This is a genomic window from Streptomyces sp. NPDC048106 (assembly GCF_040706415.1).
Lineage (GTDB): Bacteria > Actinomycetota > Actinomycetes > Streptomycetales > Streptomycetaceae > Streptomyces.
This window is the reverse complement of the sequence record NZ_JBEZND010000003.1, coordinates 1-57,671: the sequence shown is the minus strand read 5'-3', so window position 1 is coordinate 57,671 and position 57,671 is coordinate 1. Positions and strand designations below refer to the sequence as shown.

Annotated in this window: 43 protein-coding genes and 1 pseudogene (1 of these 44 running past the window's edge); 31 read left to right on the top strand and 13 right to left on the bottom strand. The window is 73.5% G+C overall.

Going from position 1 to position 57,671, the window contains the following annotated elements; translation table 11 throughout:
* A protein-coding gene (locus AB0927_RS03500; RefSeq protein ID WP_366665822.1) for an NAD-dependent epimerase/dehydratase family protein crosses the window boundary here: on the bottom strand, positions 1-198 show its 5' end (the start). It extends 558 nt beyond the left edge of the window; the window shows 198 of its 756 coding nt (coding positions 1-198); the start codon lies at positions 196-198; its stop codon lies beyond the left edge, outside the window.
* 210 nt (positions 199-408) lie between these two features.
* On the opposite strand from AB0927_RS03500, the gene AB0927_RS03495 reads away from it, so the two are divergent.
* Positions 409-999, top strand: a complete 591-nt coding sequence (locus AB0927_RS03495) for an HAD family hydrolase (protein WP_366665821.1) — start codon at positions 409-411, stop codon at positions 997-999.
* 87 nt (positions 1,000-1,086) lie between these two features.
* The gene (locus AB0927_RS03490; protein WP_366665820.1) at positions 1,087-2,001 is read left to right on the top strand and encodes a HipA family kinase; all 915 of its coding nucleotides are present in this window, start codon (positions 1,087-1,089) and stop codon (positions 1,999-2,001) included.
* Positions 2,002-2,046: 45 nt separating this feature from the next.
* Here AB0927_RS03490 and aceB read toward each other — a convergent pair whose 3' ends face one another.
* The gene (gene aceB / locus AB0927_RS03485; protein WP_366665819.1) at positions 2,047-3,672 is read right to left on the bottom strand and encodes a malate synthase A; all 1,626 of its coding nucleotides are present in this window, start codon (positions 3,670-3,672) and stop codon (positions 2,047-2,049) included.
* 143 nt (positions 3,673-3,815) lie between these two features.
* Positions 3,816-4,424: a nucleotidyltransferase family protein gene (locus AB0927_RS03480; RefSeq protein WP_366665818.1), complete on the bottom strand. Its 609-nt coding sequence runs from the start codon at positions 4,422-4,424 to the stop codon at positions 3,816-3,818.
* 146 nt (positions 4,425-4,570) lie between these two features.
* Between AB0927_RS03480 and AB0927_RS03475 the strand changes: the two are divergent.
* Positions 4,571-4,864 (top strand): annotated as a pseudogene (locus tag AB0927_RS03475) (DUF5955 family protein); the annotation flags it as partial.
* A 95-nt stretch (positions 4,865-4,959) separates the two neighbouring features.
* Here the strand turns inward: AB0927_RS03475 and AB0927_RS03470 are convergent.
* Positions 4,960-5,754: an IclR family transcriptional regulator gene (locus AB0927_RS03470; RefSeq protein WP_366665817.1), complete on the bottom strand. Its 795-nt coding sequence runs from the start codon at positions 5,752-5,754 to the stop codon at positions 4,960-4,962.
* Positions 5,755-6,034: 280 nt separating this feature from the next.
* On the opposite strand from AB0927_RS03470, the gene allB reads away from it, so the two are divergent.
* From allB to AB0927_RS03445, 5 genes are all read left to right on the top strand, one after another.
* A complete protein-coding gene (gene allB, locus AB0927_RS03465) occupies positions 6,035-7,372 on the top strand; it encodes an allantoinase AllB (protein WP_366665816.1) in 1,338 nt (445 codons plus the stop codon).
* Between the two features lie 52 nt (positions 7,373-7,424).
* On the top strand, positions 7,425-8,540 hold the full coding sequence (gene alc, locus AB0927_RS03460) for an allantoicase (protein WP_366665815.1): 1,116 nt from the start codon (positions 7,425-7,427) through the stop codon (positions 8,538-8,540).
* 386 nt (positions 8,541-8,926) lie between these two features.
* Complete coding sequence (locus AB0927_RS03455; RefSeq protein WP_366665814.1) at positions 8,927-9,739, top strand: AIM24 family protein; 813 nt, start codon at positions 8,927-8,929, stop codon at positions 9,737-9,739.
* Positions 9,740-9,929: 190 nt separating this feature from the next.
* Positions 9,930-10,361, top strand: a complete 432-nt coding sequence (locus tag AB0927_RS03450; RefSeq protein ID WP_366665813.1) for a ribonuclease — start codon at positions 9,930-9,932, stop codon at positions 10,359-10,361.
* Between the two features lie 175 nt (positions 10,362-10,536).
* Positions 10,537-11,721, top strand: a complete 1,185-nt coding sequence (locus AB0927_RS03445) for a cytochrome P450 (protein WP_366666051.1) — start codon at positions 10,537-10,539, stop codon at positions 11,719-11,721.
* A 61-nt stretch (positions 11,722-11,782) separates the two neighbouring features.
* Here the strand turns inward: AB0927_RS03445 and AB0927_RS03440 are convergent, their stop codons facing one another.
* Positions 11,783-12,832, bottom strand: a complete 1,050-nt coding sequence (locus AB0927_RS03440; RefSeq protein WP_366665812.1) for a Gfo/Idh/MocA family oxidoreductase — start codon at positions 12,830-12,832, stop codon at positions 11,783-11,785.
* Between the two features lie 118 nt (positions 12,833-12,950).
* Between AB0927_RS03440 and AB0927_RS03435 the strand changes: the two genes are divergently transcribed.
* From AB0927_RS03435 to AB0927_RS03400, 8 genes are all read left to right on the top strand, one after another.
* On the top strand, positions 12,951-13,700 hold the full coding sequence (locus tag AB0927_RS03435) for a GntR family transcriptional regulator (protein WP_366666050.1): 750 nt from the start codon (positions 12,951-12,953) through the stop codon (positions 13,698-13,700).
* Between the two features lie 259 nt (positions 13,701-13,959).
* Positions 13,960-14,964: a sugar ABC transporter substrate-binding protein gene (locus tag AB0927_RS03430; RefSeq protein ID WP_366665811.1), complete on the top strand. Its 1,005-nt coding sequence runs from the start codon at positions 13,960-13,962 to the stop codon at positions 14,962-14,964.
* Positions 14,961-16,055 carry an ABC transporter permease gene (locus AB0927_RS03425; protein ID WP_366665810.1) on the top strand — a complete coding sequence of 365 codons (1,095 nt, stop codon included), beginning with the start codon at positions 14,961-14,963 and terminating at the stop codon, positions 16,053-16,055. Before AB0927_RS03430 ends, AB0927_RS03425 begins: the two co-directional genes overlap by 4 nt.
* Positions 16,052-16,840 (top strand): ATP-binding cassette domain-containing protein, encoded by a 789-nt coding sequence (locus tag AB0927_RS03420; RefSeq protein WP_366665809.1) that lies wholly within the window; start codon positions 16,052-16,054, stop codon positions 16,838-16,840. Before AB0927_RS03425 ends, AB0927_RS03420 begins: the two co-directional genes overlap by 4 nt.
* A gap of 107 nt (positions 16,841-16,947) precedes the next feature.
* A complete protein-coding gene (locus AB0927_RS03415; RefSeq protein ID WP_366665808.1) occupies positions 16,948-18,093 on the top strand; it encodes an ROK family glucokinase in 1,146 nt (381 codons plus the stop codon).
* Complete coding sequence (locus AB0927_RS03410) at positions 18,090-18,671, top strand: sugar kinase (protein ID WP_366665807.1); 582 nt, start codon at positions 18,090-18,092, stop codon at positions 18,669-18,671. The genes AB0927_RS03415 and AB0927_RS03410 overlap by 4 nt, the downstream gene beginning before the upstream one ends.
* A gap of 108 nt (positions 18,672-18,779) precedes the next feature.
* A complete protein-coding gene (locus AB0927_RS03405) occupies positions 18,780-21,629 on the top strand; it encodes an SNF2-related protein (RefSeq protein WP_366665806.1) in 2,850 nt (949 codons plus the stop codon).
* On the top strand, positions 21,626-23,905 hold the full coding sequence (locus AB0927_RS03400) for an SWIM zinc finger family protein (RefSeq protein WP_366665805.1): 2,280 nt from the start codon (positions 21,626-21,628) through the stop codon (positions 23,903-23,905). The genes AB0927_RS03405 and AB0927_RS03400 overlap by 4 nt, the downstream gene beginning before the upstream one ends.
* Positions 23,906-23,998: 93 nt before the next feature.
* Here AB0927_RS03400 and AB0927_RS03395 read toward each other — a convergent pair whose 3' ends face one another.
* Positions 23,999-24,508, bottom strand: a complete 510-nt coding sequence (locus AB0927_RS03395; RefSeq protein ID WP_366665804.1) for a transglycosylase SLT domain-containing protein — start codon at positions 24,506-24,508, stop codon at positions 23,999-24,001.
* Between the two features lie 565 nt (positions 24,509-25,073).
* Between AB0927_RS03395 and AB0927_RS03390 the strand changes: the two genes are divergently transcribed.
* On the top strand, positions 25,074-25,991 hold the full coding sequence (locus tag AB0927_RS03390) for a ketopantoate reductase family protein (protein WP_366665803.1): 918 nt from the start codon (positions 25,074-25,076) through the stop codon (positions 25,989-25,991).
* Positions 25,992-26,644: 653 nt separating this feature from the next.
* On the opposite strand, the gene AB0927_RS03385 is transcribed toward AB0927_RS03390, so the two are convergent.
* Together AB0927_RS03385 and AB0927_RS03380 are read right to left on the bottom strand one after the other, a co-directional pair.
* Positions 26,645-27,901, bottom strand: a complete 1,257-nt coding sequence (locus AB0927_RS03385; RefSeq protein ID WP_366665802.1) for a glutamate synthase-related protein — start codon at positions 27,899-27,901, stop codon at positions 26,645-26,647.
* Positions 27,898-28,893: an asparagine synthetase A gene (locus AB0927_RS03380; RefSeq protein ID WP_366665801.1), complete on the bottom strand. Its 996-nt coding sequence runs from the start codon at positions 28,891-28,893 to the stop codon at positions 27,898-27,900. Before AB0927_RS03380 ends, AB0927_RS03385 begins: the two co-directional genes overlap by 4 nt.
* Positions 28,894-29,344: 451 nt before the next feature.
* On the opposite strand from AB0927_RS03380, the gene AB0927_RS03375 reads away from it, so the two are divergent.
* The 14 genes from AB0927_RS03375 to AB0927_RS03310 all read left to right on the top strand — a co-directional run bounded on the left by AB0927_RS03375 (position 29,345) and on the right by AB0927_RS03310 (position 43,571).
* Positions 29,345-30,409 carry an LLM class flavin-dependent oxidoreductase gene (locus AB0927_RS03375; protein ID WP_366665800.1) on the top strand — a complete coding sequence of 355 codons (1,065 nt, stop codon included), beginning with the start codon at positions 29,345-29,347 and terminating at the stop codon, positions 30,407-30,409.
* A complete protein-coding gene (locus tag AB0927_RS03370; protein ID WP_366665799.1) occupies positions 30,406-31,647 on the top strand; it encodes an MFS transporter in 1,242 nt (413 codons plus the stop codon). The genes AB0927_RS03375 and AB0927_RS03370 overlap by 4 nt, the downstream gene beginning before the upstream one ends.
* The gene (locus AB0927_RS03365; RefSeq protein ID WP_366665798.1) at positions 31,644-32,132 is read left to right on the top strand and encodes a cobalamin-dependent protein; all 489 of its coding nucleotides are present in this window, start codon (positions 31,644-31,646) and stop codon (positions 32,130-32,132) included. The genes AB0927_RS03370 and AB0927_RS03365 overlap by 4 nt, the downstream gene beginning before the upstream one ends.
* Before the next feature lies 1 nt (position 32,133).
* Positions 32,134-33,372 carry an ATP-grasp domain-containing protein gene (locus tag AB0927_RS03360; RefSeq protein WP_366665797.1) on the top strand — a complete coding sequence of 413 codons (1,239 nt, stop codon included), beginning with the start codon at positions 32,134-32,136 and terminating at the stop codon, positions 33,370-33,372.
* Positions 33,369-34,880, top strand: coding sequence for a PqqD family protein (locus tag AB0927_RS03355; RefSeq protein ID WP_366665796.1), 1,512 nt, complete (start codon positions 33,369-33,371; stop codon positions 34,878-34,880). Before AB0927_RS03360 ends, AB0927_RS03355 begins: the two co-directional genes overlap by 4 nt.
* A gap of 1 nt (position 34,881) precedes the next feature.
* Positions 34,882-36,147, top strand: coding sequence for a methylaspartate mutase (locus AB0927_RS03350; RefSeq protein WP_366665795.1), 1,266 nt, complete (start codon positions 34,882-34,884; stop codon positions 36,145-36,147).
* A complete protein-coding gene (locus tag AB0927_RS03345; RefSeq protein WP_366665794.1) occupies positions 36,144-37,400 on the top strand; it encodes an ATP-grasp domain-containing protein in 1,257 nt (418 codons plus the stop codon). Before AB0927_RS03350 ends, AB0927_RS03345 begins: the two co-directional genes overlap by 4 nt.
* A gap of 24 nt (positions 37,401-37,424) precedes the next feature.
* Complete coding sequence (locus tag AB0927_RS03340; protein ID WP_366665793.1) at positions 37,425-37,925, top strand: flavin reductase family protein; 501 nt, start codon at positions 37,425-37,427, stop codon at positions 37,923-37,925.
* A gap of 210 nt (positions 37,926-38,135) precedes the next feature.
* A complete protein-coding gene (locus AB0927_RS03335) occupies positions 38,136-39,653 on the top strand; it encodes an ATP-binding protein (RefSeq protein ID WP_366665792.1) in 1,518 nt (505 codons plus the stop codon).
* On the top strand, positions 39,650-40,072 hold the full coding sequence (locus tag AB0927_RS03330; protein WP_366665791.1) for a roadblock/LC7 domain-containing protein: 423 nt from the start codon (positions 39,650-39,652) through the stop codon (positions 40,070-40,072). The genes AB0927_RS03335 and AB0927_RS03330 overlap by 4 nt, the downstream gene beginning before the upstream one ends.
* Positions 40,069-40,428, top strand: coding sequence for a DUF742 domain-containing protein (locus AB0927_RS03325; protein ID WP_366665790.1), 360 nt, complete (start codon positions 40,069-40,071; stop codon positions 40,426-40,428). The genes AB0927_RS03330 and AB0927_RS03325 overlap by 4 nt, the downstream gene beginning before the upstream one ends.
* Entirely contained in the window at positions 40,403-41,068 is a 666-nt protein-coding gene (locus AB0927_RS03320) for an ATP/GTP-binding protein (RefSeq protein ID WP_366665789.1), read from the top strand. Before AB0927_RS03325 ends, AB0927_RS03320 begins: the two co-directional genes overlap by 26 nt.
* Positions 41,065-42,333, top strand: coding sequence for a cytochrome P450 (locus tag AB0927_RS03315; protein ID WP_366665788.1), 1,269 nt, complete (start codon positions 41,065-41,067; stop codon positions 42,331-42,333). Before AB0927_RS03320 ends, AB0927_RS03315 begins: the two co-directional genes overlap by 4 nt.
* 2 nt (positions 42,334-42,335) lie before the next feature.
* Complete coding sequence (locus AB0927_RS03310) at positions 42,336-43,571, top strand: cytochrome P450 (protein WP_366665787.1); 1,236 nt, start codon at positions 42,336-42,338, stop codon at positions 43,569-43,571.
* A 4-nt stretch (positions 43,572-43,575) separates the two neighbouring features.
* Here AB0927_RS03310 and AB0927_RS03305 read toward each other — a convergent pair whose 3' ends face one another.
* The 5 genes from AB0927_RS03305 to AB0927_RS03285 all read right to left on the bottom strand — a co-directional run.
* Positions 43,576-45,198, bottom strand: coding sequence for a bifunctional 3-(3-hydroxy-phenyl)propionate/3-hydroxycinnamic acid hydroxylase (locus AB0927_RS03305; RefSeq protein WP_366665786.1), 1,623 nt, complete (start codon positions 45,196-45,198; stop codon positions 43,576-43,578).
* 18 nt (positions 45,199-45,216) lie between these two features.
* On the bottom strand, positions 45,217-46,008 hold the full coding sequence (locus AB0927_RS03300; protein WP_366665785.1) for an arylamine N-acetyltransferase: 792 nt from the start codon (positions 46,006-46,008) through the stop codon (positions 45,217-45,219).
* A gap of 53 nt (positions 46,009-46,061) precedes the next feature.
* On the bottom strand, positions 46,062-49,202 hold the full coding sequence (locus tag AB0927_RS03295) for a beta-ketoacyl synthase N-terminal-like domain-containing protein (protein WP_366665784.1): 3,141 nt from the start codon (positions 49,200-49,202) through the stop codon (positions 46,062-46,064).
* Positions 49,203-49,231: 29 nt separating this feature from the next.
* Entirely contained in the window at positions 49,232-54,652 is a 5,421-nt protein-coding gene (locus AB0927_RS03290) for a type I polyketide synthase (protein ID WP_366665783.1), read from the bottom strand.
* A 29-nt stretch (positions 54,653-54,681) separates the two neighbouring features.
* The coding region (locus AB0927_RS03285; RefSeq protein WP_366665782.1) for a type I polyketide synthase at positions 54,682-57,671 on the bottom strand (2,990 nt) is incomplete at its 5' end.

The following is a 57,671-nucleotide window of genomic DNA, read 5'->3' as shown; positions in this document are numbered from 1 at the left end:
GAAGTAGACGAGCCGGGCGCCCGTGGCCGCGCAGCGGCGCGCCTGCTCGGTCACCAGGGCGGCCTCGCGGGCCAGATCGCGGGGCGCGTACTCGGGGAGTATCCGGGACTCCCCGGCCGCCAGCGCGACGACCCCGGGATGGCGCTGGGCGATCGCTTGCAGGGCGCCCGCGATGAAGCCGCTTCCCACGATCTCCACGAGATGACTCCTCCGCTGAACCGGCCGTCCGCCGGCCGGCCGTGACCCGGGCGTCCGAGGCTAGACCGGCGGCGGTGCCAGGGGAGGCGTCATCGGCGCGCACGTGGCGCCGGACCTGTTGACATAGCCGACTGGCTCGCTTGCGACGGCCGCCGGGCAGCGGCTACTTCTTGGCTGCCACCTGGTCCTTCTCCCGGAAGTGGAGCGCCCATGACCTCCGTCCGCCCGTCGCGGGCCGCGGTCTTCCTGGACCGCGACGGCACGCTCACCGAAGCCCGGCACTACCCGTCCCGCCCCGCGGACCTCGTCCTGCAACCCGGGATCGGCCCCTGGCTGCGGACGCTTCGGGAGGACCACGGCGCCGCCCTGGTCGTCGTCACCAACCAGTCCGGGCTGGCCCGCGCCCTGTTCACCGACCGGGACCTGGAGGCGATGCACCGCCACCTGCGGGACGAACTCGCCGCCGTCGGAGTGGAGCTGGACGGCATCTACACCTGCCCGCACCACGTCGACGGCGTCGTGCCGGAGCTGACGCGGCGCTGCTCCTGCCGTAAACCGGAGCCGGGCATGCTGCTGCGGGCGGCCACGGACCTGCGCCTGGACCTGTCGCGCTCCTGGATGATCGGCGACTTCGCCACGGACGTCGAGGCGGGCCGGCGGGCCGGCTGCCGCACCGCCTGGGTCGGCCCCCGCGCGACCGCCGCGACCACGACCGCCGGGCCGCCGCCCCCGCCCGCCCCGACCCTGCGCACCGCCACCACCGCCGAGGCCCTCCGGACGATCTGCCGCCGAGGGGGATAATCGATCGGACCGGGGAGCCTCCCCGGGACGCACCGCCTCGGAGCTGACCGTGGAAAGTAAGGCAAACGACCTGTGGGACCTCGAAAGATGCTGAGAGAGGTCACCGCCACCCGCTATATCAAACCGCTGCACTCCGGTGGCTCCGTCCCCGGCATCGTCGAGGCCGACGATCTGGGCACCTACGTCGTGAAGTTCACCGGGTCGGCGCAGGGCCACAAGGCGCTGGTCGCGGAGGTGATCGTCGGGGAGCTGGCCCGCGCGCTCGGCCTGCGGTTCCCGGAGCTGGTCCTCGTGCACTTCGATCCGGCCGTCGCCGACGCCGAGCCGCACCAGGAGGTGCGCGAGCTGCACAGTGCGAGCGCGGGGGTGAACCTCGGCATGGACTACCTGCCGGGCGCCCGCGACCTCACCCCGGAGCTGGCCCGCGACTTCCCGGTGGACCCGCTGGAGGCGGGCCGCGTGGTGTGGCTGGACGCGCTGACCGTCAACGTCGACCGCACCGTGCACAGCTCCAACCTGATGGTGTGGCCCACGCTCGGCACCGTGCCCCCGCGCCTGTGGCTCATCGACCACGGCGCCGCCCTCGTCTTCCACCACCGCTGGGACACCACGACCCCGGGCAAGCGATACGACTTCCGCCACCACGCCCTCGGCCCCTACGGCCCCGACGTGCGCGCCGCCGACGCCGCGCTCGCCCCGCGCGTCACGGAGGAACTGCTGCGCGCGGTCGTCGCGAAGGTGCCGGACGCCTGGCTGGCCGAGGACGCCGGGTTCGCCACGCCCGACGACGTGCGGGACGCCTACGTCGGCTACCTCCTCGCCCGGGTGCGGCTGTCGGCCGAGTGGCTGCCCACCGAGTTCCCGAGCCGTGAGCAGGTCGCCGCCGAGGACGCCGCCCGCGCGGCGCGGACCCAGGCGGGCCGCCCGGCCTGGCTGAAGCAGGTCCCCGACCTGCACGGCAAGCCCGCGGTGGAACACGACGGGGCGGTCCATCTGCGCTGACGGGCGGGCGCCCGGGGGAGTACCCCGGGGCGCCCCCTGCGCGGGTCAGCCCTTGAGCTGCTCGTACGCCGGCAGCGTGAGGAAGTCGGCGTAGTCCTCGTCCAGGGACACCCGCAGCAGCAGGTCGTGCGCCTCCTGCCAGTGCCCGGCGGCGAAGGCCTCGGCGCCGATCTCCGCGCGGATGGCGTCGAGTTCACCGGCGGCGATCTCGCGGGCCAGCTCGGGCGTCGCCCGCTCGCCGTTCTCGAACTCGACGCCCGCGTTGATCCACTGCCAGATCTGGGAGCGGGAGATCTCGGCGGTGGCCGCGTCCTCCATCAGGTTGAAGATGGCGACCGCGCCGAGACCCCGCAGCCAGGCCTCGATGTAACGGATGCCCACCTGCACGGCGTTGACCAGACCCGCGTACGTCGGCCTCGCCTCCAGCGAGTCGACGGCGATCAGGTCGGCGGCCGCCACGCGCACGTCCTCGCGCAGCCGGTCCTTCTGGTTCGGCCGGTCGCCGAGGACCCGGTCGAAGGACTCCATGGCGATCGGCACCAGGTCCGGGTGCGCGACCCAGGAGCCGTCGAAACCGTCGTTCGCCTCACGGTCCTTGTCGGCGCGGACCTTCTCGAAGGCCACCTTGTTGACCTCCGGGTCCCGGCGGGAGGGGATGAAGGCCGCCATGCCGCCGATCGCGTGGGCGCCGCGCTTGTGGCAGGTGCGCACGAGGAGTTCGGTGTAGGCGCGCATGAACGGGGCGGTCATCGTGACCGCGTTGCGGTCCGGCAGGACGAACCGGGGCCCGCCGTCCCGGAAGTTCTTCACGATGGAGAACAGGTAGTCCCAACGTCCGGCGTTCAACCCGGAGGCGTGGTCGCGCAGTTCGTAGAGGATCTCCTCCATCTCGTACGCGGCCGTGATGGTCTCGATCAGCACGGTGGCGCGGATGGTGCCTTGCGGGATGCCGAGGTGGTCCTGCGCGAACACGAACACGTCGTTCCACAGCCGCGCTTCGAGGTGCGACTCGGTCTTGGGCAGATAGAAGTACGGGCCCTTGCCGAGGTCCAGCAGCCGCCGGGCGTTGTGGAAGAAGTACAGGCCGAAGTCCACGAGCGCGCCCGGGACCTGACGGCCGTCGGCGTCGGTGAGGTGCCGCTCGTCCAGATGCCAGCCGCGCGGGCGCATGACGACGGTCGCCAGCTCCTCGTTCGGCCGCAGCGCGTACGACTTCCCGGACGCGGGGTCGGTGAAGTCGATGGCCCGCGTGTAGGCGGCGATCAGGTTGAGCTGGCCGAGGACGACGTTCTCCCAGGTGGGCGCGGAGGCGTCCTCGAAGTCGGCGAGCCAGACCTTCGCGCCCGAGTTGAGCGCGTTGATCGTCATCTTGCGGTCGGTGGGCCCGGTGATCTCCACGCGCCGGTCCTCCAGCGCGGGCGGGGCCGGGGCGACCCGCCAGGAGTCGTCCGCGCGGATCGTGGCGGTCTCGGGGAGGAAGTCGAGCGTGCAGGTGCGGGCGATCTCGGCGCGGCGCTCGGCCCGGCGGGCCAGGAGTTCGTCACGGCGCGGGGTGAACCGCCGGTGCAGCTCCGCCAGGAAGGCGAGTGCCGCGTCCGTGAGGACCTCCTCCTGCCGGGGCAGGGGCTCGGCGTCGACGATGGCCAGCGGGGACGGCGCCGGTGCGGACATGAGCGGTCACTTCCTTCAGCGGTGGCACCCCGTGCGAGCGGCACGAAGGGGAACGAAAGGGGTCGATCGCGCCCACGGTACGGCCGGACGCTTCTGAACAGTGGATACTAGTTTTCTCATTGTGGAACATCAACGGCTCCCGTTCACTCCAGGCGGCTCAGGTCGGCCTCCGTGTCGATGTCGTAGGGCTCCGCCACGTCGGCGCACTCCACCAGCCGGACGTCCCCCTCGTGGGCCCGGAGATAGGCGCGGGCGCCCCGGTCCCCGGTGGCGGCGGCCGCGATCCCCGCCCAGTGGGCCGACCCGAACAGCACGGGATGCCCGCGCGTTCCGTCGTACGCCGCCGAGACCAGCGTGTTCGCGCCGTCGTACGCCTTGAGCACCCGTGCCACCGCCTCGGGTCCGATGCCCGGCTGGTCGACCAGGAGGACCAGGGCCGCCCGCGCGTCCGTCCGGGCGAGCGCGGCGAGTCCCGCGCGCAGCGAGGAGCCCATGCCCTCGGCCCAGTCCGGGTTGTCCACGAGGACGCACCCGCCCAGCGCGGCCCGCGCGCGCACCTCGTCGGCCCGCGCCCCCAGCACGACATGGATCCGCCCGGCCCCGGCCGCCCGCAGCACCCCCGCGGCGTGCTCGACCAGGGGCCGCCCCCGGTGTTCCAGCAGTGCCTTGGGCCGCCCGCCGAGCCGTCTGCCGCCACCGGCGGCCAGCACGAGACCGGCGACCTCCCCGATGGGGTCCTGGATGTCCGTCATGGCTCCTGCATACCCGACGGCGGCCCGGCTCTCGGGATTCCTTGGGCTGAATTTCGGCATGCCCTGTGGCGCTCGCCGGGCCGGGTGGCGTTTACTGGCCCGCGCACGACGGCGTGGCATGCCTGGGGAGGGCTGCTTTGCGGAGCTTGGGGCAGAGGCCGGTGACCGGCAGCGACGAGGACCCGAGAGTGACGGAGCTGCGCACGGCGGTGTCCCGGTTACGCCGTGAACTGGCCGCCCTGCGCACGGACTTCCCCGACCGCGCGATAGCCGAGGACGAACTGGCGACGCTGGCCGCGATGGCCGCCGACGGGGCCCCGGAGATCCCCCGTCTGCGCGGCTCGCTGCTGCTCCTCGCGGGCGCCGTCGGTTCGATGAGCGCCCTCGCGGGACCCCTGCGGCAGGTCAGGGCCGCGGTGGACCTGTTCGGGGAGCGGCGCGACGGCACCGGGGAGGCCGGCCCCCAGGGCGCGGGGCACCACGCGAGCGGCCACCGCGGACCCGCCGCGGCCGGCCGGCCGGCGGACCTTCCCCGTCAGGCGCCCGAGCTGGCCAGCGACTGAGACAGTTCGAGGGCGACCTGCCGCAGCACCGGCACGATCTTCTCGGTGGCGTCCTCGGTCACCCGTCCCGCCGGCCCCGAGATGGAGATCGCCGCGGCCGTCGGAGAGCCGGGCACGCACACCGCGAGACACCGCACCCCCACCTCCTGCTCGTTGTCGTCCACGGCGTACCCCTGCCGCCGCACCTCCGCCAGCGCCGCGAGGAACCCCTCCGGCGTGGTGATGGTCCGGTCCGTCGCCGCGGGCATCCCGGTCCGCCCGAGCAGCGCCCGCACCTCGTCGTCCGCCACCTCCGACAGCAGCGCCTTGCCCACGCCCGTGGTGTGCGGCAGCACCCGCCGGCCGACCTCCGTGAACATCCGCATCGAGTGCTTGGACGGCACCTGCGCCACGTACACGACCTCGTCGCCGTCCAGCAGCGCCATGTTCGCGGTCTCGCCGGTCTCCGCCACGAGCCGGGCCAGGTGCGGCCGCGCCCACGTGCCGAGCAGCCGGGACGCCGACTCGCCGAGCCGGATGAGCCGGGGGCCGAGCGCGTACCGCCGGTTGGGCTGCTGGCGCACGTAGCCGCAGGCGACCAGCGTGCGCATCAGCCGGTGGATGGTGGGCAGCGGCAGCCCGCTCATCGCGGACAGTTCGCTGAGACCGACCTCGCCGCCCGCGTCCGCCATCCGTTCCAGCAGGTCGAAGGCGCGCTCAAGGGACTGGACCCCGCCACCGCCGGAGGACTTGGCGGAGCCGGGGGTGCTGGCGCTCGACGTCGGCACGGTGCGTTCCTTTCGGGACGAACAGAGGGCAGCAGCCTACCCGGCGGAAAGTCGCCTCCCCGCTGGCCCGGAACCGCGTCCCGTTTTCCGGAATCCTCGTTCTGCTGTGTGGAAACGTGCAGTACAGCGCCCCCTGTCCGCGCCCGGCGGGCGCCCTTGACGGCGCCCAACCGGGAGTGAAGACTCCTTCAACAGAACGTTGAAATCCGTTTCATGGCTGTACATCCTGTTTCCGGCGCGCACGCCCTGGCGTTCGACGGCGGTACGGAGAGGAGTCCGGGTGTCCGACGTCGACCTGGCGCTGCGCTCGACGCGCGTCATCACCCCGGAGGGGACACGGGCCGCCACGGTCACCGTGTCCGCCGGGACGATCACCGCCGTCCTGCCGTACGACACCGAGGTCCCGGCCGGCGCGCGCCTGGCGGACGTCGGCGACCATGCGCTGCTGCCCGGCCTGGTCGACACCCACGTGCACGTCAACGATCCGGGGCGCACCGAGTGGGAGGGCTTCTGGACCGCCACCCGGGCCGCGGCCGCCGGCGGCATCACCACCCTCGTCGACATGCCACTCAACTCCCTCCCGCCGACCACCACCGCCGAGCACCTGCGGATCAAGCGGGACGTGGCCCGGGACAAGGCGCACGTCGACGTCGGCTTCTGGGGCGGCGCCCTGCCCGGCAATGTCGGCGACCTGCGCCCGCTGCACGACGCCGGGGTCTTCGGCTTCAAGGCGTTCCTGTCCCCGTCCGGCGTCGACGAGTTCCCCCACCTCGACCAGGAGCAACTCGCCCGCTCCCTCGCCGAGATCACCGGCTTCGGCGGCCTGCTGATCGTGCACGCCGAGGACCCGAGCCACCTGGCCGCCGCCCCGCGGCACGGCGGCCCCCGCTACGCCGACTTCCTCGCCTCGCGCCCGCGCGACGCCGAGGACACCGCCATCGCCGCGCTGATCGCGCAGGCCCGCCGCCTGGACGCCCGGGTGCACGTGCTGCACCTGTCCTCCGGCGACGCCCTGCCGCTGATCCGCGCCGCCCGCGCCGAGGGCGTCCGGATCACCGTGGAGACCTGCCCGCACTACCTCACCCTCACCGCCGAGGAAGTCCCTGACGGGGCGAGCGAGTTCAAGTGCTGTCCGCCCATCCGCGAGGCCGCCAACCAGGACCTGCTGTGGGAGGCGCTCGCCGACGGCACCGTCGACTGCGTCGTCACCGACCACTCGCCCTGCACCGCCGACCTCAAGACCGGTGACTTCGCCACCGCCTGGGGCGGCATCTCCGGCCTCCAGCTCAGCCTCTCCGCCGTGTGGACCGGGGCCCGCGGGCGCGGCCACACCCTGGAGGACGTCGTCCGGTGGATGTCCGCGCGCCCCGCCGCCCTCGTCGGCCTCGACGCCCGCAAGGGCGCCATCGCCCCCGGCCGCGACGCCGACTTCGCGGTGTTCGCCCCCGAGGAGACCTTCACCGTCGACCCGGCCGGCCTCCAGCACCGCAACCGGGTCACCGCGTACGCCGGCCGGACCCTGCACGGCGTCGTCAGGTCCACCTGGCTGCGCGGCGAACGCATCGCCGCCGACGGCGAGTTCACGCCTCCGAAGGGCAGGCTGCTCGACCGCCCCTGAGCCCACCCCCGCGAACCATCCCGCCGGCTCCCGAGAGGAACCACTGATCACCGTGACGGCGACACCAGGTTTTACCGGCGACGCGCAGCCCTACGCGGGCGGCGACCCGTACGCGGACTACCGCACCGCCGACTTCTCCTTCACCCGGTACCCCGACCTCGCCGACCGCCGCCTCGGCGCCGCTGTCGTCGCGGCCAACGACGAGTTCTTCGCCCCGCGCGAGAACCTGCTGGTGCCAGGCCGCGCCGAGTTCGACCCCGGGGACTTCGGACACAAGGGGAAGGTCATGGACGGCTGGGAGACCCGCCGCCGGCGCGGTGACCGCGCCGAACACCCCTGGCCCGCCGCCGAGGACCACGACTGGGCGCTGATCCGCCTCGGCGCCCCCGGCGTGATCCACGGCATCGTGGTGGACACCGCCCACTTCCGCGGCAACCACCCGCAGGCCGTCTCCGTCGAGGCCGCCTCGGTGCCCGGCACACCCTCGCCCGCGGAACTGCTCGGCGACGACGTGCGGTGGACGACCCTGGTGCCGCGCACACCCGTCGGCGGCCACGCGGCGAACGGCTTCCCGGTGTCCCTGGAGCGGCGCTTCACCCACCTGCGCCTCAACCAGCACCCCGACGGCGGCATCGCCCGCCTGCGCGTGCACGGCGAAGTCGCCCCGGATCCGCGGTGGCTGGCGGTCCTCGGCACCTTCGACGTCGTCGCCCTGGAGAACGGCGGCAGCGTGGAGGACGCCTCCGACCTCTTCTACTCCCCGGCCACCAACACCATCCGGCCCGGCCGGTCCCGCACGATGGACGAAGGCTGGGAGACCCGGCGCCGCCGCGACCAGGGCCACGACTGGATCCGCTACCGGCTCGTCGCCCAGTCCCGCGTCCGCGCCATCGAGATCGACACCGCCTGCCTCAAGGGCAACAGCGCCGGCTGGGCGTCGGTCTCCCTGCGCGACGGCGAGGACGGCGACTGGCGGGAAGTCCTGCCCCGCACCCGGCTCCAGCCCGACACCGGTCACCGGTTCGTCCTGCCGGACCCGGCCGTCGGCACCCACGCCCGCATCGACATCCATCCCGACGGCGGCATCTCCCGGCTGCGCCTGCACGGCTCCCCGACCGAGGCCGGAGCGGCCCGACTGGCCGAGCGCCACCGGGAACTGGGCGGCTGAGGTACCGACGCGCGGATCGGGGGCGGGCACCGCGGGGAGGCGGGCGCCCGCCCCGCGTGCTGTCCGCGGTGCGTGCCGCGTCCACAGTGAACCAGCAGGTGGCGGCGGGTGAACAGGGCCGAACGGCCCCTCGGCGGGGCCGGACGGCGGCGGGCCCCCGATGCGATACCGGCGCGTCTTCCGGCCGGACCCCCGGCGCCGTGGGAGGCGGGTCCACCGCCACCGTCTTCTTCCGGCGGCGAACGCGCGGCCGTCCCGGGCGCGGGACCCATGGCGATCACCGGGGCGTGACCCGCGCCACACCCGGACTGTCCGCCGACGGCGAACGGTGACCGGATCGGGCCGCGGCCGGAACTCTTCGCCCCGCCTCCCTCGTTCTTCCGGGCGTGACCCTTCAGCAAGAGATCGTCGGCAACGCCATGCAGATGGCGGTCGTCAACCTGACCCCCGGCCAGACCGTGTACTGCGAGGCCGGGAAGTTCCTGTTCAAGACCACGAACGTGACCATGGAGACCCGGCTGTCCGGCCCGTCCGGCGGCGGGCAGCAGCAGGGCGGCGGGGGCGGCGGCATGGGCGGCCTGCTGCGCCAGGCCATGGGCACCGCCATGCAGGTGGGCCAGCGGATGCTGGCGGGGGAGTCCCTGGCCTTCCAGTACTTCACGGCCCAGGGCGGCCAGGGCACGGTCGGCTTCGCGGGCGTCCTGCCCGGCGAGATGCGCGCGCTGGAACTGGACGGGCACCGCGCCTGGTTCGCCGAGAAGGACGCCTTCGTGGCCGCGGAGTCCACGGTGGAGTTCGGCATCGCCTTCGCGGGCGGCCGGACCGGCATGAGCGGCGGCGAGGGCTTCGTCCTGGAGAAGTTCACCGGGTACGGCACCGTGATCATCGCGGGCGCGGGCAACTTCATCGACCTCAACCCGGCGGACTTCGGCGGCCGCATCGAGGTGGACACCGGCTGCGTGGTCGCCTTCGAGGAGGGCATCCAGTACGGCGTCCAGCGCGTGGGCGGTCTCAACCGGCAGGGGATCATGAACGCCGTCTTCGGCGGCGAGGGCCTCTCCCTGGCCACCCTGGAGGGCAACGGCCGGGTGATCCTCCAGTCCCTGACCATCGAGAGTCTGGCCAACGCCCTGAAGAAGGCCCAGGGCGGCGACAAACAGGGCCCGACGGGCGGCCTGTTCTCCACGCACGCGGGGTGAGCCCCGGCCGCCGGAGGGCGGAGGGGGGCCGCCCGGCGGCCCCTCCGGGAGGGCCGGGTGACCGCCCTGTGAGCTTCCTGTGGGTGTCTCGCGGAGAAAAGTGAACCCGCGGAAAAGCAGGGTGACTTGAGGGGGAAATCTGCGGCCTTGTCGTTGACATGCTCTTGTCTACGCGCGTCATCATGGCGTCATGCGATTCCCCCCACGCGCCGCTCGGATCGGCGCCGCAGCCGCAGTCCTGTCCGCGCTCCTCACCGCCGGCACCGTCTCCGCCACCACGGCGAACGCGTCCGTCGTCTCCACCGCCTCCACCGCCTCCGTCGTCTCCACCGCCTCCGTCGGCAGCGTCTGCCACAGCGCCCTGCCGTCGCAGGCCGACGACACCCTCGGCCTCATCGCCGAGGGCGGCCCCTACCCCTACTCCCAGGACGGCACGGTCTTCTCCAACCGCGAAGGCGTGCTGCCCAGCCAGACCTCGGGCTACTACCACGAGTACACCGTGGTGACGCCGGGCTCCTCCACCCGCGGCGCCCGCCGCATCGTCACCGGCGAGCGCGCCCAGGAGGACTACTACACCGCCGACCACTACGCGACGTTCGACCTGATCGACTTCGGCTGCTGACCCCCACCGAGCCTCGCCCCGCGGCCTCCCACCCCCACCCGACGGCCGCGGGGCGAGCCGTGTCCGGCGCCCGGCGGGCACCAAGTAGGCGCCGTACACGTTCTCACAGGTACCGGGACATGCCCGGTCGGCCTCGGGGGAGTCCGGAAGGGGAGTCATGGACCAGCGAGAGTCAATGGTGGACCCAGGGGAGTTCGGGGACGCGTTCCGGCGCGATCCGCATCCGGTGTACGCACGGCTGCGTGAGCGCGGTCCGGTGCACCGGATCCGGCGGCCCGACGCGGACGAGGACCACGAGACCTGGCTCGTCGTGGGGTACGAGGAGGCGCGTGCCGCGCTCGCCGACCCCCGGCTCGCCAAGGACGGCACCAAGATCGGCCTGAACGTCGTCGACCAGGCGCTGATCGGCACGAACATGCTGGTCACCGACCCGCCCCAGCACACCCGGCTGCGCGCTCTCGTCGCCCGCGCCTTCACCATGCGCCGGGTCGAGCAACTGCGCCCGCGTGTCCAGCGGATCGCCGACGGCCTGCTGGACGAGATGCTGTCACCCGGCCGCGCGGGCCGCGCCGATCTCATCGCCTCCCTCGCCTACCCGCTGCCCCTCACCGTCATCTGCGAGCTGCTCGGCGTTCCCGAGATGGACCGCGCCGAATTCCGCGAGATCTCCAGCCAGGTGGTCGCCCCGACCGGTCCGGACGCCGGGCGCGAGGCGACCGTCCGCCTCGGCGCCTACCTCACCGACCTGATCGAGGACAAGCGCCGTTCCGGGGCCGCCGGCGACCTGCTCGGCGACCTGGTCCGCACCACCGCCGAGGACGGCGACCGGCTCTCGCCCGAGGAACTGCGCGGCATGGCCTTCCTGCTGCTCATCGCCGGCCACGAGACCACGGTCAACCTCATCGGCAACGGCGTCCTCGCGCTGCTCACCCACCCCGACCAACTCGCCGCGCTGCGCGCCGACATGAGCCTGATCGACGGCGCGATCGAGGAGACGCTGCGCTGGGAGGGCCCGGTGGAGAACGCCACCTTCCGGTACGCGGCCGAGCCGCTGGAGATCGGCGGCGTCCGCGTCGAACAGGGCGAACACGTGCTGATCGGCCTCACCGCCGCCCAGCGCGACGGCACCCGCTTCCCCGCCCCCGACCGCTTCGACATCCGCCGCGACACCCGCGGCCACCTCGCCTTCGGCCACGGCCTCCACTACTGCCTGGGCGCGCCCCTGGCCCGCCTGGAGGGCCGCACCGCCCTCTCCACCCTGCTGGCCCGCGCCCCCGGCCTCGCCCTGGACGGCCCGCACGAGGAGTGGCTGCCGGGCATGCTCATGCGCGGGCTGCGGACCCTGCCGGTGCGCTGGTAGGGACGGGCGGCGGGCGTGGCGCGGAGCCGCGGCCAACGGGCGGCCGGAGGTCCGTTACGGCTCACGCGTGACCGTCGTACGACCCGTCGGGGGCCGCCGCGGACGGGGGCGCCGTGGGGATCTCCGCCATGGCCACCGGCCGCCGCTCCCGCCGCGACACCTCGCACGCCTCGGCGATCCGCAGGGCCTGGAGGGCCTCGTGGCCGTCGCAGGGGTTGGCGCGCTCGCCCCGCAGCACCTCCACGAAGGCGCACAGCTCGGCCTCGTAGGCGGGGGCGAAGCGTTCCAGGAAGCCGGTCCACGGCTTGTCCGCGGGCGGCGGTCCGGTCGGTTCGGTGGAGGCGAGCGGCGTACGGTCGTCCAGGCCGACCACCACCGTGTCCTGGTCCCCGGCCAGCTCCATGCGGACGTCGTAACCGGCGCCGTTCACGCGGGTCGCGGTCGCGGTGGCCAGGGTGCCGTCGTCCAGCGTGAGCAGCGCCGCGCCCGTACAGGCGTCGTCGGCCTCGCGGAACATCGCGGGGCCCGCGTCCGAGCCGGCGGCGTAGACGTCGGTCACTTCCCGGCCGGTCACCCAGCGCAGGACGTCGAAGTCGTGGATGAGCGTGTCCCGGAACAGGCCGCCGGACAGCGGCAGCCAGTCGGCCGGGGGCGGGGACTGGTCGCAGGTCAGCGCCCGCACGGTGTGCAGCCGGCCGAGCCGCCCGGCACGCACGGCCTCGCGGGCGCCGGCGTACCCCGCGTCGAAGCGGCGCTGGAAGCCCATCTGGAGCACCGTCCCGGCCGCCGCCACCTCGGCGAGCGCCTGGAGCGTGCCCGGCAGGTCGAGGGCGATCGGCTTCTCGCAGAAGACCGGCAGGCCCGAGCGGGCCGCCCGGCCGATCAGCTCGGCGTGGGCCGCGGTCGCCGTGGTGATCACCACCGCGTCCACGCCCCACCGGAAGATCTCGTCCACCCCCGGCGCCGCCGTCTCGCCGATCCGGTGCGCCAGCTGCTGCGCCCGCGCCGGATCGGCGTCCGTGAGGATCAGCGATCCGACCTCCCGGTGGCGGCTGAGCGTGTGGGCGTGAATGGCGCCGATGCGACCCGTACCGATGACCCCGATGCGCATGGGAACAAAGTGGCGGCGCGGTCGGGCCCCTGTCAATTCTCATGTCAGGACAACCGGACTTCACGACTTCCCGTCAACCCCCGCCCCGGCTACCCTCAAGCCCGTGCCGAAACCAGCTGTGGACCCGACCGTCGCGCTCGAACTCCGCGTGGACCGCGGGTCGCCGGTGCCCCTGTACTTCCAGCTTTCCCAGCAGCTGGAGGCCGCGATCGAGCACGGGAGCCTCACCCCCGGGAGCCTGCTGGGCAACGAGATCGAGCTGGCCGCCCGGCTCGGCCTGTCCCGTCCCACCGTCCGCCAGGCCATCCAGTCCCTGGTCGACAAGGGCCTGCTGGTGCGCCGCCGGGGCGTCGGCACCCAGGTCGTGCACAGCCGGGTCAAGCGCCCGCTGGAGCTGAGCAGCCTCTACGACGACCTGGCGGCGGCGGGCCAGCGCCCCACCACCAAGGTCCTGGTCAACACGGTCGAGCCGGCCTCCGCCGAGGTCGCCGCCGCGCTCGGGGTCGCCGAGGGTGGCGACGTCCACCGCGTGGAGCGGCTCCGGCTCGCGCACGGCGAGCCGATGGCCTACCTCACCAACCATCTGCCGCCCGGCCTGCTCGACCTGGACACCGCCCAGCTGGAGGCGACCGGCCTGTACCGGCTGCTGCGCGCCGCCGGGATCACCCTGCACAGCGCCCGCCAGTCGATCGGCGCCCGCGGTGCCACCGCCGCCGAGGCCGAGCGGCTCGGCGAGGCCGAGGGCGCCCCGCTGCTCACCATGCGGCGCACCACCTACGACGACACCGGCCGCGCGGTCGAGTACGGCGACCACACCTACCGGCCGAGCCGCTACTCCTTCGAGTTCCAGCTGCTCGTCCGGCCCTGAGGAAGGGCTCTTCGCGCCCCCTGACGGCGGCCCTCCCGCCCGCGTCCGCGCCCGCCGCGAACGTCGCATTGTCCGGACAAGGTGACCGGGATCTCCTCCCCGGCCGTCCGCCCGCCGTCCCCGGTGACCGATACTGAAGTGTTTGGGGCTGGTGCGGTCACCGCCGGGACACACCGACGGTGAGGTCGCCCGCCCCTTACGCACGTCGGAGCAAGGACAGCTGAGAGTCAGCTGGAGACAGCGAGAAGGGCACGGCCTCGTGGCACGGTTTCGGACCTGGGCAGTCATGGCAGTCGCGGGGGCACTCTCGGTGTGCCTCGCGGGCTGCAGCAGCACCGGCGGGAAGCGGGCCGAGGACGCCCGCAAGGCCGCCGTCGCCCAGGGCAGGGCGGCGGTGAACACCCCCCGCTGGACCTTCGCGATGATCACGCACTCGGGAGACGGCGACACCTTCTGGGACATCGTGCAGAGCGGCGCCAAGCAGGCCGCCGTCAAGGACAACATCAACTTCCTGTACTCGCACGACGACGACGCCCAGCAGCAGGCGCAGCTGGTCGACGCGGCCGTCGACAAGAAGGTCGACGGCATCATCGTCACCCTGGCGAAGCCGGACGCCATGAAGGCCGCCGTCCAGCGCGCCGAGAAGGCCGGCATCCCGGTGATCACGGTCAACTCCGGCTCGGAGGAGTCCAAGGCCTTCGGCGCGCTCACCCACATCGGCCAGGACGAGACCATCGCCGGTGAGGCCGTCGGCGACGAGCTGAACAAGCGCGGCCGCAAGAAGGCCCTGTGCGTGCTGCACGAGCAGGGCAACGTCGGCCACGAGCAGCGCTGCGACGGCGTCGCCAAGACCTTCAAGGGCACGCTCCAGAAGCTCTACGTCAACGGCACGAACATGCCCGACGTGCAGTCCGCCGTCGAGGCCAAGCTCCAGGCCGACCGTTCCGTGGACAGCGTCGTCACCCTCGGCGCGCCCTACGCCGACACCGCCGTGAAGGCCAGGAACGACGCGGGCAGCAAGGCCGAGGTGGACACCTTCGACCTCAACGCGCAGGTCGCGGCCTCGCTGCGGAACGGCACCCTCGGCTTCGCCGTGGACCAGCAGCCGTACCTCCAGGGCTACGAGGCGGTCGACCTGCTGTGGGCCTACCGGTACAACGGCGACGTCCTCGGCGGCGGCAAGCCGGTGCTGACCGGCCCGCAGATCATCACCAAGGACCAGGCGGCCACGCTGGCGGCGTACACCGAGCGGGGCACCCGATGAGCGCGACCGCCGAACGCGGGCCCGACGACCAGGCGCCCCAGGCTCCCGGCGAACAGGCCCCCGCCGAACGGATCGCCGACGAAAGGCTGCTGCGGACCTCTCCGCTGAAGAAGCTCCTCGCCCGCCCCGAACTGGGCTCGGTCGTCGGCGCCCTCGCCGTCCTCGTCTTCTTCGCCTTCGTCGCCGACGGCTTCCTGCGCGCCTCCAGCCTCAGCACCGTCCTGTACGCCTCCTCGACCATCGGGATCATGGCCGTACCGGTCGCCCTGCTGATGATCGGCGGCGAGTTCGACCTGTCGGCCGGTGTCCTCGTGACCGCCTCGGCGCTGGTCTCCTCGATGTTCAGCTACCAGATGACGGCGAACACCTGGGTCGGTGTCGGCGTGTCCCTCCTGGTCACCCTCGCCATCGGCGCCTTCAACGGCTTCATGCTCACCCGCACCAGACTGCCCAGCTTCATCATCACGCTCGGCACCTTCCTGATGCTGTGCGGCATGAACCTCGGCTTCACCAAGCTGATCGACGGCACGGTCTCCACCAAGACCATCGCCGACATGCAGGGCTTCTCCAGCGCCCGCGCCGTCTTCGCCTCCACGGTCACCGTCGGCGGCGTCGACTTCAAGATCACCATCCTGTGGTGGCTCGCCCTGGTCGCCCTCGGCTCCTGGATCCTGCTGCGCACCCGCGTCGGCAACTGGATCTTCGCGGTCGGCGGCAACGAGGACGCGGCCCGCGCGGTCGGCGTGCCGGTCGCGAAGACCAAGATCGGCCTCTACATGGGCGTCGCCCTCGGCGCCTGGATCTCCGGCCAGCACCTGCTCTTCTCCTTCGACGCCGTCCAGTCCGGCGAGGGCGTCGGCAACGAGCTGATCTACATCATCGCGGCCGTCATCGGCGGCTGCCTGATCACCGGCGGCTACGGCAGCGCGGTCGGCTCCGCGGTGGGCGCCCTGCTCTTCGGCATGACCAGCAAGGGCATCGTCTTCGCCGAGTGGAACCCCGACTGGTTCAAGTTCTTCCTCGGAGCGATGCTGCTCCTCGCGACCCTGCTCAACGCCTGGGTCCGCAAGCGCGCGGAGGCGACGGCATGACGCGGACGACGACACCCGCCCTGGTCGAACTGACCGAGGTCGGCAAGCACTACGGCAACGTCCGCGCCCTGGACGGCGTCTCCCTCCAGGTCCACGCGGGCGAGATCACCTGCGTCCTCGGCGACAACGGCGCGGGCAAGTCCACCCTGATCAAGATGATCGCCGGACTGCACCAGCACGACGCCGGCACGCTGCGCGTCGAGGGCGAGGAGACCCGGCTCGCCTCCCCGCGCGACGCCCTGGACCGGGGCATCGCCACCGTCTACCAGGACCTGGCCGTCGTGCCCCTGATGCCGGTCTGGCGCAACTTCTTCCTCGGTTCCGAGCCCCGCAAGGGCACCGGCCCCTTCAAGCGCCTCGACACCGGCCTCATGCGCCGCACCACCCGCGAGGCGCTGCTGCGCATGGGCATCGACCTCAGGGACGTCGACCAGCCCATCGGCACCCTCTCCGGCGGCGAACGCCAGTGCGTGGCCATCGCCCGCGCCGTCCACTTCGGCGCCAAGGTCCTCGTCCTGGACGAGCCGACCGCGGCCCTGGGCGTCAAGCAGTCCGGCGTGGTCCTCAAGTACGTCGCCGCCGCCCGCGACGAGGGCCTGGGCGTCGTCCTGATCACCCACAACCCGCACCACGCGTACCTCGTGGGGGACCGGTTCGTGCTGCTGCGCCGCGGCACGATGGTGGGCAATCACACACGGGACGAGATCACCCTGGACGAGCTGACCCAGCAGATGGCCGGCGGCTCGGACCTGGACGTCCTGCGCCACGAACTCCAGCGGGACTGAAGGCCGCACGGGGCGCCGCGGCCGGCCGGGACACCACCGGGGCCGCGCGCCCCGCGCCTTCGCCCCGTACGACACCCTTACCGTCGTTGAGGCACAATCGACCAACGATGAGCACCTACCGCGACCTCACGACCCCCATCGGCTCCCGCCGGGCCACTGTCCTGCGTACGGTCGGAACCCGGGAGCGCCGGTCCCACCTGACGGCCCCCCGGGTCCCCACCGTCGGCATCGACATCGGCGGCACCAAGGTGATGGCGGGCGTCGTGGACGCCGACGGCAACATCCTGGAGAAGCTCCGCACGGAGACCCCGGACAAGTCCAAGAGCCCCCAGGTCGTCGAGGACACCATCGTCGAGCTGGTCCTGGACCTCTCGGACCGGCACGACGTGCACGCGGTCGGCATCGGCGCCGCGGGCTGGGTCGACGCCGACCGCAACCGCGTCCTGTTCGCCCCCCACCTGTCCTGGCGCAACGAGCCCCTGCGCGACCGGCTCAGCGGCCGCCTCTCCGTGCCGGTGCTCGTGGACAACGACGCCAACACCGCCGCCTGGGCCGAGTGGCGCTTCGGCGCCGGGCGCGGCGAGGACCACCTGGTCATGATCACGCTGGGCACCGGCATCGGCGGCGCGATCCTGGAGGACGGCCAGGTCAAGCGGGGCAAGTTCGGCGTCGCCGGAGAGTTCGGCCATATGCAGGTCGTGCCCGGCGGCCACCGCTGCCCGTGCGGCAACCGCGGCTGCTGGGAGCAGTACAGCTCCGGGAACGCCCTGGTCCGCGAGGCGCGCGAGCTGGCCGCGGCCGACTCGCCGGTCGCCTACGGGATCATCGAGCACGTCAAGGGCAACATCGGTGACATCACCGGTCCGATGATCACCGAGCTGGCCCGCGAGGGCGACGCGATGTGCGTGGAACTGCTCCAGGACATCGGCCAGTGGCTCGGCGTCGGCATCGCCAACCTGGCCGCCGCCCTCGACCCCTCCTGCTTCGTCATCGGCGGCGGCGTCTCGGCCGCCGACGACCTGCTCATCGGCCCCGCCAGGGACGCCTTCAAGCGCCAGCTCACCGGCCGCGGCTACCGCCCCGAGGCCCGGATCACCCGCGCCCAGCTCGGCCCCGAGGCCGGCATGGTGGGCGCGGCCGACCTGGCCCGCCTGGTCGCCCGCCGGTTCCGGCGCGCCAAGCGCCGCCGGGTGGAGCGGTACGAGCGCTACGAGCGGTACACCCAGGCCCGCCGCGAACGGGACACCGCATGACCACCTCCCTGCCCCGCCAGGCCGCCCCGCCGGACCCGGCCCGCCGGCCCGCCGAGGACCCGCGTCACAAGGCCAGGCGCCGGGGGCTCACCCTGCTGATCATCGTGCTGCTCATCGGCGTACCGGCCGGCTATCTGGTGATCTCGGCCAACCAGAGCCGCGACAGCGGCAAGGACAAGGAGGACAAGTACTCCGCGACCGGCCTCACCCCGGGCTGGCCGTCGAAGGTGCAGCGCCGCCTCTACCAGGTGAACGTCCCGCGCCCGGCCGACCGCATCGCCTCCTACGAGACCAACAACTGGAAGACCAGCCGCCTGTACGTGCAGTTCCGCACCAACCAGGCCGGCCTCGACACCTTCCTGCAGTCCATGGGCACCCGCCGCGACGAGCTGAAGAAGGGCGACATCGCGGTCGCCGCCCGTGACCGCAAGGTCAGCGGCTGGAACTTCGGCGGCTCCGGCTCCTGGTACGGCCTCACGCACACGCAGAAGAACCCGGCACCCACCCAGGACGTGGTCGTGAACATGGCCGACCCGGTGTATCCGACGGTGTACGTGGTGTCGCGGACGGTGCCGTAGCGACCGCGGCGGCCGGGGGCCGCAGGGGCGGCCGGGGCCGGTTGTCAGACCCCGCCCGTAGAGTCGGAGACGTCTGAACCGGCGTGCGGGCGGGAGGTGGCGGAGCGAATGGGCGGTACGGCTGTGGTGGCCGAGCGGGTGGCGGCCGGCGGGGACGCGGTGCCGATGCGGCTGGCCGCCGTCTATCTGCCCGCGCCGCTGCCGCGCGCGGGCCGGATCGCCTTCTGGGACCCCGCCGGCGACCCCCTGCCCACCGACGCCGGCGACCCCGAGGAGCTCACGGTCGTACGACCGCACGGCGCCGGGGTGCGCCGTCGGCAGGTGCCCGCGCTGGGCCTGCCGCTCGCCCGGGCGCTGCCCCTGCTGGCCCGCGCCCGCCGCGACCCCGCCGCGCACCCGGCCACCGCCTGCTGGGGCGCCGCCGCGCTGCACGCGCTGCGGCTCGTCGCCCGGGGGCGGCTGCTGCCCGGTCTCACCCCGAGCGGCCATGACGCCTGGCGGGCCGGACCGCTGGAACCCGACGACATCGCCCACCTGCGCGCGATCGCCGCCGCCCTGCCCCCCGAGGGACACGCCGTGCCGCTGGCCGGTCCCGGGCCGCTGCGGCTGCCCGAGCCGGAGGCGCTGGTCCGCTCCTTCCTGGACGCGGTCGCCGACACCCTGCCCCGCACCCCCGCGGCCCCGCACGCCTGCGGCCGCCCCTTCGCCGCGCGCGAGCCCAGGTCCCTGCCGGGGGCCCAGGCGTGGGCGGCCGAGGTCGCCGCGGGCATGGACGCGGGCGTACGCGTCTCGCTGCGCCTCGACCTGTCGGCGTTCGACGCGTTCGACGCCGGCGCGAGCGCGGGCGCCCGTGCCGCCGGGGCGGCGATCGTGCAGGTCCACAGCCTCGCCGACCCCACCCTCGTGGCCGACGCGGCCGCCCTGTGGGCGGGCGAGGCCGACGCGGCCTTCGGCCCCCGCGCCCGCGTGGACGCGGCCCTCGCCGTGCGCCGCGCCGGACGCGTGTGGCCGCCCCTGGACCGGCTCGCCGAGCAGGACGTGCCCGACGTCCTCGCGCTGTCCGAGGAGGAGGTGGGCGATCTGCTCGGCGTCGCGGCCGGCCGGCTGGCCGCCGCCGGGGTCGCCGTGCACTGGCCCCGGGACCTCGCCCGCGACCTCACCGCCACCGCCGAGGTACGGCCCGCGCCCGGCTCCGCCACCGACGGCACCGGCTTCTTCGAGAGCCAGGACCTGCTGCGCTTCCGCTGGCAGCTCGCCCTCGGCGGGGAACCGCTGGACGAGGCCGAGATGGACGCCCTCGCCGAGGCCCACCGGCCCGTCGTACGGCTGCGCGACCGCTGGGTGCTCGTCGACCCCGCCCTCGTCCGCAAGGCCCGCAAGCGGGAGCTGGGCCTGCTCGACCCGGTCGACGCGCTGTCCGTGGCGCTCACCGGCACCGCCGAGATCGACGGCGAGACCGTGCCGGCCGTGCCCGTCGGTGCCCTCGCCACCCTCCGCGACCGCCTCACCGCGGGCCTGGAGCCCGCCGAGGCACCCGCGGGCCTCGCCGCCACCCTGCGCGACTACCAGCTACGCGGCCTCGCCTGGCTCGACCTGATGACGTCCCTCGGCCTCGGCGGCTGCCTCGCCGACGACATGGGCCTCGGCAAGACCGTCACCCTCATCGCCCTGCACCTGAAGCGGGCGCGCGACGAGCCCACCCTCGTCGTCTGTCCGGCCTCCCTGCTGGGCAACTGGCAGCGGGAGATCACCCGGTTCGCCCCCGGCGTCCCCGTCCGCCGCTTCCACGGCACGGACCGCACCCTGGAGGGCCTCGGCGGCGGCTTCGTCCTCACCACGTACGGCACCATGCGCTCCGCCGCGGCCCGACTCGCCGAGCACGCCTGGGGAATGGTCGTCGCCGACGAGGCCCAGCACGTGAAGAACCCCTACTCCGCCACCGCCAAGGCGCTGCGCATCATCCCGGCCCCCGCCCGGGTCGCGCTCACCGGCACCCCGGTGGAGAACAACCTCTCCGAGCTGTGGGCCCTGCTCGACTGGACCACCCCCGGCCTCCTCGGCCCGCTGAAGTCCTTCCGCGCCCGGCACGCCCGCGCGGTGGAGAACGGCGAGGACCAGGAGGCCGTGGACCGGCTCGGCCGCCTCGTCCGCCCCTTCCTGCTGCGGCGCAGGAAGTCCGACCCCGGCATCGTCCCGGAACTGCCGCCGAAGACCGAGACCGACCACCCGGTGCCGCTCACCCGGGAACAGGCCGCGCTGTACGAGGCGGTGGTGCGCGAGTCGATGCTGGCCATCGAGACTGCCGAGGGCATCGCCCGCCGGGGGCTGGTCCTGAAGCTGCTCGGCGCGCTGAAGCAGATCTGCGACCACCCGGCGCTCTATCTCAAGGACGATCTCGGGGACGACGGGGCCACCGGCCGCCTGGTCCACCGCTCGGGCAAACTCGCCCTGCTGGACGAGCTGGTGGACACGGTCCTGGCCGAGGACGGCTCGGTGCTCGTCTTCACCCAGTACGTCGGCATGGCCCGCCTGATCACCGCCCATCTGTCCGCCCGCGCGATCCCCGTGGACCTGCTGCACGGCGGCACCCCGGTGCCGGAGCGCGAGCGCATGGTCGACCGTTTCCAGGACGGCGAGACGCCGGTCCTCGTCCTTTCCCTGAAGGCCGCGGGCACCGGCCTCAACCTCACCCGCGCCGGGCATGTCGTGCACTTCGACCGGTGGTGGAACCCGGCCGTGGAGGAGCAGGCCACCGACCGTGCCTACCGCATCGGCCAGACCCAGCCCGTCCAGGTCCACCGCCTGGTCACCGAGGGCACGGTCGAGGACCGGATCGCCGAGATGCTCGCCGCGAAGCGGGCGCTGGCCGAGGCCGTCCTCGGCTCCGGCGAGGCCGCCCTCACCGAACTGACCGACCGCGAACTCTCCGACCTCGTCTCCCTGCGGAGCACGCCATGACGCCCGCCGACTCCCCCCGCCCGGCCGACCTCGCCCGCGAGGCCCTGCGGGCGGCCCGACGCCGGGCTCAGGAGCAGGAACGGGACCAGACCGAGGGGCGTACGGGGCCGACGGACGTGGCCGTCGGCGGGACCGACGAGGTTCCGGGGGCGGGCGCGGAATCCGGCGGGGAGCAGGACGCGGGGGAGCAGGAGCAGGGCGCCGGGGCGGGGCGGGCCGGGGGTGCGTCGGGTCGCCGGTTCGCGGAAGCGGCCGGGCCGGCCGCCGAGGGTGGCGCGGACCAGGGGGGTGAGCCGGGGTGCGATGACGCCGAGGGGCTTGACGGTGCCGAGGGGCTCGATGGTGCCGGGGGTCTCGGCGGCGTTGGGGGGCCTGACGGTGCCGGGGGCGTCGGGCGTCGTGCCGCCGACGCCGCGCGGGCGGCGCTGCGTGCGGCCGTCGAGGGTGACAAGGGCACCGAGCGGGCTGGAGAACGGGAAGAGGGCCATGCGTCGGAGGCCGGTCCCGACCACGGGCCTGGTTCTGGACCTGGCCCCGGGCCCCATCCCGGCGCCGGTCCCGGACTTGGTCCCGACCCCGGCCCTGACCCCAAGCCCGACCCCGAGCCCGAGCCCGGCTCTCGCCCCCGCCCCGGCGATGTCGCCCGGGAGGCGCTGCGGGCCGCGCGGCGTGAGGCGTCGCGGGCGGCGGCGGAGTCCGGGCGCGCGGGGCGTCGTGACCCGGGGCGTTCGCCGGGCGCGGCCTCCGCTGTCCGCGCCGCGGCCGTGCCCTCCTCCGCCTCTCCCGCCGGCCCCGGCCCCGCCGCCGAAGCCGCCCGAGCGGCGCGGCTCAAGGCCGCCGGAGAGATGCGGCAGTTCCTCAAGAACGCCTTCCGCATGCCGCCGGAGACCGATGCGGCGGCCCCTGAAACCGACACCGTGCCGGAGGAGGACGTACCCGCCGGGGCCGCTCCCCTCCGCCCCGCCCCGGCTCTCCCCGAACCCGCCGTCCCGCACGCGCCCCCGACCATGGCCACCCCCCACCGGGACGGCGAACTCCGTCGTACGTTCCCGGCGTTCGCGCCCCGCGCGGCCCGAGCCGAGGACGGCCCGTTCGCCGGGACCTGGTGGGGCAACGCGTGGGTGGAGGCGCTGGAGCGGGGCGCGTTGGACGCCAAGCGGGTGGCGCGCGGGCGGGGGTACGCCGACCAGGGGCATGTGGACGCGATCACCGTGACCCCGGGGCTGGTCCTCGCCTATGTACGGGGCAGCCGGCCCCGCCCGTACCGGGTCCAGGTACGGGTGCGTGCGCTGGAGGACGCGGAGTGGGAGCGGTTCCTGGAGGCCGCGGCCGACCGGCCCGGCCACATCGCCGCGCTGCTCGACAAGGAGCTGCCCCAGGCCCTCGCCGACTGCGGTGTCCCGCTGCTGCCCCGCCCCGGCGACCTCGTCCCGCGCTGTAGCTGCCCCGACTCGGGCCATCCCTGCAAGCACGCGGCCGCCCTGTGCTACCAGACGGCCCGGCTGCTCGACGCCGACCCCTTCGTGCTGCTGCTCCTGCGCGGCCGGGGCGAGAAGGAACTGCTCGACGCGCTTTCCCGGCGCAGCGCCGCCCGAGCGGCGCGTGACGGACAAGAGCGGCAACCGTCGTCCCTGCCCGGTATCCGCGCCACGGAGGCCCTCGCGCCGCGCGTACTCCCGCCGCTGCCCCCGCCGGCGCCGGTCCCGGCGCATCCCGAGCAGCCCCCGGCGTATCCCGCCGCGCCCGGTGGCCCCGACCCGTTCGCGCTGGACCAGCTGGCCACCGACGCCGCCGCCCGCGCGCACGCGCTGCTCGGCACCGGGCGCGACCCGGTCGGCGAACTGTCCCTGTGGCAGGACGCGGTACGGCTCGCCGCGGCCCGCCCCGGCTCCGGCCTGACGGTGACGACCCGCGCGCTCTACGCCACGCTGGCCCAGGCCACCGACCGCACCCCGGCCGACCTGGCGCGGGCCGTGGCCGCCTGGCGGCAGGGCGGGGAGGAGGGGCTGGCCGTGCTGGAGGAGCCGTGGGACCCGCCGGCCGGCCGCTTCGACCGGGCCCGGCCGCTGCTGCTCGCCGCCGACCTGCCCGCGTTCCGGCCCTGGCACAACCGGCTCACCCATCCGCTCGGCCACGTCCAGCTCCGCCTGGGCCGCGACGGCCTGTGGTACGCCTACGAGTCCGAGCCCGGCCAGGACGACTGGTGGCCCCGGGGCACCCCGGACCTGGACCCGGTCGGCGCGCTCACCGGACTCGGCACCCCGGACGGCATGTGACCGGCGCCGCACGGTGGTGAGGATATGGCGAAGGCCGGTGCCGGCAGCGTGGAAGCTGCCGGCACCGGCCTTGGGTGCTGGGGCCGCGTCGGCTCAGTACGCGGAGTTCACGTTGTCGATCGAACCGTAGCGGTGGGCGGCGTAGTTGGCCGCCGCGGTGATGTTCGCCACCGGGTCGGTGATGCTCTGCGGGGTGCCCGACACGTGGTACGTGTTGAACGTGGGGGAGATCACCTGGAGCAGGCCCTTGGACGGGGTGCCCATCTTGGCGTTGACGTCCCAGTTGTTCTGGGCGTTGGGGTTACCACCGGACTCACGCATGATGTTGCGCTTCAGGCCGTCGTAGCTACCGGGGATGCCCTTGGCCTTCATGATGGCCAGCGACTGCTTGATCCAGCCGTCCAGGTTGTTGCCGGAGCCCGCCTTGGTGGCGGTGGTGTTCGAGGCCTTGACCACGCTCGAGGCGTGCACCTGGGGCATCTCGGCGGCCTGCGCGTTGGTCGGCATCAGGGTCAGTGCCGCGGCCGCGGCGCCGGTGGTGGCGAGACCGGTGACGGCGAGGGTGCGCAGACGGGCGATGCGGGTGCGAGTGGCCATGGTCATACGAAGAGAACTCTTTCTCTGGGCGACAAGGTCGTGCCGGCCGCGAGGTTCGCGGTGGCGGTGGGGCGGTGTGCCCCGTGCTGCGGGTGGGACCGGGCGGTTCCGGCGGAGATCCGCTCGGTCCGGCCCGTTGCTTCCCGGCAACGACAGCAATGGTTAGCCGGGGTCGACGGGCCTGGCAAGGATGTGACGTACTACCCGACTTCGGAGCAATGCCCGATATGCGCCGATATGGCGATAACTGTGCAGCTCAGGGCGTGCCGTTCCTACGGCCCGTCCTAGGACGTGATCTGGCTCCTATGGGTGGCGTCACAGGATCGGGCCCCAAAACGGCCTGGAACGGGCCCGGTTCGGGGGCGGGGGAACCGGTGTCAGGGGAGGTCGCGCGGGCCGTTTCCCAGGACGCACCGTAGGAGTGCGACGACGGTCCGTGGAGAATTCGGGGGTATCGCGTCGGCGGCTGGGGAGGCCCATGGGGTTGACGGCCCCCGGCCCAAACTGATGATCTTGCCGCACACCATGACGGTCCCCTGTCGCTTCGCGACCCAAGGAGAGGTCCCCTGCTATGGACACCGCGCCCACGTCGCCCTGGACCATCGCCGTGCTGGGGCCCGGAGGCGTCGGCGGCCTCCTCGCGGCCCTGCTCTCCCGGGCCGGTCACCGGGTGATCTGCCTGGCGGGCGAGGACACCGCGCGGACGCTGTCCCAGGACGGCATCCGGGTGTCCAGCGGGCAGCACGGTGACTTCACGGCCAAGGTGGCCGCGGACACCGAACTGCGCGAGCCCGTGGACCTGTGCCTGGTCACGGTCAAGCACACCGCGCTCGACGCGGCGCTCGACCGGGTCCCGCCCCGGTTCGTCCGGGGTCTCGTGCTGCCGCTGCTCAACGGCGTCGAGCACGTCGACGCGCTGCGGGCACGCTACGGCGCGGAGCAGGTCGTACCGGCCGTCATCCGCGTCGAGTCCACCCGGACCTCCGCGGGCGTCATCGAGCACGGCAGCCCCTTCACCGAGATCGACGTGGCGGGCGCGGACGAGGCCCGGCTCGCGCCGCTGGCCGCAGTGCTGGACGCCGCCGGGGTGAAGACGCGCACGGTCGCGGACGAGAACGCCGCCCTGTGGGCGAAGCTGGCCTTCCTGGCGCCCTTCGCCCTGCTCACGACGCGTTACGGGCTGTCGATCGGCGGCATCCGGGACGAGCACGCGGAGGAACTGGCGGCGCTGGTCGCGGAGACCACCGCGGTGAGCCGGGCCTGCGGGGGGCCGGGGGACGCCGCCCAGGTCCTCGCGCGTTACGACGCCTTCCCGGCACAGAGCAAGTCCTCCATGCTGCGGGACGCGGAGGCCGGCCGGGCGCTGGAACTGGACGCGATCGGAGGCGCCGTCCTGCGAGCGGCCGAGCGCCACGGCATCGAGGTACCGCTCGCCACCCGCCTGGTCGCCGAACTGGCAACCGGAACGACACCGCCCCCCTCCGCCTGACCACCGACGTGCGGGGCGGCACCGCTCGGCCCGGTTCCCGACGGGCCGCCCCTGCCGATCCCGAGCGGCACCAGGGCCTGGGGCCCGGTCTCGCGGAGACGTCCGCGGCCGTACGAGTCGTGAGGCCGCGGGCCCCGGGGCCTCGGACGCCGCCGACGTGCGGGGCGGCACCGCTCGGGCCAGTCCCCGGCAGGCCGCTCGGCCGATCCTGAGCGGCACCAGGGCCTTGGGGCTCAGCCTCGTGGAGACGCCTACGCCCGTACGAGTCGTGAGGCCGCGGTGTCCCGGACCCTCGGGCTGGCCGCCGACGCGCGGGGCGGCACCGCTCGGGCCACTTCCCGGCGGACCGCCCGGCCGAGTCCCGGGCGGCGCCACGGCCAGGGCCACGGCCCCGCGGCGACGTCCGCCGCCGTACGAGCCCTGAGGCCACGGCGCCCCGGAGCCTCGGGCGGCCGGCGTCCCAGCGGCGGCCGGCAATTGCTCGTGCGGAGCCGCCCGGTGCGGGGGATACGATCGCCCGTCCCGGACGGCGCCCACGTCGCGCGCCCCAGTCAGCGGAGCCCGGCCGTGCCCCCGGTCGGCGGAGCCCGGCCGTGCACCGGTCAGCGGAGCCCGGCCGTGCACCGGTCAGCGCGGCCCCGGCCGTGGCCCGGTCAGTGGAGTCCCGGTCGGGCCTCGGACCAGAGGTCCTCCCGGCTCAGTTCGGAGATCTCGTACTTGCCGAGCGAGCTGAGCAGCATCCGCAGTTCCAGCGCCAGGCACTCGACCAGGTTCACCAGGCCGTGTTCGGGATCCTCGTCCGCCGCCGCGAGCGCGGCGCGGCCGAGGCCCACGGCCCGCGCGCCGAGCGCGAGGCACTTGGTCGCGCGGGCCCCCTCCCAGATCCGCCCGGTGACGAGCAGGCAGTTGTCCTGGGGGTCGACCCGCTCCAGGCACTCCGCGAGCGGCAGGCCGACATGGCCGAGGAACGCCCGCGGTGCCCAGCCGGTGCCGCCCTCGGCGCCGTCCACGCCGACCGCGTCCGCCCCCGCCGCCCAGGCGACGGCCGCCGCCTCGCCCACGTCGCGGGCCGGCGGCAGCTTCACCCAGACCCGGCAGCGCGGATAGTTGTTCCGCATGAGCCGGATCTGGTGGCGCAGGATCTCGTCGGTGAAGGTGCCCGGGCTGCTGCACCGCAGCACCGCGTCGCTGTCCTGCCCGAACACGTCCATGAGGTCGTACTGCGCGGAGAGCGCCGTGGCCTTCTCCCGGGGTACGAGGGTCATGCCGCCCAGGCCGGGCTTGGCCCCCTGTCCCACCTTCAACTCGAAGGCCAGACGACCCGATTCGAGTAGCGGCTGCACCGCGGGGTCGCTGTAGACGAGGTTCCAGACCTCGGCGTCGGCGTCCTCGGTGCTCTGCTGGACGACCACACCGCCCTGTCCGTCCGGGACGGCCGCGGCGTACTCCGTGATTCTTTGCAGCAGCGAGCTGGGGGCCGTCTCCGCCATGCGGCCGTAACCGGCGACGGGGACGATGTTCTCGCCAATGATCATAGGGATGCCCAGCCGACCCGCCTGACGTGCTACGGCCTGGCCGAGGTCACCGCTGGCGACCCGGGTCGAGCCGAACGCGGAGATGTAGACCGGCAGGGGAGAGCTGAACCCCCCGATGGTGGTGGCGAGTTCGGCGTCACCCACCACCGGCTCGCGGCCGAGGTCGATCAGCCGCTCAAGGCGCCGGGGCACGAACACCGGGGGGACCAGCCGGGTCCGGTCGATCGCGTCCAGGGGCGTGTCCGGCTCCGGGGGCTGCTGCCCGAACATGGTGGTTCCATAGCCGGCGGCGTCGGGAAACGCCATCGCGGTGCCGTGCCGGGCGCGTTCCGCCACCCGCTGCCGCGGAAATCCCGGGGCGTGGAGATCGGTCATGGCCGCGGGTCCCCCGGAAGCTTCGGGTAACCCGACGCCTGCCAGGCCGCGTCCAGCCCACACAGGAACCGGGTGAAGCGCTCCACGCCGAGTCCGAAACCGGCGCTGGACGGAAGTCCTTCGCGGGCCAGCGTCAAGTACCAGTCATACTTGGCCGGGTTCTCGCCGGTTTCCCGGATGCGCATGACGAGGTTGCGGTAGTCGGATTCGCGTTCGCTTCCGCTCATCATCTCGCCGAAACCGCCCGGGAAGATGAGGTCGAAGTTGCGCAGCACCCCCGGCTCCGTCGTGCTCTCCTTGTCGTAGAAGCCGCGGGAGCCCTTGGGATAGTCGGTGATGAAGAAGGGGTGCGCGGCGGCCCGGGAGATGATCTCCTCGCCCTCCCAGTCGACCTCCGCGCCGGCCTCCTGCGGGTGTCCGCGTCCCTGGAGGTCCGCGACGACCTCCGCGTGGGTCCGGCGGCCGTACGGACCGGCGAGTATCTGCTTGAAGGCCTCCAAGTCACGGCCGAGCACAGCCAGTTCGGGCTGCGCGTGCACGAGGACGTACTCCACCACGTACTTGGTCAGCCGCTCGGCGACGTCCAGGGCGTCCTCGCGGGAGCCGTCGCCGATCTCGACGTCGAGCTGGTGGAACTCCACCAGGTGGCGGTGGGTGACCGCGGTCTCAAGGGGTTCGAGCCGCACGTTCGGGGCCACGTGGAAGATCTTGCCGAAGCTGAGCAACGAGGCCTGCTTGTACAGGATCCCGCTGGTCATCAGCTTGTAGCGGTGCCCGTAGTAGTCGATGTCGACCTGCTTGGCGCCGCGCGCGCCCGGGTCGGTGACCGGCCCGATCGTGGGCGGCAGCAGTTCCTGGAAGCCCTCGCCGACGAGGAACTCGCGTGCTCCGGCGAGGAACTTGCTCTGCACGGCCAGCGTGGCGCGGGTCCTGTCCGACGTCAGATGGGCGCGTGGGGTGGGCAGTTGGACCCGACCCGTCTCCTGGGACAACCTCGTAACCTTTCATGTCCGTCGGTCGCGTCGGCCGGCCGATCCGGGGCGAATCATTCCGCTCACCTCAGGCTGGACCAACGTTTAAAATCATTTGCCTTTGCTCTGACCTATTTCGTAAGCGAACGCAAGCCAGCCGCAACCTTTGCGTGTGAGATGAAGCACAGTCCGACAGGTTGTCCGCCGCCCCCAAAGTGAAAGCAGCGGTTTACTCTCGACGCAAGCAGCGCCGTGATCTTGACGTAACCTCAGGAGACGTGTCAAGGTCGGACGCAACTCTGCGGACACCGGGGCGGTGTCCGAGATCTCCATTCCTGCGGGGGTATGGCTGTGCGAGAAGTGTCTTCTTTGTAATCCTGCGCCATGTCGTGAGTTGAGTTTCACAGTTCGCCATTTATCTCGTTGTTTGGCCGTCGGCTGTATACGACCGAGTCTTTCCAGGTGGTTAGGTATGGACGATCTGAAGTTGCACTGGTGTTCACCGCTGGACAGTGGCCAGCAGAAGGCCACCGACAAGTACCAGGCGGGCGAGCTGGACTTTGACGGAATAGTTGATTTCGCCCGTGAGGCAGATGAACTCGGGGTTGATTCCCTGCTCATGGGAATCAGTTACCACATGCCCGATCCGCTTCCGATGATCGGTGCTCTCGTCCGCGAAACGGAACGCGTCAAGTTCATCCTCGCCTACCGTCCGGGGCTGGTTTCCCCGACCCTGTTCACCCAGATCGTGAACACGGTCTCCTGGATGTCCGACGGGCGTATCGCGCTGAATCTCGTGGCCGGTATCTCACCTGCCGAGCAGGCGTTTTACGGAGACTTTCTCGCGCACGACCAGAGGTATGCCAGGTCCGAGGAGTTCCTCGACGTCTGCCACCGCTTCTGGCGCGGCGAGACGCCCCTGACCTTCAAGGGCGAGCACTACACGATCGAGGAGGCGCAGCTCGGCCTCGGCTACAAGGGCGGCGGCCGCCCGCACATCTACATCAGCGGCGCCTCCGCCGTGGCCCAGAAGACCGCGATCAAGTACGCCGACTGCTGGCTGCGCTACGGCGACACCCCCGAGGGCATCGCGGCCGTCACCGAGCCGCTGCTGTCCCAGGGCTGCAAGGTGGGCATCCGCATGCACGTCCTCGCCCGGGAGACGCGCGCCGAGGCGCTCGCCGCGGTCGACGACATGATGCGCGACCCCGACGAGCAACACCGCGCCTGGGTCACCGACTTCGTCGGCAAGTCGGACTCGGAGGCCGTCAAGACGTCGTTCCGGCTCGCCGACACGGCGTCCGACGACTGGCTGTCCCCGATGCTGTGGTCCGGCGCCGTCGCCTACCGGGGCGGCCCGGCCCTGTGCGTCGTCGGCAGCTACGCGGAGGTCGCCGAGTACCTCTACGCCTACAAGGCCGCCGGCGTCAGCGAGTTCATCTTCTCCGGCTGGCCGACGCGCGACGAGATGCGGATCTTCTACACCCACGTCGCCCCGCTGATCCGCGAGCACGAGCGAAACGCGGCGGGTTCGTGACCTCTCAACCCCGCTTCGGTCGCGGCCTGTTCGGCACGGGCGTGCTGCTCGGTCTGATGGCCGAACAGGTCGTGATGTTCGCGGTGCCGCTGCTCCTCTTCCAGGACACCAAAGAGGTCTCCACGCTCGGCTTCGCGTTCGCGCTGGAGTGGCTGCCCGGACTGATCGCCTACCCCTTTGCCGGCCTCATCGCCGACCGGGACGGCGGCGCCCGGCTGTTCTCCCTCGTGACGGGCTCCCGCGCGGTCGTGCTCGCCGTGGTCGTGGCGGTCGTGCTGACCCGGCCGGGCTGGACCACTCCGGCCCTGATGACCAGCGGTGCGGTCCTCTCGGTGCTGGTGGCGCCGACCCGGATGTCCGTCGAGAAGATGGTGCCCCAGCTGGCGGCGGGCGAGGCCATGGCGCGCACCCAGGCGCTGGTGCAGAACATGGAACTGCTCGCGATGGCCCTCGGGCCCGCTCTCGCGACGCTCGCCGCGGCGCTGATCGGCAAGGTGTGGCTGCTGGCCGTGGCGGCCTCCGTGTTCGCCCTCGCCGCCGCCTGCTGGCTGCCGCTGCCGCGCGGCGAGCGGCCGAGCACACCGGTGACCGCGCGGGACACCCTGCGGGAACTCAGCCTGGGCTGGCGGCTGATGGCGGGCAACCGCCCCGTCCTGCTGCTCGGCGTCCTCAACTTCGGCATCAACCTCGTGGTCGCCTCGGTGCTCAGCGCCAACGCGGCGCTCGTGACCGGTGTCTTCGCCGCGCCCGACTGGTCCTTCGCGCTGCTCAACACCTGCGTCGGCGTCGTCGGACTGGTCAACCTGCTGGTGATCCCGCTCGTCCTCAAGCGGTTCGAGGTCGGTCTGCTCGGCGCCCTCGGCTTCGCGGTGCTGTGCGCCGCGCTGCTGCTGATCGGCATCGCCGGCTCGTTCCCGGTCTACGCGGTGCTGTTCATCGCGGTGCTCACGGGGACCGCGTACTACAACGTCTTCAACCGCACACAGCGGGTGAAGGTGATCCCCAGGGAACACCTCGGCAAGGTGATGGGGCCCTTCTACCTGCTCAACCTGCTGTCGTATCCCATCGCCGGACTGCTGGTCGGCAGCGTCGGGGCCGCTTACGGGCCGCAGCGGCTGGTGGGCGTGCTCGCCGTCGCGCTCAGTGCCTTCGGCGCCGTCTTCCTGCCCCTGACCATGCGCAGCTTCCGTCGGACGCTCACGGATCGCGAACGACTTCCCGTAGGAGTGCAGTCTTGAGTACGTCCTTCCGGTGCATCGTGAGCACCGTCGAGTCGGATTCCCACATCTGGAACCTGGTCTATCTGCAGAAGCTCCTGGAGGAGCACGGCGGCCTGGTGCGCAGCCTCGGCAGCTGCACCCCGGTCGAGGAGGTGCTGCGCGGCATCGAGGAGCACCGCCCCGACCTGCTCGTGGTCTCCAGCATCAACGGCCACGGCCACCACGGGGCCCGGGTGCTGCTGGCCGAGCTCCGGCGCCGGGGCGTCGAACTGCCCTGTGTCGTCGGCGGAAAGCTGACCACCTCGGAGTCGGACAACGACCGGGTGCGCCGCGACCTGATCGCCGACGGCTGGACCGACGTGTTCACCGGGGAGGACGCCGTCGCCCGCTTCCGGGACTTCCTCCACTCGGGCAAGCGGGACGGCTTCGCCGCCTGGCAGCCGCCGTCCGCCCCCGTACCGCCGTGGGACAACCAGGAACTCTTGATCGCAGGAGCAGTCTGAAATGCACATCGTCATCGTCAACCGCTGGCCGCGTTTCTCCGACGGAGTGCGGTGGGACAACGAGCTCACGCGCTACGAGGAGTTCATCGACCACGACGTCCACCAGGTCAGCTATGTGGTGGACCCGCTCGGCGCCGAGGGCGTGCTCGCCGATCCCGCGAAGATCGCCGCACAGGTCCAGGTCGACGACGTCAACGACTTCGAGGCGCTGCGCGACGCGGTCGCCGAGATCACCCGGCGGGTCGGCCCGGTGGACCAGCTCGTCGCCCTGTCCGAGTTCACCCTGGAGATCGCCGCCCGGGTCCGCCGGGACCTCGGCATCCCCGGTCCGACCCCGGACGAGGTCGCGGTCTACCGCGACAAGGTGCGGATGAAGGAGATCCTCGCCCTCAAGGGCGTCCGGGTCCCGCGCTTCGAAAGCTGCGAATCCCCGGAAGCGGCAGTTGAGTTCGCGCGCGCCACCGGCTACCCGGTGATCCTCAAGCCGGTCGACGGCGCCGCCAGCATCGGGGTGCACCGCGTCGAGGACGAGCAGGAGCTCACCGCCCTGCTGCCCACCCTGGACCTGTCCCGGTACGAGATCGAGGAGTTCGTCACCGGCCGCGTCTTCCACATCGACGGCTACGCGGACGACCACGCGGAGATCGGCTTCCAGGTCGTCTCCCGCTACCTGAACGACTGCCTCGCCTTCGGCCAGGGTGCCCCGCTCGGCTCGGTCGTGCTGCGGCAGAGCGAACTGCGCGACCGCGTCGAGGCGTTCAGCCGGGAGTGCGTGGCGGCCCTCGGTGTCCGCTCCACGCCCTTCCACCTGGAGATCTTCGTCACGCCCGCCGACGAACTCGTCTTCCTGGAGATCGGCGGCCGGGTGGGCGGCGGCGAGGTGCCGCACCTGCTGAACAAGCTCTTCGGGGTCAACCTCTTCGAGGTGTGGCTGCGTGCCGTGGGCGGCCGGCCCACCGGCATCACCCCCAAGACCCATGATCTTTCCGGCGGTTGGCTGGTCGTGCCGAAGCCGGCCGACCTGCCCGCGCGGGTGACCAAGGCCGTCTCCCTGCGTGAGAGCGTGCCGACGATCTGGCGGGAACTGCTGCCCCCGGTCGGCGAGGTGCTCCAGCCGGGCGGCTCCTACGACGCCCTGCACAGCGGTCGTTTCATCCTCCTGCACGAGGACGAGGCCCAGGTGGAGGCCGACATCCACCGCATCATCGACACCTTCGAATTCGAGGCCACGAGGATATGAACCAGCACACGGGGGAGCCCGCGAACGAGCGGTACCCGACCCTGTACGAGCGCCTGACCGGCTTTCTCAGCGACGGGGAACTCGACGGCGTCAAGGCGACCGGGGAACGGCTCGTGGAGGCCGCCGGCGGCATCGACGCGCTGCCCGACTACAAGGTCATGGTGGCCTACGGCGGCGGCAAGGACAGCACGTACGTCGTCGCCTTCGTGCGCGCCGTACAGCTGCACCTCGCGCTGAACTTCGGCCGCACCTTCACGCTGCGCGTCGCCAACATGCGGCACGCGGGCGTGCCCCGGGCCGTCATGGAGAACATCGACCGCGTCTACCGGGCGCTCGGCCTCCTCGATGACGACCGGGCGGAACTGCTGACCGTCGACCACACGCTGGTCCGCCCCTTCCACGTCGACCTGCCGCTGCCCGAGCAACTGGTCGCCATCAACCGCCTCGACGTCCTGATGAACGGCCACCGCGCCGCCGGAGACGGCCGGCCGACCTTCTGCAACAGCTGCAACCTGGCCGTCGCCGACTTCTACGGGCGCGCCGCCTGGTTCGACGGCGGCGTCGACGTGGTGATGACCGGTGACTCGCGGCGCGAGCAACTCCTCTACTCCGCCTGGATCATGCGGCTCGCCAAGGCCTGCGGCGTGGACGTCCAGGAGTGCCGCACGATGGGCTTCCGGGGCATCCTCATGGCGCTGCGCGGCATCGGGGACACCTACTTCCGCGAGCTGTTCGGCGACGACAGCGCGCGTGAACTCGCCGAGCGCGAGGTGTCCACCGGCGACCGGGTGATGCAGCCGCAGTTCATCTCGGTCTACGACCTGGTGAGTTACCGGGTGCACGACCACTGGGACCTCATCGTGGACTTCCTCGGGTTCCAGTTCGACGAACTCGCCTTCAGCTTCAGCGAGTCCGATTGCGCCAACCCCGGCTTGATGGCCCATCTGCGCGCGCTGCGCAGCGAGTTCGTGCAGGGGCGGACGTACGACGACGGCCTGGCCGAGTACCTCGAACTCGCCGAGGAGCTGATGCGCAAGAAGGAGATGCCGCAAAACCTCATCGACCTCGCGCTGAGCCGCTACGACACGCCTGACAAGCGGATCCACCGGCGCAAGATCGCCGACGAGTTCGCGCAGGAGGCGTTCGGGCTGTCCGAAGAGGCGCTCGTGGCCATGGTGTTCTCCCCCTTCACCGACCGCGGCGAGCGGCTGGCCGCCTTCCTCGAACGCTGCCACCCCGCCAAGGCCGCCGAGGCGGACCGCATCCACGCGGTACTCGGCGCGAAGGCGGAGCCGGACGAGGACCCCGAGACCGCGGCCTGGCTCCAGGACGTCTCCGGACTCACCCTCGCCCACCTGCGCACCCTCTACACGAGCGGCCTGGTCGACTTCGGCACCCCGGAGACGATCATTTCCCGCGTCCGGGCCGGTGACCCGCACAAGTACCACGTGGCCACCATCGACCCGGCCGGCGGAGCCCCCGCCACCGAACTGATCTCCGGGCGGTGAAGTGAGCGGTTATCTCGACCGGTTCGTGGCCGGCCACCGGGCCGAGCACACCCTGGTCGTGCAGCCCCGCATGGGCTTCGGCAGGATCGCCGCGATGACGGCCGGACTGCGCGAGGTGGCCGCCCTCGACTTCCCCGTGGTCGGGACCCTCACCCTCGACAGCTACACCCGGGTCGGCGACCACACCACCCCGCTGGAGCGGCTGGCCGCGGACGAGGAGCTGAACGGCTACCCGCTCGTCTCCCACCCCGCGGCCGCCACCCGGCGCATGCTGGAGGGCGTGCACGGCCCGGCCTTCCCCGTCCAGGTGCGGCACGGTACGGCGCGCCCGCTGGCCGTCTTCCGCAGGCTGGTCGAGGTCGGTCTGGACGCGACCGAGGGCGGCCCGGTCTCCTACTGCCTGCCCTACAGCAGGCTCCCCCTCGCCGACGCGGTCCGCGCCTGGTCGGAGAGCTGCCGGCTGCTGGCCGGGGAGACCGAGCACGGGCACATCGAGAGCTTCGGCGGCTGTCTGCTCGGGCAGCTCTGCCCGCCGTCGCTGCTGGTGGCGGTCGCGGTGCTGGAGGGCTGCTTCTTCCGGGCCCACGGGCTGCGCCAGATGTCCTTCAGCTACGCCCAGGGCACGCACCCCGCCCAGGACCGCGGGGCCGTACGCGCGCTGCGCGCCCTCGCCGCCGAGCTGCTGGGGGACGTCACCTGGCACGTGGTGCTGTACACGTACATGGGCCTGTTCCCGCGCACCCCGGCGGGCGCGGGGGCGCTCATCGAGGACAGCGCGCGGCTGGCCCGGGACGCGGGCTGCGAGCGGCTGATCGTCAAGACGGTCTCCGAGGCGTGGCAGATCCCGAGCGTGTCGGAGAACCTGTCCGCGCTGCGGCTCGCCGCGGCCGCCGCGCGCGGGCCGGCGAACGCGGGGTCCGCCGAGGAGGACGCGTACTTCGAGGAGACGCTCGCCGAGGCACGCGCCATCGTGGAGGCGGTGCTGAACCTCGACCCGGACATCGGCACCGCGCTGACCGGGGCCTTCCGGCTCGGTCTGCTCGACATCCCCTACTGCCTCCACCCCGACAACAGGTCGGCGGCGACCTGTGTCATCGACGACCGCGGCGCGCTGGCCTGGGGCTCCACCGGAAACCTGCCGCTGAGCACCCCCTCGTCCCGTACGGCCGGCCGGCTCACCTCCGACGACCTGTACGGCATGCTCAACCACGTCGCGGAGCGCTACGACAGCGAATCGTCCGAGTCCAGATTGGTTCCCCACTCATGACTGTCCCGCAACACCGCCCGGACCGGCCCGCCCTGGTCCTGGTGGACGCGTTCTCCACGGGGTCGATGCTGGCCCGCGAGGCGGCCGAGACCCACCGGATCCTGCATGTGCGCTCACGTGACCTGGCGTCCGGCACCTTCGGCGCGAGCCTGCCGGCCGCACTTCTGGATGAGGACCTCACCTACCCCGGTCACGAGGCCGAGGTGCTGGCGTACCTGAAGGCGCGGGAGCCCGTGGCGGTCGTCGCGGCGAGCGAGTTCGGCGTCGAGGTGGCGGACGAACTGGCCCGCGGCCTCGGCCTGCGCGGCAACGACCCCGCGCTGTCCGCCGCCCGCCGGGACAAGGCCCTGATGATGGAGGCCCTCTCCCGGGCGGGCGTGCCCACCGCCCGGCAGTGCCGCTCCGGCGACGTCGCCGAACTGCTCGACTGGTGGCGCCGCAATCCGGACATCGCGCGCCTCGTGGTCAAGCCGCTGGACAGCGCGGGCTCCGACGACGTCTACACCTGCGACACCGAGCAGGAGGTGGCCGACGCCTGCCGGGCCGTCCTCGGCAAGACCAACATCATGCTCCGGGTGAACGAGGAGGTGCTCGTCCAGGAGTACCTCGCGGGGGACGAGTACATCGTCAACTCCGTGAGCCGGGACGGCGGTCACTGGTTCACCGACGCCTGGATCAGCCGCAAGCAGGTGCGGGACGGCGGCCGCAGGATCTACGAGGCGGAGGACCTGCTGACGCCGGACGATCCCGTGCTCGACGTCATCCTGCCGTACACGGCCCGGGCGCTGGACGCCCTCGGCATCACCGACGGCCCGGCGCACAGCGAGCTGATCCTCACCGCGCGGGGCCCGCTGCTCCTGGAGACCGGGGCGCGCGTCTCCGGGCTGGCCAACCCCGCCGCGCTCGACCTGTGCACCGGCGCCAACCAGGTGAGCCTCACCCTCGACTGCCATGTGCGCGACGGCGTCTCGCTCACGGCGCGCCCGGCCCGTTACCCGGTCCTCCAGCGGGCGCGCTGCGTCAACCTCGTGGCCCGTCGTGCCGTACCGCTGCCGACCGCCGCCATCACGTCCGCGCTGGAGCGGATCCCCGCCTTCGAGAGCGTCCGGTTCCGGATCGCCGACGGCGCGCCCACCCGGCCGACCGTGGACCTCAACTCCTCGCCCGGCGCCGTGTTCCTGGTGCATCCCGACCCCACCGAGATCGACAACGCTCACAAGGTGATCCGCGAGCTCGAGCACGAACTGCTCTGAATCCGAAAGCATGGTGAGATCCACATGTCCCTAGACAGCGAGCGGTTCCGCGAGATCTTCGGTTCCTTCCCGACGGCCGTCGCCATCGTCACGGCGCTGGACGAGCAGGGCCGGCCGCGCGGCTTCACCTGCAACGCCGTCTGCTCGGTCTCCGCCGCGACGCCGAGGCTGCTCGTCGGGGTCGGCAAGAGTTCCCAGACCTTCCCGGCGCTGGCGTCCTCCGGCGCCTTCGTGGTCAACTTCCTCGCCGAATCCGGCGAGGAGGCGTCCCGCACCTTCGCCGACAAGGGGCCGGACAAGTTCGCGGGCCTCGTCTGGGAACCCTCCGCGCATGCCGGCGGCGCCCCGATCCTCACCGACATCGCGCTCGCCTACGCCGAGTGCCGCACCGTGCAGACCGTGGACGCCGGGGACCACTGGCTGCTCATCGCCGACGTGCACGGGGGACAGACGTACTCCCGCGAGCCGCTGCTGTACTGCCGCGGGGCGTACAGCACATGGCCGGCCACCGCGGGCAGCCGCTGACCCGCGGCGGCGGTCCCATACACGCAGAGGCCCGGCCGTCCGCCGGGCCTCTGCGGTTTTCCGAAGTCCCCAATTGACGGCTATCGCGGGGGAATTCAGGCAAATGCCAGATGCAATCAGCGGCAGGCAGTGTGTAGTTTGCCAACTGCTTCAACGGACTCCCCACGCTCAGACGCCCAGACGTATCCGAGATCCCCGAGGTCCCCATCCATGATCGAGATACCGGAGCTGGCCTTCGGCGGCCTGGCCGCCGGGACGGTGTCGGCACTAGCTCTGGGAAGCGGCCTGTGGCGCTCCAGACGTGAACGCGCCCGGCTGCGGCAGGAGATGACCGGTCTGCGCCACCAGGCCCAGCGGTCCGCCCGGGCCGGCGCCGAGGAGGCGGAGCGCGTCCGGCAGGCGTTCACCGCCGAGCTGGAGCACCTCGTCACCCGGCGCATGCCGGCCGAGGCGTCGCGCACCGCGCACCCGCACGTGCCGGTGCCCGGCCCGGCCGGTTCCGAGGGCGCGGTGTTCGAGCCGGTACTGGAGGCCCTGCGCGCCGCGATCCTCCAGGAGCGCAAGCGGGTCGACGCCGCCGCGCGGGCCGGTATGCGCGGCACCACCCGGGAGATCCAGGCGAGCCTCTACCGCCTCCAGGACATCCTCCACGGACTCCAGGAGCGGTACGACGACCCGGAGCTGGCGCAGGACCTCTACAACCTGGACCACGAGAACGAGCAGTCGCTGCGCCGCGCCCAGGTCGCCGCGGTGGTCTGCGGGGCCTGGGTCGGCCTGGCCCGGGAGGAGTCGCACCTGGTCGACGCCGTCACCGGCGGACAGGCCCGGCTGGCCGGATACCGGCGGATCAGGCTCCACAACCACCTCACCCCCGGCACCGCGCTGGTCTCGCACGCCGTGGAGCCCGTCGCGATCATCGCCGCCGAGCTGCTCGACAACGCGCTGCGGCACTCCTCCCCGGACACGTCGGTCGTGGTCAACCTCGAACACGTCCACAGCGGGGTCGCCGTGACCGTCGACGACGCGGGTGTCGGCATGGCGCCCGAGGAACGGGCCGCCGCGCAGCGGGTGGTGGCCGGCACCGACCCGATCATGTTCTCCGACCTGGGCGACCCGCCCCGGATGGGCCTCGCGGCGATCGGCCAGCTCACCCGGCAGTTCGACCTCTCGGTGGACCTGTCCACGCCGTCTCCGTACGGGGGCGTGCGGGCGGTCCTGCTGGTCCACAAGCATCTGCTGAGCCACCTCGACCCTGCGCTGCGCCCCGCCGCCGCGAGCGCGTCGCCCTCCACCCGCACCGGGGAGGTGCCCAGGCCGGAGCCGCTGGCCGAGCACGCCCACGCGCCGGCCCCCGAGGCCGCCCTACCGGGGACGGAACCGGTCCGCGCCGCCCGGTCCGAGACCGCCGCGCCCGGACCGGCGGAACCGGACGCCCCTCAGCCGGCGCCCGGCCTCGATGATCCGGCGCCCGGTCCCGATCAGCCGGCGGCCGGCCACGACCAGCCGATGCCCGGCCCCGACCAGCCGGCGCCCGACGCCGACGACCTCCCCCGCCGGCGCCGTCGCCAGGTGTCGCCGGACCAGGCCGCGATGATCCGGCCGAGTGCGGCCAAGACCGCCGCCCCCGCCCGCTCGCCCGAGGAGTCCGCCGCGGCCCTCGGCGCCCTGCAGTCGGCGACCGCCGCTGCCCGTGATGCAGCTCGATCCGAAGGGACCGTTCCCCGATGACCAACCGCGAGACCGGTGACACAGCGTGGGTTCTCGACCCGATCCTCGACGTCCCGCATGTGAAGGCCGCCGTCCTGCTCACCAGGGACGGTCTGGTGTCCGGCTTCTCGGAGGCGCTCACCCAGGACTCGGCCGAGCGGGTCGCCGCGATCACCTCCACCGTCCAGGGCGCCTGCCGGACCGCCGCCGCCGCGTTCGCCGACATGCCGGCCGCCCAGCTCCGGCAGGTCGTGATCGAGTCCGACCACGGCTACATCCTGGTCGCCCCGACCGACCACGGCACCTGCGTCGCCGCCTACGGCGACCCTGAGGTCCGGCTCGACCTGCTCGGCCACCGCGTGCACTCCCAGGTGGCGCGGCTCGGCGAGAAGGCGATGGCCGCGGCACCCCGCGCGGCCGAGGGCGGCGCTTTGCTGTGAGGGGCCCCAGGTCCGGCCGTCCGCTGGTGCCCGCCTACCTCTCCACCTCGGGGGTGGCGCGGCCCAGCCGCAACAGTCTGGAGCGCCTGTCGGTGCTCACCTCCGTCACCGGGCCGGTCTCCGGCGACCTGCCCGCGGCCCAGCACGCGCTGCTCCAGTCGCTGGACGGCGGCTCCCTGACCGTCGTGGAGGCGGCGGCGCTGCTGCGGCTGCCGGTCTCCGCCGTCCGGGTCCTCGCCGCCGCGCTGATCGACCAGGGGCTGGTGACGGCACGCCCGCCCGTCCCGTCCGCCGCCAAGCCCGACCACGACCTGCTGAAGAGAGTCGCCGATGGCCTCCGCGCCCTCAAGCTCTGAATGTCCGCCGGCCGACCGCCGGGTCGCCGACTCCGGTGTCCGGGCCGGTGAACTGCATCTCCCGGCCACGGCGCGGGAGTTGGTGAAGATCGTCGTCGTAGGCCCGTTCGGCGTCGGCAAGACCACCCTGATCGACTCGGTGTCCGAGATCCGTCCCCTGCACACCGAGGAGCACCTCACCCAGGCCTCCACCTCCGTCGACGACCTCGACGGCGTGCGGGACAAGAAGACCACCACCGTCGCCATCGACTTCGGCCGGATCACCCTCGGCGCGGAGACCGTCCTCTACCTGTTCGGCACCCCCGGACAGGAGCGGTTCCGCGCGCTGTGGGCCGACATCGCCTACGGGGCGCTCGGCGCGCTCGTCCTCGTCGACAGCCGCCGCCTCGACGCCTCCTTCGACGTCCTCGGCCTGGTCGAGGAGTCGGGGCTGACGTACGCGGTCGCCGTCAACACCTTCCCCGACTCCCGCCGTTATCCCGAGCAACAACTGCGCGAGGCCCTCGACCTGGCGCCGGACACCCCGCTGGTGGAGTGCGACGCCCGGGACACCCACTCCTCCGTCGACGCGCTGCTCGCCCTCGTGGAGCACCTGATCGACCTCGACGCCCGCGCGGCGGCCGGGGAGGTGCGCGCGTGACGGAGTTCCCCGCCCCCGTGGAGTCCTTCAGCCTCTCCACCCCCGTACGGCTGTGGGAGGACGGGTTCGCCGTCGACCCGCGCCGCTACTACGAGGCACTGCGCGCCCAGGGCCCGGTCGGCTGGGCCGAACTCGCCCCGGGCGTACCGGCGTACGTGGTCACCGACCGCCGGGCCGCGCTCGACATGCTGCACGACGACGCGACCTGGTCCCGCGACCCGCGCCCCTGGCAGGCGACGGTCCCCGAGGACCTGCCGATCCTCGGCATGATGCGCTGGCGGCCCAACACCCTCTTCTCCGACGGTGGGGAGCACCTGCGCTACCGGACCGCCCTGCTCCAGGCGTTCGACCTGGTCGAGCCGCACGATCTGCGCGAGCGGGTGCTCCGCGCGGTGCACATCCTGGTCTCCCGGTTCGGCCCGCGCGGCGAGGCGGACCTGGTGAACGACTTCGCCCGCCCGATGATGACGCTGATCTTCAACAGCCTCTTCGGCTTCCCCGAGGGCGAGGCCGACCGCCTCAACGACGCGCTCGGCGCGCTGATGGAGGGCGGCGAGGCGTCCGTCCAGGGCGAGGCCGAGTACGGCAGGTACGTGATGGACCTGATCGGCGCCAAGATGGCGAAACGCGGCGACGACCTCACCAGCCGGCTGCTCGACCACCCGCTGGGCCTCACCCCCGAGGAGGTCACCTGGCAGGTCTTCCTCACCCTCGGCGCGGGCCACGAGCCGTCCACCAACCTGGTCACCAACGCGCTCTCCCGCATCCTCGGCAACCCGGCGTACTACTCCACCCTCACCAGCGGCTCCCGCCCCGTACGGGACGCGGTGCTGGAGGTGCTCCGCTACGAGACCCCGCTCACCAACTACGGGGTGCTCTACGCCCGGAAGTCGCTGAGCTTCCACGGGGTGTGGGTGCGGGCCGCGGTGCCGGTCGTCGTCTCGTACGGGGCGCTCGCGCTGTTCGCGGACGAGGAGCACGGCGGCGCGCACCACCCGCGGGACGCCTCCCACCTGTCGTTCGGCGCGGGCCCGCACACCTGCCCGGTCAAGCACGAGGGGCTGCTGATCGCCACGGAGGCCATCGAACGGCTCACCCAGTGGCTGCCCGACATGGAGCCCACCGTGCCCCGCGACCGCCTCACCTGGCGCCCGGGCCCCTTCCACCGCTCCCTCGTCGCCCTGCCGGTCCGGTTCACCCCCCGCACCCCCGACCGTCCCGCCGGGCTGTCGGCCGAATCCGCGTCCTTCCAGACTGGAGCCTGAGCATGACCACTACGCCCACCCGCGTGCCCATCGACCCGTTCGGCTCCGACATCGTCGCGGAGAGCGCGCGGCTGCGAGCCCTCGGGCCGGTCGTCCCCGTGGACCTGCCCGGCGGGATCCCGGCCTGGGCGCCCACCGGGTACGACGCCCTGCGGACCCTGATCCTCGACCCGCAGGTCAGCAAGGACCCGCGCAAGCACTGGCGGCTGTGGCCGCAGGTCGGTGAACGCCCGGAGTGGGCCTGGGTGCTGGGCTGGATCGGCGTGGTCAACATGCTCTCCACCTACGGCAGCGACCACACCCGGCTGCGCCGCCTGGTCGCCCCCAGCTTCACCGCCCGGCGCACCGAGGCACTCCGCGGCCGGGTCGAGGCCGTCGCGGCGGAACTCCTCGACGCGATGGAGAAGGCGGGTGCGGACGGCGCCGTCGTCGACCTCAAGGAGGCGTTCGCCCATCCGCTGCCGATGCAGATCATCTGCGAGCTGTTCGGAGTGCCCGATCACCTCCGGCAGAGCGTGGGCGAGCTGGTCGCGGCGATCATGGACACCACCGACCAGAGCGCCGAACACGCGGCCTTCGTACAGCAGCAGATCGGCACGGTGATCCCGGCGCAGATCGCCTACCGCGCCGAGCACCCGGGCGACGACCTCACCACCGAGCTGATCCGGGTCCGTGACGAGGAGGGCGACCGGCTCAGCAGCGAGGAACTGCTGTTCACCCTCCTCCTGGTCATCGGCGCCGGCTTCGAGACGACGGTGAACCTGATCGCCAACGCGGTGGTCGAGCTCCTGAACCACCCCGATCAGCTCGCCGCCGTCCGCTCCGGGGAGCTGGACTGGGACCAGGTCATCGACGAGGTCCTGCGCGCCAGGCCCTCCATCGCCTCCCTCCCGCTCCGGTTCGCGGTCTCCGACATCACCGTGGACGGCGTCACCATCCCGGCCGGCGACGCGATCCTCACCACCTTCGGCGCGGCCGGCTCGGACCCCGCGCACTACGGGGAGAGTGCCGAGGCCTTCGACGCCGCGCGGGCCGCCGACGACCACCTCTCCTTCGGCATCGGCGTGCACCGCTGCATCGGCGCCCCGCTGGCCCGCATGGAGGCCCGCACCGCCCTCTCCGCCCTCTTCGACCGCTTCCCCGCCCTGACCCCCGCCTTCACGGCCGATGACCTGAAGCAGGTCCCGTCCTTCATCGCCTACGGCTGGCAGACGGTCCCGGTCCGGCTGGCCGGCTGACGCCTCACAGGGCGGGCGCCGCCACCCGCGGGACGGCCAGCCGCTCGCGCAGGTCGGCGAGGAGCGCCGTACAGGCGTCCGGGGTGTCCGCCTGGCCGAAGACGTAGAAGTCGGGACGGACGAGCACCGCCCAGGCGCCCGCCTCGTCGAGGTACGGCAGGTACCGGCCGTCCACGTCGGCCACCGTGTCCTCGCCGGTGACGGCGTTGTCACCGGGCACGACCGAGACCACCCGGACGGGCAGGCCGTCCAGCACGTCCGGGTCCTCGGGCAGGGCACGGGGGTCCCCGCGGGTCAGCAGTACGAAGGAGCCGGTCCCCACGACCTCGTCGAACAGGGCCGTCCCGGCGGCGCCGCGCACGCGCGCCTGCGGGGTGAGCCGCCCGGTCAGCCGGCCGGTGCCCGGTCCGCCGCCCCCGTGCAGCAGCCCCTTGCGCAGCGGATGCACCGGGGCCTGCGGGGCGCCCTGCCCCACCCCCCGTTCCCGCGCGGCCAGCATGGCCACGTCCCGGTCCGCCGCGGCGGCCGGATCAAGCTGGCAGATGACCTTGCCCAGGTCGACCGACATCCGGATCGCGTGCCGCACATGGGCCGCCCGCTCGGTCTCGTAGGTGTCCAGCAGGGCCGCGTCCGCCCGCCCGGACAGGACCAGGTCCAGCTTCCACGACAGGTTGGTGGCGTCCCTGATGCCCGAGCACATGCCCTGCCCGGCGAACGGCGGCATGACGTGGGCGGCGTCACCGGCGATGAGCATCCGGCCCGAGCGCCAGCGGTCCGCCCACCGGGACCGGAAGGTGTAGACGGCGTGCCGCAGCAGGGTCGCGTTCTCGGGGGTGACGTCGAAGAGCTTCAGCAACCGCCAGGCGCTCTCCGGGGTGTTCAGCTCCTCCACCGGTTCGCCCTCCAGCCGCATGAACTCCCAGCGCCGGTGGCCGGGGCCGGCCGACGCCTCCGTCCGGGGCCGCGCCGGATCGCAGATCTGGAGGTTGTTCGGGTCGAAGACGCGCTCCTCGTGCAGCACCACGTCGCAGATCAGCCAGTCCCGCGAGAACCCGAGGTCGTGCATGCCGCCGCCGATGCGCTCACGGACGAAGCTGTTCGCCCCGTCGCACCCGACGAGCCAGCGCGCCGACAGCACTCGCCGTGCGCCGTCCGGACCCACGCACGTCAGTTCCACGTGGTCCCCGAGGTCGGCTGCGTCGACCGCCTCGTGGCCGCGCAGCACCCGCAGCGAGGGCAGCCGGGCGCCCCGTGCGGTCAGGGCCGACTCCAGGCCCGGCTGGTACATCGACGTGGAGTCGGGCCAGTGGCACCAGCCCCTCGGGGACCCCTGGATGTCCAGCAGGGTCCGGCCCTCCGCGTTCCGCCAGGAGTAGCGCCCGGACGGCTCGGTCTCGGTGGCGATGTACCCGGTCAGGCCGATCGAGGCCAGCACCCGGGCGGCCTCGCTGTCGAACGCCACCGCCCGTGACATCGTGTACGGCTCGGGCCAGCGGTCGACCACCGTGACCTGCCAGCCGCTCGTGGCCAGCATGATCGCCAGGGTCTGGCCCACGGGCCCGTCGCCGACGATCAGCACGTCCGCGTCGAGCCCGGACCCGGCCCCGACTTCCCTGTCAGCACTCATCGCTGTGGTCCCCGCCCCTCAGACGTCCTGGCGCAGCACGTGCCGCACGACGGACTCGTAGTCGTCCTTCTTCGCCAGCACCCGGGCACGGTCCGCGCCGTCCTCGGACACCAGGTACCGCCGGCCCACCAGCAGAAGCTGGCCGGTCTCGGTGGCGCGGCCGTAGATCAGCGTGCCCGCCCGGATCATCTCGCCGGCCCAGTGCCAGAACGGGTCGTCGTTCTCGCCGCTGGCGATGGCCTTCCACTCGGACAGGTCACGCTCCTGGAGGGTGAAGCGGTACACCGCCTGCCAGTCGCCGCCCCGCGGACGCCGCTGGAGCACCAGGTGACCGCCGTCGTCGTCGAGCACGCGGTAGTCGAAGCCGTACTGACTCTGCACCGCGTCCGAGACGCGCACCGGTTCGGTGAACGAGGGTCCGGCGAAGCCCACGTCGACGAGCCAGTCCTCGCCGTCGAGGCGCACCACGCCGAGCATGTGCTCCAGGTCGGGCCCGAACTCGTCGTTCGCGCCGCGCACGCCCGAGGAGATGATCCGGACGTCGTAGCCGAGTTCGGTGAGCAGCGCGCGGAACAGGCCGCTGAGCTCGTGGCAGATCCCGCCGCGGCGCTCGGTGACGAGTGCCTGGAAGAAGACGTCGGCGCCCGCGTCGACGTCGTCCCAGATCGCCAGGCCCTTGGCGGCGTTGCGGGAGTTGTCGAAGGGGATCGTCCTCATGTGCCGCACGTGCAGTTCGCGCAGGTTCTCCCGGCTGGGCTCCAGGGTGCCGGTGTAGCCGAGGTGCTCCAGGTAGGCGGTGACGTCGAACATGTCTGGCTCCGTCCTCGTGGATCAGTGGATCAGTGGGTCGGTGGGTCGGCGGGTCAGTGGTTCTCGGGGGCGAACAGCAGCTCTTCCAGGCGGTCCGCGAGCATCCCGGGCGTCGGGTGGTCGAACAGCAGCATCGGGTTGGTGTCCAGCCCGCAGATCTGGTTGATCCGGTTCCGCACCTCGACGGCGGTCAGCGAGCTGAAGCCGAGGTCGAAGAAGCCGGTGTCCTCGTCGAACTCCTCGGTGTCCTCATGGCCCAGCGCCTGCGCGGCCAGCTCGGTGACGAGGGCGATCAGCTCCTTGCGGCGTTCGTCGGCGGGACGCCCGGCCAGCCGCTCCACCAGGGACGGGTCCGGCTCCGTCTGGGCGGCCGCCTCCGTCGCGGGGTCCTCCAGGACGACCGGGGTCTGCTCGGTCCGGGGCACGATGGTCCTCTCCAGCCAGTAACGCTTGTGTTCGAAGGGATAGGTGGGCAGGGGCACATGGCGCGCGGGCGGCGCCACGGTGAGGGTGCGGCCGCGTACGTGCAGCGCGCCCAGGGCCAGGCGCACCGACTCCGCCTCGTCGTGGCCGCGGCGGACGGCCGCGATCGCCTCGGCGGGACCGGTGAGGTTCTCGTGGACCAGGGCCGTGAGGGTGTCGCCGGGCCCCACCTCCAGGAAGGTGCGGACGCCGTCGGCCTCCAGGCCGCGCACGCCGGCGTGGAAGCGGACCGTGGCCCGCACGTGCCGCACCCAGTACTCGGGCGTCACCAGGTCGTCGCCCGCCGCCGCGCGCCCCGTGACGTTGGAGACCACGGGGATCCGCGGCGCCTCGTACGTCAGCCCGCGGGCGACCCGGGCGAACTCCTCGCGCATGGGTTCCATCAGCGGCGAGTGGAAGGCGTGCGACACCTTCAGGCGCTTGGTGCGGTGACCGAGGGAGCGCAGCGCGCCGGCGATCTCCAGGACCCGTTCCTCGGCGCCGGAGAGCACCACGGAGGAGGGCCCGTTGACCGCGGCGATGCCCACCAGGTCCGCGTGGCCGGCCAGCAGTACGGCGACCTCCTCCTCCCCGGCGGCCACCGCCACCATCGCCCCGGGGACCGGCAGCGCCTGCATCAGCCGGGCCCGCGCCGTCACCAGGGCGGCCGCGTCGGCCAGCGAGAACACCCCGGCGATGTGCGCGGCGGCGATCTCGCCGACGGAATGACCGGCGACCACGTCGGGCTCCACGCCCCAGGACGCGAACAGCCGGGCGAGCGCCACCTCGAAGGCGAACAGGGCGGGCTGGGTGAACTCCGTACGGTCCAGCAGCCGGCCATCGGGCGAGCCGGGCCGCGCGTCCAGCACCTCCCGCAGCGGACGCGGCAGCCGGGCGTCCAGCTCCGCGCACGCCTGCTCGAAGGCGTCGGCGAACACCGGGTGGGCGGCGGCGAGTTCGCGGCCCATGGCGAGCCGCTGGCTGCCCTGGCCGGAGAAGAGGAACGCGAGCTGGCCCGGGGCGGTCTTGCCGGTCACCACGGACGGCGCCGCGGTGCCCTCCGCCAGCCGCCGGGCGCCGTCGAGCAGCCGCCCGCGGTCCGTGGCGGTCAGCGCCGCCCGGTGCTCCATCGCCGCCCGCGTGGTCGCCAGGGCCCGGCCGAGGGCCACGGCGTCCAGTTCCGGGTGCGCCTCGGCGTGGGCCACCAGCCGGCGCGCCTGGGCGGCCAGCGCCGCAGGGGTCCGCGCGGACAGCAGCCAGGGGACGGGCTCGCCGGCGGGCTCCTCGCGGACGCCCGACCCGGTCTCCGCCCCGGCCCCGGCTTCGCTCTCGGCCTCCTCCGGCTCGGGTGCCTGCTCGACGATCACGTGCGCGTTGGTCCCGCTCATCCCGAACGCCGAGACCCCGGCCCGGCGCGGCCGCGCCGACGCGGGCCACTCCCGGGCCTCGCGCAGCAGCCGCACGGACCCGGCCGACCAGTCGACGTGCGGGCTCGGCTCGTCGACGTGCAGCGTGCGCGGCAGCACCCCGTGCCGGAGCGCCAGTACGGCCTTGATCACCCCGGCGACGCCCGCCGCGGCCTGGGTGTGCCCGATGTTGGACTTCAACGAGCCCAGCCACAGCGGCCGTCCGGGCTCCCGGTCCCGCCCGTAGGTGTCGATCACCGCCTGCGCCTCGATCGGGTCACCGAGCCGGGTCCCGGTGCCGTGCGCCTCGACCAGGTCCACGTCCGCGGCGCTGAGCCCCGCGTCGGCCAGGGCCTGGCGGATGACCCGCTGCTGGGAGGGGCCGTTGGGGGCGGTCAGGCCGTTGGAGGCGCCGTCGGAGTTCACCGCGCTGCCCCGGACCACGGCCAGCACCGGATGCCCGTTGCGGCGCGCGTCGGAGAGCCGCTCCAGCAGCAGCAGCGACAGCCCCTCGGACCAGCCGGTGCCGTCCGCCGCGGCGGCGAACGGCTTGCAGCGGCCGTCCGGCGCCAGCCCGCGCTGCCGGGAGAACTCCACGAAGGTGTCCGGCTCCGCCATGACCGCCACCCCGCCCGCCAGCGCCAGGTCGCACTCGCCCGAGCGCAGCGACCGGGCCGCCAGGTGCAGGGCCAGCAGCGAGGAGGAGCAAGCCGTGTCCACGGTCACCGACGGCCCCTCCAGGCCGAGGTGGTAGGACACCCGGCCGGAGACGAGGCTGCCCGCCACGCCCGCCCCCTGGAACCCCTCGATCTCGGTGGGGACCTGGGCCAGGCCCGTGCCGTAGTCGTGGTACATCACCCCGGCGAACACACCGGTGCGGCTGCCGCGCAGCGAGTCGGCGTCGATGCCGGCCCGCTCCACCGCCTCCCACGCCGCCTCCAGGAAGAGCCGCTGCTGGGGGTCCATCGACAGGGCCTCGCGCGGTGAGATGCCGAAGAAGCGGGCGTCGAAGTCACCGGCGTCGTGCAGGAACCCGCCCTCGCGGACGTAGCTCCTGCCGTGCGCGTCCGGGTCCGGATCGTAGAGCGCCTCCACATCCCAGCCCCGGTCGGCCGGGAACTCCGTGATGCCGTCGCGGCCCTCGGCCAGCAGCTCCCACAGGTCCTCCGGGGAGCGGACCCCGCCGGGCAGCCGGCACGCCATGCCCACGATCGCGATCGGTTCGTGCGCCCGGCCGACGACCTCCGCCAGCTCGCTCTTGAGCCGTTCGTTCTCCATCAGGGAGGCGCGCAGCGCCTCGACGACGGCCTCGTCGTGCGTGTTCATGTCCTTCGTCCCCAATCGTCGGGTGGCCGTCAGCGGCCGCTGTCGCCCAGGGCCCTGGCGATCAGGCTCTCCACGCTCATCGCGGAGATCTCGCTCAGGGGCTTCGCCGCGCCCGCGGGGGCGGCCGGTTCCTCGGCCGTGTCGTCGGCCAGTTCGAGAAGCGTGGTGAGCACTCCGAGCTCGCCGAGCCGCTGGAGCGACACCGAGGCCAGCGCCCGCCGCAGCCGGCGCTCGCGTCCGGGGTCGAGCTCCGGGCCGGCCTCACCGGCGGCGGCGCCGGAGCGTGCCCCGTCCGCCGGCTCCGGGAAGAGCCGGTCGTACAGCTGACGGGCGGCCGCCGACGGGGTCGGGTAGTCGAAGACGAGCGTGGCGGGCAGCCGGATGCCGGTCGCGGCGGCGATCCGGTTGCGCAGCTCCACCGCCGACAGCGAGTCGAAGCCCAGCTCCTTGAACGACCGCTCGTCCTCGATCACCTCGGCGCTGTCGTGACCGAGCGTCTGCGCGGCGAGCGAGCGCACCAGCTCGCCCAGCCGGTGCCGCCGCTTGGCCACCGGCAGCCGCTCCAGGTCCCGGGTCAGGGATCCGGTCGGCACGGCCCCCGCCCGCGCCTGGGGCCGGGCACCGGGGACGAGCCCGCGCATGACCGGCGGCACCTCCCGCGAGCCGCGGAGCGCGGCGAGGTCGAACCGGGCCGGCAGCACCGCCGCCGGACCGGCCCCTACCGCCCGGTCGAACAGGGCGAGCGCCTCCCGCGTCGGCAGCGGCAGCACGTAGCGCCCGCGCCCCTGCCGGTCCTCGCGCAGCCCCCGGGTCATCGTGCTCGCCTGCTCCCACAGCCCCCAGGCCAGCGCGACGGCGGGCAGCCCGAGGCCGCGGCGGTGGGCGGCGAGGCCGTCCAGGAAGGCGTTGGCGGCGGCGTAGTTGCCCTGTCCCGCGCCGCCGAGGACGCCGGCCGCCGAGGAGAACAGCACGAACGACGCCAGTTCCGCGTCCAGGGTCAGTTCGTGCAGGTGCCAGGCGGCGTCGGCCTTGGGCGCGAACACGGTGTCCAGCCGCCGCGGGGTCAGCGCGGAGAGCACACCGTCGTCGAGCACGCCGGCCGTGTGCACGACCGAGGTGAGCGGATGGGCGCCGGGGATCCCCGCCAGCAGCTCCGCGACGGCCGTACGGTCGGCGACGTCGCACGCGGCGACCGTGACGGTCGCGCCGAGCGCGGTCAGCTCGTCGCGCAGCTCGGCGGCGCCCGGGGCCGCCTCCCCTCGACGGCTCGTCAGCAGCAGGTGCCGGGCGTGGTGCGCGCTGACGAGGTGCCGGGCCAGCGTCGCCCCCAGCGCCCCGGTGCCCCCGGTGATCAGCACGGTGCCGTCGGGATCCAGGACCCGGTCGCCGTCGCCGTCGCCGTCCCCGGCCCGGGTCAGCCGCGGCACGCGCAGCCGGCCGCCCCGCAGGGACAACTGGGGCTCCGAGGTGGCCAGCGCGGCCGGCAGCAGCTCGCGGGAGCCGTCGTCGGTGTCCACGAGGACGAACTCGCCGGGGTGCTCGTTCTGCGCGGACCGCACGAGGCCCCAGACGGCGGCCGCCGCGGGGTCGGCCTCGGCGCCGCCGGTCAGCACGACCAGGGGCGGCCCGCCCGGCTCGGCCAGCTTGGCGTGTACGGCGTCCAGCACCTCGGCGCCGAGCGCGCGGGCCCGGCGCGGCGGATCGCCGGGTCCGGCCGTCGTGAGGTCCAGCACCCGGCCGACGGCCGGCTCCGGGCCCTCAGGGTGGAGCACCGTGCGCCACTCGGTGCGGAACAGCCGGTCGCCGGACGCCCCGGCGGGCATGGGCGGCTGGGTGTGCAGGGGGCGGGTGGTGAGGGAGCCGACCGTGGCCACGGGCGAGCCCGAGCCGTCGGCGAGGTCCAGGCGCAGCGCGCCGGTCCCGGTGACCCCGATCCGGAGCCGTACGGCGGTGGCGCCCCCGGCGTGCACGGCGACCGACCGGAAGGCGAAGGGCAGTTCCGGCTTCTCGCCGTCCCGGCCGGGCAGGAACGCGCCCGCCTGGAGCGCCGCGTCCAGCAGCGCCGGGTGCAGCACGAACCCCTCGGTGTCCTCCCCGGGGAACTCGGCCTCGGCGAACACCTCCGCGCCCCGCGCCCAGACCGCGCGCAGCCCCCGGAAGAGCGGCCCGAGGGCCACCCCGTCGTCCGCGCGGCCGTCGTCGAAGCGGTCGTAGAAGCCGTCCAGGGACAGCGGCTCGGCACCCGGGGGCGGCCAGGCGGCCAGGTCCCCGGCGGGTCCCGCGCCGTCGGACGGCAGCGCGCCGGTGAGCCGGCCGGTCGCGTGCCGGGTCCACCCGCTCCCGTCGTCCTGGTCGGCGGCGTCCGGCCGGGAGTGGATCGCGAGCGGCCGGGAACCGTCCTCGCCGGGCTCCGCGACGCTCACCCGCAGCCGCACCCCGCCGGTCTCGGGCAGCACCAGCGGTGCCTCGATCACCAGTTCCTCGACGACCCCCGCGCCGACCTCGTCGCCGGCCCGGACGGCCATGTCCACCAGCGCCGTGCCGGACACCAGCACGGCCCCGCCCACGGTGTGGTCGGCCAGCCACGGCTGGTCCCGCACCGCGATGCGGTGGGCGAACACCACACCGCCGGACGCGGGCAGCGGGACCGCGGCGCCCAGCAGCGGATGCCCGGTCGTTCTCACGCCGAGCGCGTCGGCGTCACTCGTGCGCACCGGCTCCAGCCAGAACCGCCGGTGCTCGAACGGATACGTCGGCAGTGCGGCGCGGGTGCGCGCGGCCGGCAGCAGCGGCGCCCAGTCCACCCCGTGGCCCCGGGTGTGCAGCCGGGCCACCGAGCCGACCAGCGAGCGGAGCCCCGGGGCGCGCCGGGCCTGCGCGGGGACCGCGTCCAGCGCGTCGCTGTTCTCCCGCACCAGGGCGGTGAGGGTGTCCCCGTGCCCGATCTCCAGCACGGTGCGGACGCCCTCGGCCGCCAGGGTCCGTACGGCCGCGTCGAACCGGACCGCGGCACGGGCGTGCCGCACCCAGTAGCCGGCGCCGGCCAGTTCGGCCGGGTCGGCGAGGGCCCCGGTGACGTCGGAGACCAGCGGGACGCGCGGCGCGTGGTAGGTCAGCGCCGCCGCGGTCCGGCCGAACTCGTCGAGCATCGCGTCGATGTGCGGCGAGTGGAAGGCATGGCTCACGGCCAGCCGTTTGACGCGGTGACCGGCGGCGCGCAGCCGCTCGGCGAGCGCCAGGACCACGTCCTCGTCGCCGGAGAGCACGACCGACTCCGGGCCGTTCACCGCGGCGACGGCCACCCGCGACTCCTGCCCGGCGAGGAGCGGCAGCACCGTCTCCTCGCCGGCCGCCACGGCGACCATCGCGCCGGTGGCGGGCAGCGCCTGCATCAGCCTGCCCCGGGCGGCCACCAGCGCGGCGGCGTCCGGCAGCGAGAACACGCCCGCGACATGGGCCGCCGCGATCTCCCCGACGGAGTGGCCGACCAGTACGTCGGGTCGTACGCCCCACCGCTCCACCACCTGGGCGAGGGCGACCTCCAGGGCGAACAGCGCGGGCTGGGTGTACGCGGTGGTGTCGAGCAGCGCCGCGTCCGGGGTGTCCGGGGCCGCGAAGACGACGTCCCGCAGCGGCGTGTCCAGATGCGGGTCCAGCGCCGCGCAGATCTCGTCGAACACGGCGGCGAACGCGGGCAGTTCCCGGTACAGCTCACGGCCCATGCCCGCCCGCTGGCTGCCCTGTCCGGCGAAGGCGAACGCCAGCCGTCCCGGCGCCGCCCGCCCGGTCACCACGGCCGGGTCCGCGGTGCCGTCGGCCAACGCCCGCAGTCCGGCGAGCAGTTCGTCCCGGTCGGCGCCGACGACCACCGCCCGGTGGTCCAGCCGGGCCCGGGTGGTGACGAGCGCCGCGCCGATGCCGGCGAGGTCGGCCGCCGGGTCGCCGGACACCTGGGACAGCAGCCGCCGGGCCCCGCGCGCCAGCGCGGTGGGCGTCTTCGCGGACAGCGGCCACGCGACGACGGGCGGCGCGTCCGCCCGGTCCGCCCGCGGCTCCTCGTCCGGCTCGGGCGCCTCTTCGAGGATCACGTGCGCGTTGGTGCCCGTGGCGCCGAAGGCGGACACCCCGGCGCGGCGGGGACGGTCGGCGGTGGTCCAGGGGCGGGGCTCGGTGAGCAGCCGGACGGTGTCGGCGGACCAGTCGACGTGCGGGGTGGGCGCGTCGACGTGGAGGGTTTTGGGCATGGTGCCGTGCCGCATGGCGAGGACCGTCTTGATGACCGCGGCGACTCCGGCGGCGGCCTGGGTGTGGCCGATGTTGGACTTCAACGAGCCGAGCCAGAGCGGGTGTCCGGGGTCGCGGTCCTTGCCGTAGGTGCTGATGAGGGCCTGCGCCTCGATGGGGTCGCCGAGGGCGGTGCCGGTGCCGTGCGCCTCGGCCAGGTCGATGTCGGCCGGGGTGAGTCCGGCGTTGGCGAGGGCCTGGCGGATGACGCGCTGTTGGGAGGGGCCGTTGGGTGCGGTGAGGCCGTTGGAGGCGCCGTCCTGGTTGACGGCGGTGCCGCGCACCACGGCGAGGACCGGGTGCCCGTTGCGGCGGGCGTCGGAAAGACGCTCCACCAGGACCACGGCGACGCCCTCGGACCAGCCGGTGCCGTCGGCCGCCGCCGCGAACGCCTTGGACCGGCCGTCCGCCGCCAGCCCCCGCTGCCGGGCGAAGTGCACCATCGCGTCCGGCGTCCCCATGATGGCCGCGCCCCCGGCGAGCGCCAGATCGCACTCGCCGGAGCGCAGCGCCTGCGCGGCCAGGTGCAGCGCCACCAGCGAGGAGGAACAGGCCGTCTCCACGGTGACCGCGGGCCCTTCGAGACCGAGCGTGTACGACACCCGGCCCGAGGCCGCGCTGCCCGAGTCGCCGATGCTCAGCAGCCCCTCCAGCTCCCGGGGCGCCTCCCGCAGCGGCGGCGCGTAGTCGTGGTACATCACCCCGGTGAACACGCCGGTCCTGCTGCCGTGCAGGCTCGTCGGGTCGATACCGGCGCGTTCCACCGCCTCCCAGGACAGCTCCAGCAGATGCCGCTGCTGCGGGTTGAGGGACAGCGCCTCGCGGGGCGAGATGCCGAAGAAGTCGGCGTCGAAACCGCCGGCGTCCGCGAGGAAGCCGCCCTCGGCCGCATAGGTCGTGCCGTGCCGCTCGGGGTCGGGGTCGTAGAGCCCCTCGACGTCCCAGCCGCGGTCGTCGGGCAGCGGGCCGATGGCGTCCGTGCCCGAGGCGACCAGCCGCCACAGGTCCTCCGGGGAGGTGACGCCGCCGGGCAGCCGGCAGGCCATCCCCACGACGGCGATCGGCTCCCGCCGCCGTGCCTCGCTCTCCTCCAGCCGGGTGCGGGCCTGCCCGAGTTCGGCCAGGGTCCGTTTCAGATAGTCGCGCAGCTTGTCGTCAGTGGCCACGGAAAGGGTCCTTTACGGGTTCGGGGGGCTCAGGCCTGAGGGGTGCTGCCGGGCAGACCGAGTGCGGCCTCGGCCATCCGGAGGATGTCGTCGTCGCTCGTCGGGCCGTCCGCGCCGGGCTCCGGACCGGCCGCCGGGGAGTGCCACTCGGCCGCCAACTCCCGCAGCCGCTCGGCCACCCGGGCACGGTCCTCGGTGGCGACGACCAGTTCGCCGAGCGTCTCCATGAACCGGCGCAGCTCGCCGACCGCGTGCTCGGCGGCCGACTCCTCGGCCGTGTCGAGGCCCAGCTCCGCCAGCAGGTGACCGGCGAGCGCGGCCGGCGTCGGGTAGTCGAACACCAGCGTCGCCGGCAGCCGCAGGCCGGTGCTCGCGCCGACGCGGTTGCGCAGGTCCACCGCGGCGAGCGAGTCGAAACCGAGGTCCCGGAACGCCTGCCGTGCGTCGAGCGCGCCCGCACCGGCGTGCCCGAGCGTCGCCGCAGTGTGCGCGAGCACCGTGTCGAGGAGCTTCCCGGACCGTTCCTGCGGGGGCAGCGCCCGCAACCGGTCCACCAGCGACTGGGCCGGCTCCGCGGCGGCCTGCCGCGCGGCCGGCCGGGCCGTGGGCACCAGGCCGCGCAGTACGGCCGGCAGGTGCGCGGCCTGCCGCAGCGCGGCCGGGTTCAGCTTGACGGGCACCAGCACGGCGGCCGACTCGGCCGCGCCCAGCGCGGCGTCGAACAGCGCCAGCCCCTCCTCGTCGGTCATGGCGAGCACGTCCTGCTTGAGGTGCCCCTGCGCGCCGGCCAGCAGGGCGCCGGTCATCTCGCTGGCCTGCTCCCACAGCCCCCAGGCCAGCGAGAGCCCCGGCAGACCCCGCTCCCTGCGGTACGCGGCCAGCCCGTCCAGGAACCCGTTGCCGGCCGCGTAGTTGCCCTGTCCGGCGTTGCCGAGCGTGCCCGACGCCGACGAGAACAGGACGAACGCCGCCAGGTCGAGGTGCTCGGTCAGCAGGTGCAGGTTCCAGGCACCGTCCACCTTGGGACCGAACACCGTCTCCACCCGGGACGGGTCCAGCGAGGTCAGGACGCCGTCGTCCAGGACGGCCGCGCTGTGGACCACCGCGGTCAGCGGGTGCTCCGCCGCGACGCCGGCCACCAGTGCGGCCGCGTCCGCCGGGTCCCCGATGTCGCAGGCAGTCACCGTCACCTCGGCGCCGAGCGCGGTCAGCTCCGCCGCCAGCTCCCGGGCTCCCGGCGCGTCGGGGCCGCGCCGGCTGGTGAGCAGCAGATGCCGGGCGCCGTGGTGCGTCACCAGACGCCGGGCGACCAGCCCGCCCAGGGTGCCGGTGCCGCCGGTGACCAGGACGGTGCCCGCCGGATCCAGCGGGCGCGGGGCACCCGCGGGAACGTCGCGCACCAGCCGCGGGACGGTCACCGTGCCGTCGTGCACGGCCAGTTGGGGCTCACCGGTGGCGACGGCGGCGGCCAGCAGCCGCCGGGACCGCGGGGCGTCGTCGACGTCCGCCAGGACGACCTGGCCGGGGTTCTCCGACTGCGCCACCCGGCCCAGTCCCCACACGGCGGCCATCGCCGGGTCCCGCCGCGCGTCCCGGGTGACCAGGACCAGCGGCCGGTCCGGTACGGGCTGGGCCAGATGCTCCTGGATCCCCTCCAACGCCCTGGCCACCAGCGCCCGCGCCCGCTTCGGCAGGGCGGCGGCCTGCTCCGCGCCGGGCTCCGCCTCGTCCGCCGTCAGGTCCAGCAGGCCGGGCACCGCCGGCTCGGTCGCCGGGGACGCGGTGACGGGCAGGTCCGTCCAGCGGGTGCGGAAGAGCATCTCGCCGGTCGCGCTCCGGCCGGGCAGCCGCTCCAGGTCGGCCGGGCGCATGGTCAGCGTGCCGATCGAGGCGACCGGCGCGCCGGTGGTGTCGGCCAGTTCGACGGCGATGTCGTCGGGGCCACAGGGCCGGACGCGGACCCGCAGCGCCGTGGCGCCCGTCGCGTGCAGGGCGACCCCGCTCCAGGCGAACGGCAGCCGGGCCGGCGCGTCCGGGCCCGAGCGGCCGGGCAGGAAGGCGGCGGCGTGCAGGGCCGCGTCCAGCAGCGCCGGGTGCAGGAGGAAGTCCTCCGTGTGCGCGGCGTCCTCGGGCAGCGCCACCTCGGCGCAGACCTCGTCGCCGGCCAGCCAGACCTGCCGCAGCCCCTGGAACAGCGGCCCGAACTCGAATCCGGCCGCCCGCTGGGCCGCGTAGAAGCCGTCGGCCTCGACCCGCTCGGCACCCGTCGGCGGCCATGCCACCGCCACCTCCGCCGGCACCGGCCGCGCGCCGCCGAGGAAGCCGGTGACGTGCCGTGTCCACGGCGCGTCGTCGAGGGCGTCCTCCGTCCGGGAGTGGACCGAGACCGGGCGCAGGCCCGCGCCGTCCCGCTCCCCGACGGTCACCCGCAACTGCACGCCACCCGAGCGCGGCACCGCCAGCGGTGCCTCGACCACCAGCTCGGACACCACCGGCTCGCCCAGCTCGTCACCGGCGCGCACCGCGAGTTCGAGCAGGGCGGTGCCCGGCACCAGGACGGTTCCGGCGACCGTGTGCTCGCCCAGCCAGGGGTGCGTGTTCAGCGCGACCCGGTTGGTGAACACGGCCCCGTCCGACTCCGGGAGCCGGACGACGGCGCCGAGCAGCGGATGACCGCTCCGGCCGAGCCCGACCGCGCCGATGTCGGTGCCGGTCGCGCTCTCGGACTTCAGCCAGTAGTGCTGGTGTTGGAAGGGGTAGGTGGGGAGGTTGGTGTGGTGGTGGGGGTGGGGGAGGTGGTGGTTGGGGGTGTGGTGGGTGTGGGTGTGGAGGGTGGCGAGGGCGTGGTGGAAGGTGGTGGGTTCGGGTTGGTTGCGGCGGAGGGTGGGGATGACGGTGATCTGGGTGGTTTCGGTTGTGGTGTCGGGTGTGTTGAGGGTGTCTTGGATGGCTTGGGTGAGGACGGGGTGGGTGCTGGTTTCGATGTAGGTGTGGTGGCCGGTGTGGTGGAGGGTGGTGA

Excerpts from the sequence above, each read along its gene's own strand:
- AB0927_RS03495 (WP_366665821.1), top strand. The coding sequence starts at position 409 with ATGACCTCCGTCCGCCCGTCGCGGGCCGCGGTCTTCCTGGACCGCGAC.
- AB0927_RS03490 (WP_366665820.1), top strand. The coding sequence starts at position 1,087 with ATGCTGAGAGAGGTCACCGCCACCCGCTATATCAAACCGCTGCACTCC.
- aceB (WP_366665819.1), bottom strand. The coding sequence starts at position 3,672 with ATGTCCGCACCGGCGCCGTCCCCGCTGGCCATCGTCGACGCCGAGCCC.
- AB0927_RS03480 (WP_366665818.1), bottom strand. The coding sequence starts at position 4,424 with ATGACGGACATCCAGGACCCCATCGGGGAGGTCGCCGGTCTCGTGCTG.
- AB0927_RS03450 (WP_366665813.1), top strand. The coding sequence starts at position 9,930 with ATGCGATTCCCCCCACGCGCCGCTCGGATCGGCGCCGCAGCCGCAGTC.
- AB0927_RS03445 (WP_366666051.1), top strand. The coding sequence starts at position 10,537 with ATGGTGGACCCAGGGGAGTTCGGGGACGCGTTCCGGCGCGATCCGCAT.
- AB0927_RS03440 (WP_366665812.1), bottom strand. The coding sequence starts at position 12,832 with ATGCGCATCGGGGTCATCGGTACGGGTCGCATCGGCGCCATTCACGCC.
- AB0927_RS03425 (WP_366665810.1), top strand. The coding sequence starts at position 14,961 with ATGAGCGCGACCGCCGAACGCGGGCCCGACGACCAGGCGCCCCAGGCT.
- AB0927_RS03420 (WP_366665809.1), top strand. The coding sequence starts at position 16,052 with ATGACGCGGACGACGACACCCGCCCTGGTCGAACTGACCGAGGTCGGC.
- AB0927_RS03415 (WP_366665808.1), top strand. The coding sequence starts at position 16,948 with ATGAGCACCTACCGCGACCTCACGACCCCCATCGGCTCCCGCCGGGCC.
- AB0927_RS03410 (WP_366665807.1), top strand. The coding sequence starts at position 18,090 with ATGACCACCTCCCTGCCCCGCCAGGCCGCCCCGCCGGACCCGGCCCGC.
- AB0927_RS03405 (WP_366665806.1), top strand. The coding sequence starts at position 18,780 with ATGGGCGGTACGGCTGTGGTGGCCGAGCGGGTGGCGGCCGGCGGGGAC.
- AB0927_RS03400 (WP_366665805.1), top strand. The coding sequence starts at position 21,626 with ATGACGCCCGCCGACTCCCCCCGCCCGGCCGACCTCGCCCGCGAGGCC.
- AB0927_RS03395 (WP_366665804.1), bottom strand. The coding sequence starts at position 24,508 with ATGACCATGGCCACTCGCACCCGCATCGCCCGTCTGCGCACCCTCGCC.
- AB0927_RS03390 (WP_366665803.1), top strand. The coding sequence starts at position 25,074 with ATGGACACCGCGCCCACGTCGCCCTGGACCATCGCCGTGCTGGGGCCC.
- AB0927_RS03385 (WP_366665802.1), bottom strand. The coding sequence starts at position 27,901 with ATGACCGATCTCCACGCCCCGGGATTTCCGCGGCAGCGGGTGGCGGAA.
- AB0927_RS03375 (WP_366665800.1), top strand. The coding sequence starts at position 29,345 with ATGGACGATCTGAAGTTGCACTGGTGTTCACCGCTGGACAGTGGCCAG.
- AB0927_RS03360 (WP_366665797.1), top strand. The coding sequence starts at position 32,134 with ATGCACATCGTCATCGTCAACCGCTGGCCGCGTTTCTCCGACGGAGTG.
- AB0927_RS03355 (WP_366665796.1), top strand. The coding sequence starts at position 33,369 with ATGAACCAGCACACGGGGGAGCCCGCGAACGAGCGGTACCCGACCCTG.
- AB0927_RS03345 (WP_366665794.1), top strand. The coding sequence starts at position 36,144 with ATGACTGTCCCGCAACACCGCCCGGACCGGCCCGCCCTGGTCCTGGTG.
- AB0927_RS03340 (WP_366665793.1), top strand. The coding sequence starts at position 37,425 with ATGTCCCTAGACAGCGAGCGGTTCCGCGAGATCTTCGGTTCCTTCCCG.
- AB0927_RS03335 (WP_366665792.1), top strand. The coding sequence starts at position 38,136 with ATGATCGAGATACCGGAGCTGGCCTTCGGCGGCCTGGCCGCCGGGACG.
- AB0927_RS03330 (WP_366665791.1), top strand. The coding sequence starts at position 39,650 with ATGACCAACCGCGAGACCGGTGACACAGCGTGGGTTCTCGACCCGATC.
- AB0927_RS03320 (WP_366665789.1), top strand. The coding sequence starts at position 40,403 with ATGGCCTCCGCGCCCTCAAGCTCTGAATGTCCGCCGGCCGACCGCCGG.
- AB0927_RS03310 (WP_366665787.1), top strand. The coding sequence starts at position 42,336 with ATGACCACTACGCCCACCCGCGTGCCCATCGACCCGTTCGGCTCCGAC.
- AB0927_RS03305 (WP_366665786.1), bottom strand. The coding sequence starts at position 45,198 with ATGAGTGCTGACAGGGAAGTCGGGGCCGGGTCCGGGCTCGACGCGGAC.
- AB0927_RS03300 (WP_366665785.1), bottom strand. The coding sequence starts at position 46,008 with ATGTTCGACGTCACCGCCTACCTGGAGCACCTCGGCTACACCGGCACC.
- AB0927_RS03295 (WP_366665784.1), bottom strand. The coding sequence starts at position 49,202 with ATGAACACGCACGACGAGGCCGTCGTCGAGGCGCTGCGCGCCTCCCTG.